Source organism: Paenibacillus wynnii (assembly GCF_000757885.1).
GTDB classification, from domain to species: domain Bacteria; phylum Bacillota; class Bacilli; order Paenibacillales; family Paenibacillaceae; genus Paenibacillus_AQ; species Paenibacillus_AQ wynnii.
In genome coordinates this window covers 2,478,548-2,536,218 of the sequence record NZ_JQCR01000003.1, presented here as the reverse complement: position 1 = coordinate 2,536,218, position 57,671 = coordinate 2,478,548, and the positions used below count along the sequence as shown (strand labels likewise).

Sequence of the window (57,671 nt, the reverse complement as noted above, 5' to 3'; positions counted from 1 at the left end):
AAAAAAGCAGAGATAATGCCCGTACACCCATGCAGTGGAACGACGATGACGAAGGTGGGTTTACAACAGGTGACCCCTGGCTTAAGGTCAACTCTAATTACATGGAGATCAATGCAGCCTACGCGGTCAAAGATCCAGATTCCATCTATCATTATTATAAGAACCTGATTGCGCTTCGAAAAAAACATAAGGTCATCGTATATGGTGAGTATGAGTTATTGCTGCCAGAAGATACGGAGATTTATGTATATACGCGGACACTTGAAGATCAGCGTGTGCTGGTCATTCTGAACTTTTTTGAACGGGAACCGATTATTGAGCTTCCGCAAGGGATGTTGACCAATCCGGGGGAGCTGTTGATTTCGAATTATGAGCCGCAAAAAGAGGAGGACTTAGGCCGCTTGAAGCTTCGTCCGTATGAAGCCAGAGTATATTTACAGCGCCTGATTTAAGCCTGAAAAAACCCTTCAGCTTGCCGAAGCAAGTCTTGAAGGGTTTTAGAATGCTAAAGCATTTTTACCAAGCTGTAATTTTTCTTACCTTTACGGATAATGATGAAGCGACCGCCGATAGCTTGAGCTACTGTAACTTCCAGACCAACATCGCTAACTCGCTCGCCATTCATCGAAATTGCACCTTTTGTAATATCCTCACGCGCCTGACGTTTGGAAGGTTCAATACCCAGATCAACTAGCCAGTCCACGATATTCTTAGACTCCTGCGTAGCCTCGAATGTCGGCATGTCTTTAAAACCTTGCTCGATTTCATCAGCAGTGAGCGATTTAATATCACCGCTGAACAATGCTGCTGTGATGCGTTTTGCTTGCTCCAGCAATTCCTCACTGTGTACGAATCTGGTCATTTCTTCGGCCAGTTTCTTTTGTGCCTCGCGTTTATGCGGCTCTGTTTGCACCTTATCAGCCAGGTCATCAATCTGCTCCTTGGTAAGGAACGTAAAGTACTTCAAATGCTTTACTACATCGCGGTCATCCGTGTTAGCCCAGAACTGGTAGAATTCAAAAGGGGTTGTCTTATTCGGATCCAGCCATATCGCACCACCGGCTGATTTGCCGAATTTCGTACCGTCAGCTTTCAGCATAAGCGGAATCGTCAGGCCAAAAGCTTTCGCCTCAGATCCTTCTCTTTTTCGAATCAGATCAAGACCGCTAGTAATGTTGCCCCATTGATCGGAGCCGCCAATTTGCAGCTGTACGTCTTCATGCTGATATAAATGCAGGTAATCAAGCGACTGCAGGATTTGGTAGGAGAATTCGGTAAAGGAAATACCGCTTTCCAGTCTGCTCGCGACAACATCCTTTGCAAGCATGGAGTTAACGGTGAAATTTTTACCGTAATCACGCAGGAATTCAATTACATTGATTTTATGTGTCCAGTCATAATTGTTGACCATACGAATTTGATTATCGCCTTCAATAATAAAGAGCTTTTTCATTTGTTCAGTAAGCGCATCAACGTTAGCTTGTACTTCTTCTAGCGTTTGCAGCGAGCGCTCACTTTGACGGCCGCTTGGATCACCGATGGTGCCCGTTGCTCCGCCAATCAGAATCACTGGACGGTGGCCGGCAAGCTGGAAGCGTTTGAGCACCATAAATGGAATCAAGTGGCCAATATGCATGCTGTCACCCGTTGGGTCAACACCGCAGTATAACGAAACTGCTTTTTGTTTCGTTAAATCCCGAAGGCCTTCCGCATCCGTTTGTTGATTAATGGCATCGCGCCATTCTAGTTCGTCCATAATATTCACAGTCAAAACACTCCTCAATTTATCGATATTCTTATAACGTAATGACTTACCGTTGAAAAAACAAAAAAATCGCCCCTGTCTATTGTAGACATAGGGACGATTAAGCAACCGTGTTACCACCCAAATTGCACCAATGGAGCTTATTTTCACGCACCATTAATACCACTCTTCAGCGAGTTATCGTTCGCCACTTCCGCTCGGCATTACCCAAGATACTCCAGAGTGTAATTCGTCAACTTAGTGTGTACCGGGTTCCATCACCCCCGGCTTTCTGAGAACAGGGACTAAGCTGCTACTAGGCTCTTTCAACGTATACCGTATATAAGATTAAGGAAAGTATAGTTAATTAGTATTTCAATGTCAACCACATCCGCGAGCTGTAACTTCCGGTTGAATACATTTTTTGAGTTTGTCCATAAAAGACGGTACAATTGCGTTACAATATATAGATATAGATACGTGGTTTTGCAGGAAGCAGCCTGCGGGAGGAGATACAATATGTGTGAATGGTATAAGGAGAGCTTCGGAGAGGACTATCTGATTGTATATAAACACCGTGATTTCGGAGGAGCTAGGCGTGAAGTCGAACAAATGATTGGCTGGCTGGATTTACCCCCGGGAGCTAAAGTACTGGATCTTTGCTGCGGTATGGGCCGTCATTCCCTTGCACTATCGGAAGCAGGTTACTTCGTAACCGGTGTGGATTTATCCGAGCCGCTTCTTCGGGAAGCCCGTGCTCAAGAGGGATCGGAGAAAGTAACCTGGCTGTGCTCTGATATGAGGGGTTTGCCTCTGGCTGGAGGATTTGATGCAGTGGTCAACCTCTTTACCTCCTTTGGATATTTTGAAGAAGATGAGGAGCAAATCAAGGTGCTTCGTGAAATCAGACGATTGCTGAAGCCTGGCGGGAAATTTATTATTGATTTTCTTAACCCATCCTGTGTAATTCGTAATTTAGTTCCGCACTCTACCCGTGAAGAAGGGGACATTCTGATCGATGAGAAACGCCGGATTGAAGACGGATATGTGAAGAAGATTATCACTATAACCTCCAAAGAAGATGGAATTCCCCGCCAATACCATGAGTGCGTGAAGCTGTATCCGCTTGAGAAATTTCAGGAGATGATTGCGGTAGCCGGCTTACAACTCGAAGCTGTCCATGGCAGCTATGATGAAGGCGAATATGATGTTGAGTGCTCTAAACGGATGATTTTTAGAGGCGTTCGGGCGTAGATGGTAACCGGGAGAAGATTTAAAGAAGACGATGGCTTCATGCGTAAAGCAGTTATTACTACATGGGAACGGGATATCCTACAGATATCTGTACCCATGGACCCGCCGCTCCGGCAAGTGAACAGCTATCTTCTTACGGATGCAGACGGCGGTGTTACCATTATAGATCCAGGCCCGCACAGCCAGGAGACAGAAATGGCTTGGCAGGGTATTCTTCGGGAGCTAAGTTTGTCCTGGAGCAAGGTACGGAATGTCGTTGTTACCCACCATCATCCTGATCATTATGGATTGGCAGGAAGGATGCAGTCCCTCAGTGGCTGCAAGGTGTGGATGTCGAAGCGAGCCCATACCGAAGCCCTGTTCATGTGGGGGGAGACCTCCCAGATGAATGATGTACTTCCCTTGTTTTTTTCCAAGCATGGTATGCCAAACTCTATAACGGATACGATCAGGGAACACTTGGAACGCTTTGAGCCACAGGTTACACCTCAGCCTGAAGTGTCCTATATATCACCCGCGGAGCCTTTTGAAATGGGCAATCGCCTATGGAGGCCAGTAGTTACTGGCGGTCATGCTCCTGGACACTTGTCCTTCTACAATAGTGAAAGCGGGTATATGATTTGCGGCGATGCCGTCCTACCGCAAATTTCGCCCAATGTCAGTCTGCTGCCGGGCAGCGATCCTCAACCGCTTCAGACATTCCTGACGGGGCTGCGAGACCTTGGCAGCTATCAGGTCAGTATGGCCTTTCCTGGACACCGTGAGCCGTTTACAGGTTTCACTAAGCGAATCCACAGTCTGCTTGATCACCATGAGGAACGGTTGGAGGCTGCAGAGGCCCTCCTTTCAAACGGACCCTTAAGCGGATTTGCAATCTGTGAAGATCTGTTCCGGGGCCGGATATCGAGCACTCATCAGATGAGGTTCGCCATGAGTGAGACCTTGGCTCATATGATTGAACTTGTACGCCGGGAGCGGGCAATTATTATAGAGTCGGGTAGTGGATGGTTATTCACGGGCATGGAATAGATTGACGTTGTAACACGGGAACGGGCTGTACTGTGATTTTGGAAGAAATAGAGGCTTATTGAGTGAAAACAGACGATTTGGAAATTTAACGGACTCCAGTGACACTATATGTATTCGCAACCCTTTGAGACTTATAGCAGCAATTTAGCGGAATCCCCCCCTAAGGGCGATTTAATTGCACTTTTACATCTCATTTAGCGGAATCCCACCTTCCGAGGGCGATTCGATGAAATTCTTTGCTACAACATTGACGCTCGACCTCGGCTTCCATCTCTACTAGAGTTTATGCATTGCCCCTAATGTGCTGAAGCAAGCCGTAGTGACCCAAAAACGTAAAGCAGCGATTATCCAATAACGGGAGAATCGCTGTTTTGCTTACTTTTAAGTTTTTCTAGAATGAAGAAGTCTGTCTCCGGTCGTAGAAAAATCTACTTTTGGATCCTAAAGAAATCTTATTATTTTCTTATTCAGGCTTTTCAGCGTTACTTCCGGTAAGCTTCTTAGCAGCTTCTTCGGTATCCTCTGGAGCATGCGGCAGCCCAAGATTCTTCTCTCTTTCCGCCTGTTTGCGGTGCGCGATCCTGCTGCTGGCTGCAGCGGCTACAGCGCCTACAATATCATCCAGAAAGGTGTGGATTTGTCCTGTTTCTTTATTGTTCAGTCTTTCCAGTACACCAGGTTTCAACTTGTCGACATAGCCGTAGTTGGTAAACCCGATACTTCCATACACGTTTACTATGGAGAAGGCCAAAATTTCGTCCACTCCGTAAAGCCCCTCGTCATTCTCAATCATATCCTGCAATTGGGGAAACAACTTTCCCTCTTCAGCCAATACATCTAATTGAATACCCGTTAATACCGCGTTTTGCACTTCTCTTTTGCTAAGTACCATCTCTACGTTGTGAATACATTCTTCCATCGTTAAATTTGGATAATAATGCTTCTGCAGCAGCATAACGAGATCCGCAATTTCTTCTATAGTTACTCCACGCTTATGCAGCCAGCTTTTTGTCGCCTCTGCAACGGCCTTGCTGTTCAGACTGTAAGGCATTTTTGCGTCAGCCATTTTCAGTCCCTCCATTTAGTGAGTCATTAGTTATAGTATTCTTTACAGTGAAGGTTCTGTAAATCCTCACTGTCTTGAAATTGTACTTTTTTAGGGTGTTATTGTCCAGAGAGGGGGACGAAATCGTTAAGACAGCGCGGATTTCAAACTTTAGGATAAGCTGTTGTTATTTTTTCGCGGAAGGGCTCGTATACATAGCAGTACAAGGCTATCTAATTTCTGAAAGGGGTAATTAATCATGACACATATGCAAAAAATTCGCGGGATATCCGCAGCCTGTCTGCTGGCAGTTCCTCTGGCTCTATCCGGCTGCAGCTTGCTTGGAATGGACGCGTCTTCCTCCGTAGATCCACCTCCAACTGAAGTGGAGGCACAAATGCTGGAGATCAGCGGCGATACACTGGATTCGGGAGTACTCGGCCCTGTGACCTTGGATGCAAATACGCTGGAGGCTAGTGCTCCTGCAGCAGCAGACAACAGTTCTACCGAACCTCGAACAACGGTATATCTCGAGGATGGGAATGGATTACTCGCACCGGTTTCACTTAGCCTGCCGTCCGGTGAAGGGGCAACAACCCTGAAGGACTCCCTAACAGCGCTGGTCAGTAAAGGTGCCTATGAAGCATTATTGCCATCAGGATTCCAGGGTATGCTCCCAGCCGGGACTACAGTGCAAAATGTGACTGTAGACAAGGAGAAAGGTCTGGCAGTCGTTGAATTTAACGCTAAATTTAATGATTATGCTGTCCAGGATGAACGTAAAATACTGGAAGCAATCACCTGGACACTGACAGGTGAAGAAGGAATTAAAGGGGTACAGCTTTGGGTAGACGGTAAGAAACTCAATGAAATGCCGCTAAATGGAACACCGCTGGATCGTCCATTATCTCGGACAATGGGTATCAATCTGCCAAAGAGCAATACCCTGGATATGAACTCCAGTGCGGTCACCGTTTATTTTTCTGCTGCATCACCTAAAGGTGTTCAGTACTATGTACCGATGACTCGATTTGTACCCGCAGGACAGGAACCGATCAAGGCTGCTTTGGGTGAGTTGCTATCCGGACCTGAGTCAGGGGATGGAGTTGAAACAGTAATGACTGCCGGGACTATTCTTGATTCTGTTGAAGAGGGACAAAATGGCGTAGTTACGGTCTCACTGAAAGATGATATGTTCGTTGACGGTGATAAGGTGCCTGCGGAAATGCTGCAATCCGTAGTACTGACTGTCGCCCAGAATAGCAAGGATTCATTGGTTCAGATTCGGCTGAACGGAAAGGATGCAGTGACCGGAACGAATGAAGTTAATTACGGAAAGCCGGTTTCCGCTCCTCAATATTTGAATGAGATGCCGCTGTAGAATGATCCCCAGTCAGTATAGGTGAAAACCGTCAGTTCAACTTAAAGGGTAAAAAGATGCTTTTGTGCCTGCTCTTTGGTAGAATAGGGAATGCTAAAATGAGCTGATGTAGGAGGCAGAAAAGATGAGATCAAACGGGCGGAATGACGACCAGCTTCGGTCATTGACGATAACAACCCAAACTAATAAATATGCTGAGGGCTCCGTGCTTATTGAAATGGGAGATACCAAGGTCATTTGTACAGCAACTGTAGAGGAGAAGGTTCCTCCTTTTCTTAAAGGTCAAGGAAAAGGCTGGGTAACCGCTGAGTATTCCATGCTTCCAAGAGCAACTGGGACGCGCAACCAGCGCGAAGCAGCACGGGGCAAGCTAACGGGGCGTACCATGGAAATTCAACGATTAATTGGCCGGGCTCTTCGGTCTGTAGTGAATTTGCAGGCACTTGGCGAGCGCAGTATTACGCTGGACTGTGATGTTATTCAAGCAGACGGCGGCACGCGGACGGCTTCGATTACCGGTGCTTTTGTAGCGATGGCCATTGCCATTAACAAAATTGCGGTACAGCACAAGCTCGCAGTATTCCCCATTACCGATTTTCTTGCAGCGATCAGTGTCGGTGTAGTAGGTGACAAAACCCTGCTGGATTTGAATTATGAAGAAGACTCCAAAGCCAAAGTAGATATGAATGTAGTGATGACGGGCGGCGGTGCATTCGTGGAGGTTCAAGGAACAGGGGAGGAAAGACCTTTTACTCGTCAAGAACTCAATCGTTTGCTAGAGCTAGGTGAGAAAGGGGTAACAGAACTGATTGCTACCCAGAAGGAAGTCTTGGGAGCCATTGCGCTCAAAATCCCTGCCGGGCAGCCTGGCCAAGAGGTATAGAATGAAATCGTCAGGCGGCATTCTTATTGTTGCAACAAAAAATCAGGGTAAGGTACGGGAATTTCAACATGCCTTTGCCCCTCTGGGTCTGACCGTGAAGAGTATGTTTGACTACCCCGATCTCCCGGATGTAGTGGAGGACGGTGCCACCTTTGCCGAGAATGCTTTGAAGAAGGCGAGGACCGTAGCCAATGCCCTCGGATTTCCGGTTCTTGCGGATGATTCCGGACTTTGCGTAGATGCGCTGGAGGGCAGACCGGGTGTCTACTCTGCTCGTTATGCAGGTGAAGATGCAGGTGATTCTGATAATAATCTTAAGCTGCTCAGCGAGCTGGAGGAACTGAAGCAGGGCGAGGATACAGGACAGCCCTTGCTCAGTACAGCTCGATTCGTATGTGCGTTATCGCTGTATGATCCGGCAACGGATCACGAACTTACGGCAGAAGGTACGGTTGAGGGTTGGATAACCTCTGAGCCGGCAGGTGGTGGCGGCTTCGGTTATGATCCGCTATTTTACTTGTCGGATTACGGGAAGACTATGGCGGAGCTGACCCTTACGGAGAAGCAGCTGATAAGCCACCGAGGCGCTGCATTGCGGTTGCTGACGGAGAAGCTGTCTTCTAGAAACGGTCAGCTGTAGTAAGACCTGTTGTATGCAAATTTAAATACAGAAGCTTGCGGTAGAGCCTCGGCTCGAACTGCAAGCTTTTTTGTAATATGAGAAAGTAATCAGGTTTAGTAGTACAACTTAGAAAACTGCGCAAACTATTCATAACCTTTCCTAAGCTGAAATACATTGAATATACGTGTCTGTGCTTGGTTGATGGCAAAAAAACTTCTGCAACGCTTCGCATTTTATTTCGTTATAGTAGTATATAGCGGAAGGTGGTGGGTTCACCGATGATGGTCTGGATGTTTTGGTTAGTCGCAGCCGGTGTCCTGTTTGTAGTTGAAATGATGACGCTTACGTTTTATCTGCTTTGGCTCAGTATCGGTGCTTTGATTGCCGGATTAGTGTCGCTTTTAGTACCGGATGCCATTCTATTGCAAGTAGTACTTGGCTCTCTTGTAGCACTGGGTCTGACTCTGTTCTCGAAGCCGTTAGTGGCGAGATTCCGCAGCTCGCGAGGATTTGATGATACGGATATTGTCGGGAAGCAGGGGATTGTTGTGGAAGCTATAGAGCCTGGGCGATACGGACAGGTAAAGATTGGCGGAGATACATGGAGTGCAACCTCTGTTCAGACACTTGGCAGAGATGATATCGTCAAAGTAGTAGGAAGAGGTACCACTATTATCGAGGTAGAACGATGGGAGGAAATGAACTAATGGAATGGGCAATTATTGTTGTGGTTCTTGTTGTAGTTGTTGTCTTCATTGCTCTTACGGTCAAAATCGTACCACAGCAGCGTATCGGAGTCGTCGAACGTCTCGGTAAATTTCACCGTCTCTTAACACCGGGTCTGAACATTCTGATTCCTGTTATTGATCAGGTACGTACTTATCATGATCTTCGGATTCAACAAGCTAATGTCCCTCCGCAAACGGTAATAACGAAGGACAACGTACAGGTACAGATTGACACTATTATTTTCTATAAGGTTGTTGGCCCTGAAGAAGCAACCTACGGTATCTCGGATTATGTATATGGTGTGCGGAATATCTCGACTGCAACCATGCGTCAAATTATCGGTAAGCTGGAGCTGGATGAAACGTTGTCCGGCCGTGAAAAAATCTCCACCGAAATCCGCGTAGCTCTCGATGAGGCTACAGAGAAGTGGGGCGTACGGATTGAGCGTGTGGAAGTTATTGATATCAAACCGCCGCTTGATATTCAAGAAGCCATGGATAAGCAAATGAAAGCAGAACGTAGTAAACGGGCGATTGTCCTGGAGGCGGAAGCCGCTAAGCAGGATATGATTCTCCGGGCAGAGGGTGACAAGCAGAGTAAGATTCTGAAGGCGGAAGGGGATAAGGAAGCACGTATCCGCCAAGCTGAGGGTTCACGCCAAGCGCAGGAACTGGAAGCATTGGGTCAGGCTAAAGCCATTCAAGCTATAGCTGAAGCTGAGAAAATCCGGATTCAACTGCTCAGCACCTCTGGGCTGGATGAACAGGTTCTCGCTTACCGTTCCTTTGAAGCATTAAGTGAAATCGCTAAAGGCCCGGCGAATAAAGTCTTCCTGCCAACCAGTGCAGTAGAGACATTAGGAAGCTTGGGAGCTATGGCTGAGATATTTAAAGCAAGCAAGGAAGGCAAGTAAGCAGTTTTACAATTGCAGAGTATTCCGTTAAAGTAAAAAGCAAAACTTTAAAGGAGAGAAATTCGTGACGCACAAAGAAATTTCGCCCCTAGTTGAAGCCTTGGGGCTGCAGCCGCACATTGAAGGCGGCTGGTACAAAAGACTTTGGAATTCTTCATTTGAAATCCCGCAAGAGGTATTAGGCGGCAGCTATTCCGGCTCGCGCTGCTCGGCATCTTCTATTTATTTTCTGCTCCATGCAGACGAAGCCTCGGAATGGCACACGGTGCTCTCCGATGAAATATGGCTGTGGCATTCCGGCAGCCCTATTGTGTTAAGTCTTGGAGGTAGCGGAGACAAACCGGAGGATGTTAAGGAGTATATCCTGGGCTTGGATATTGCTGCCGGTCAGCAGCCGCAATGGGTTGTCCCGGCAGGAGTATGGCAAGCAGCACGACCGCTCGGTGAAGAGCCGGTATTGGTCTCCTGCATTGTTTCCCCAGAGTTTCACTTTGATGACTTCAAAATGATTGAGAAATAAAGAGAACGGAGGCGATTAACGCCTCCGTTCTTTTCTCATTTTTGGTAATGAAACGTCGATCTGATATACTTATTTTTGGTAAGTGAAACAAACTACATTGGACTTGGAGGGTTAAACTATGAGTCAGTTGAACGGACCATTTTCAGGTGGACCCACACTAAATGACGGTGTAACGATGCCGTGGCTGGGGTTGGGTGTATGGCAGACTAAGGACGGTGATGAAGTTATCAGAGCCGTTAAATCGGCCGTGGAGACCGGTTACCGCAGTATTGATACAGCAGCAGGGTACAACAACGAAGAAGGGGTAGGACAAGCTATCCGCGAGTGCGGCGTTCCCCGTGAAGAACTGTTTATTACGACTAAAGTTCGCAACCCCGATCAAGGTTACGACTCCACATTGAAGGCATTTGAAGTCAGCCGGCGAAAGCTGGGACTGGATGTGATAGATCTTTATTTAATTCATTGGCCTGTTGCAGGCAAATATCTGGAGACTTGGAAAGCTTTAATTCATCTGCAAAAGGAAGGTCTAATTAAATCCATCGGTGTAAGCAACTTTCAGATTCACCATCTGAAGGATATCATTGAAGCTACCGGAGTTGTTCCTGTGGTCAATCAAGTGGAGTTCCATCCGCTGCTGACCCAACGCGAACTGCTGAAATACTGCCGCGAGCAGGGCGTACAGCTGGAGGCTTGGAGTCCGTTAATGCAGGGGAATCTTGAACTGCCGCTTCTCCATGAATTAGCTGGGAGATACGGGAAGACCCCGGCACAAATTGTTCTGCGCTGGGATTTGCAGCAAGGTGTAATCACAATCCCGAAATCAGTTCATGCGGAGCGTATTACAGAAAATGCCGGTTTCTTTGACTTCACACTCAGTGATGATGACGTCAAAGCCATTGAAGACCTCAACCAAAATCATCGCTTTGGCCCGGACCCCGACAATTTTAACTTCTAAACAGTAGAGTAGCCGGGTGGCGCGAATTGTAAGTCTCACATGGAAATGTTGTATAAAGTGCAGGATTTGATTTGTTTTAGGTCGGCTAGGCGCGGAATTGTTGTATAAAGTGCAGGAATTGATGTGTTTTAGGTCGGCTGGGCACGGAAATGTTGCATAAAGTGCAGGAATTAATGTGTTTTAGGTCGGCTAGGCTCGGAAATGTTGCATAAAGTGCAGGATTTGATTTGTTTTAGGTCGGCTGGGCACGGAAATGTTGCATAAAGTGCAGGAATTAATGTGTTTTAGGTCGGCTAGGCTCGGAAATGTTGCATAAAGTGCAGGATTTGATTTGTTTTAGGTCGGCTAGCACGGAAATGTTGTATAAAGTGCAGGATTTAATGTGATTCAGGTCGGCTGGGCGCGGAAATGTTGCATAAAGTGCAGGATTTAATGTGTTTTAGGTCGGCTAGGCGCGGAATTGTTGCACGAAGTGCAGGAATTGATGTGATTCAGGTCGGCTGGGCGCGGAAATGTTGCATAAAGTGCAGGATTTGATGTGTTTTAGGTCGGCTAGGCGCGGAAATGTTGCATAAAGTGCAGGATTTGATGTGATTCAGGTCGGGTAGGCGCGGAAATGTTGCATAAAGTGCAGGATTTGATGTGATTCAGGTCGGCTGGGCGTGGAAATATTGCATAAAAAGGCAGTCCAAAGGGTTAACCTTGGACTGCCTTTTTTATATCTTAGGGGAATCAAGTTCTTTTAGGAAGGGATGCGCCCACTCCTGCCTAGCGTTCTCATCAGAAGGATTCCATGAACAATTACCAGCATACTACAGACCATTGCCATGACTTCTGCGGCCTGATCACTGGCTGTAAGCAGGTCGAAGATGCCGTGCCATACGATTACCGGGATAATGCTCCAGCGGCTCCCTGCACAAATCCAAGCCAGCACCACCGATCCGTAAGTCAAACTGATTGCCCATCCAAGCACCCCAAAGCCCATGCCAAGATAGCTTTCATTGAACCAAAAGGCGGGTAGATGCCAGGCCATCCAAATGACAGCTATGAGCAGCGCCGAGGTGAATAATGAATAACGTTTATGAAGTTCTGGCAGCAAAAAACCACGCCATCCACTCTCCTCACCTATTCCAAAGGTAAGCATCCACACCAGAGAAGTCATCCATAAATTGAACTGAGGTGGAAGGTCAGAGGTCAGGCCAAATGTATGGATATCCGGTAGACTTCCGGTGAAAAGAGTATGGGCCAGTATGGCTACAGCACCATAAACCAGCGGTAAGCCCGCCCCGATAGCCAGCCATTTTTTGGGGAATGCAAACGAAAAGGCAGTTTTACACCAGGCCCTAAAACCCGTTCCACCCCGAATCTGAACACTAACTAGTGCGCCAAGGAGAGGGCCGAATGAACCTAGATAGAACTGCCCGGGCAGCACTGGCACCTCCGCCGTGAATTGCTTATTGATCAGCAGTGGAAGCCAGGAAAGCCAGGTGAAACCGAAAGTTATAGCTAGAAACAGAATGATTCTTCTGTTCTGAGTGTTGTTCTGCAGTGATTTTGAACGGAGTGATACTTGCATACCGGAAAAGCTCCTTCACTAAAAAGATACAAACCTATCTTTATTTGTAGAGGATTTTAACCCGGATAGATGTGGCTAATATCACTTTATGACAACGTTATAAGTCCGTAGCCAGAGGTCCACTTGAGACAAATAAGCGAATAACTGCGGGCCTGACATAAGCTGCCCGAACCAGGGAAGATTGCTGGAGGATTCCGGCGATGCAGCAATTTCACGGATTTTGGCCGCATTAATTAAGGGGAGAATAGGAGAAGTTGCGTCATCCAATATATTCAGCATTCTCTGCCGTACCGCTTTTAGATAGTTCGGATTATGGGTTTTGGGATACGGACTTTTTTTACGATAGAGCACATCATCCGGCAATACACCTTCAAGTGCCTTACGCAAAATACCCTTTTCCCGGTTGCCAACGGTCTTTATCTCCCAAGGAATGTTCCACACGTATTGAACAAGGCGATGATCACAATAAGGAACCCGAACTTCAAGCCCGACTCCCATACTCATGCGGTCCTTGCGGTCCAACAATGTTGGCATGAAGCGGGTGATATTGAGATAAGACATTACTCGCATTTGAGCCTGTTTGCCTGTTTCACCTTGAAGTTTTGGCACTTCAGCCACAGCATCACTATATTTGTCACCCAGGTATTCCAGAGGTCTAATCCATTCATTCATTTCCGGGGAGAGGAGTCCTGCCCGCATCTTGGGTGCCACTGACCATGGAAAAGTGCCGGAAGAGAGCATTTCTTCCCGATGGAACCAAGGGTAACCGCCAAAAATTTCATCGGCAGCCTCACCGGAGATGGCTACAGTCGCTTCTTTCTTGATCTCCCTGCAAAATAAATATAGAGAAGAGTCAACATCAGTCATTCCGGGTAAATCACGCGTGTAAAGAGCATTATCCAGTGCCTCTACGAGCTCCGGTGTATCAAACGCAATATAATGGTGGTTCGTATTCAGTTCTTCGACCATCCTTTTAATCCAAGGGCCGTCAGCTCCGGGCTGGAAGGAATGGCTTTTGAAATGCTTGTCATTATTTACATAATCGACAGAAAAGGTATTAACCCGACCTTGACCCGTTCGGTTGTAGTAATTAACCGCGAGTGCCGTTAGGGCACTTGAATCCAGGCCTCCAGACAGGAGTGAGCAGACCGGAACGTCCGAAACAAGCTGCCGCTCCAGTGTATCCTGCAGCAGTTCACGAACTTTGATTGCCGTCTCATCTACACTATCGTTATGTGTAAAACTCTCCAGCTTCCAGTAAGCATAACTGCGCAGTCCTTCCCGGCTGTAGATCATGGCATGCCCCGCCCGAAGTTCATGCATATCCTTATAGACACCGTGTCCCGGAGTACGTGCCGGACCGATGATAAAGATTTCAGCTAGACCCTCCGGGCCAACAGCCGGCTGGACTTTGGGATGCTGCAAGAGGGCCTTTGGCTCCGAACCAAATACAAAGACATCATCGACTTGACTGTAAAATAACGGCTTTACGCCTAGCCGATCGCGTGCAAAAAAGACCTGTTCATGTAAACCGTCCCAGATGGCGAAGGCAAAAATTCCGTTCAGCTTCTCTACACAATCCGGGCCCCACTCGATGTAGGCATGAAGCAGCACTTCTGTATCGCATTCCGTACGGAAGTGATGGCTCCGTTGCACTAATTCTTTTTTAAGCTCCGGGGCATTATATAATTCACCGTTATATACAATAGCGTACATGTTCTCCTCATGGCGGGTAATCATAGGCTGAGCACCGTTCTCGGGATCAATAACGCTAAGTCTGCGATGTCCAAAAGCGCAAGGTCCTGAAATCCAGGTTCCTGCTGCATCCGGTCCGCGGTTTGCCAGGGTTTCGGTCATTCTCACCAGCAGCTGTGAGTGCTGTGTCAGATCCCCGCGCCACTGGATAAATCCGGTTATTCCGCACATGATGATTCATCCTCTCTTTTGTGCGATTGTTGTCCTTTCTTTTTTGCCAAGTAATACAGATATATGCCTAAGGAAGGGATAAAATGTATGTCCTTATCCGAACACTAGGGGTGTGGTAAATTTGCCAGGAAGGATGGATGACAGGTGTATTACATAAAGGACGCCAAAATTCGCAGAATGATGGAGTATGACGGTGCACCCTGTGCTGAGGTAGGCGTGCTGCCTGGAGCTGTAGAGGATTCTGCTCTTTTGGTGTATATCGTAGAGGATCGTCGTGAAGAAGGCTACGAAATTGTCCGCATCCTGACCAATGATGCCGATATGTCTTCGGATTGGTATGACAACAACATGCATAATGCCTTTGAAGATGTGACCGTCAGTGCTTTTGAAGGCAGTGCAGTCATGGAGCCTGAAGAGGAGCGCTCCAGATTCCAACGGGACCTGCTTATTTTTGGGGATTTGAAAAAACAGCTGGAAGAGCATTTCGAGCAATATCCGTAATATGAGCCCAATTTAAGCTCTCACCATATATAAAAAAGATCCCTGGCAAGCGATAAGGAGAAACCCGTCTAAGCGGCGGGTCTCCTTTGCATGCCGTTGCAGAGCGGCGTAACACAGTAGATTATGCGAATCCGGAGAATAAGTTTATACTTTAATTAAAAAAGCTTGATAAATTTTCTACATGCGATATAATAGATAACGTTGCCCTAAGTACATAATATGTGTCCCGGTAGCTCAGCTGGATAGAGCATGCGCCTTCTAAGCGCACGGTCAGGGGTTCGAATCCCTTCCGGGACGTAAGTAAACAGCCTTCCTTCGGGAAGGCTGTTTTCGTTAATGGATGGAACCCCGATGGGTTCGTTTTTTTGATTATTTAAGAGGATTTCCGCTGAAAGCAGCGGAGAGGACGGAATGATTGCGGAAAAGCGGTAGCGTTCGCCTTTGTCTCCGGATGTACACGGCTAAGTGTAATTCAATACATCTGGAGACAACAGCGATTGTAACAACGTTCCGTTCACGGAGCGTCTCTCAGAACACTACTTAAGTTAATTACATTCGGTTTGGTGTAGGCAGTCCCAGCACCCGAAGGACATCGCCTAAAGTATGGATAACTCTTGAGGTGAGCCAGAGCCGGAACTGAATGGAAGACTCCGCACCCTTAAGAATGGGACACAGAGAGTAAAAATTATTGAACAAAGTAGCCAATGTATGCACGTAGTTACAGAGTGTGCTCGGGGTCAGTTCCTTGCTGGCAAGAAATAATGTATCTTCCCATGTGCTGAGATGTCTCAGCAGTGCGGACTCCGCTTTTTCAAATTCGGCTGGAAATTGCGGCAATAGAGCATCATCCATTAGATTGGTTGCTGCAGCCTTGCTCAACACACTGTTCGCACGGGCATACGTATACATCAGATATACGCCCGTATTCCCGGATATTTCTGTAGCCTGCCGGAAATCAAATATAATCTCAGTCCCTAAATTGAAACGGAGCAGATAATAGCGGATCGCAGCGGTAGCGATGTCCTTGCTGGAAAGGCCACTTTTATCAGAACGTGATTGCTCAATAGCCTTCTCCATAAGCAGAACCAAATCGGTTACCTTCACACCTATACCCTGACGCCCGGACATGGCATAGGAGGTTCTGCCATCCGAAATATCAATTCCCAGTTCAGCCGCGGAAGCCGGACTCAGCGAAACCACGCCATAGCTTACATGATGAAGCTTCTCGGCCTGATCTGTATACCCCAGTACTTGCAAGGCCTGTTTTACCATCTGCTGCGGATATTCCTGTCTGTAGTCGATGACGTTAATAACCATGTCCGCTTTTCCAAAAGATAAAGCCCGTCCGGTAGTTAAACCCGTTGTCCATAAGCCTGCTGTAAACTCATGGTACGAGAAGTCTTTTTCGAGCAGACCGAATTTCCACAGATGATAGGCGATGTCTTTGGCTGTATACGTTAAAATGCCGTTGGAGCGCACAAGCACCTTATCGATATTATATTCATCAACTTCTGCCTCAGCGTCCGCCACCGAGGATTGCTTCAGTACCCAGCAGCCTGCCAGTTTACCTTCCTTTTCTTGAACAAAAACCTCTGTTTTTACAAGCAGCTGAAATGCCGATGACCAAAAACCCTCCCTAACAATGCTGCTCTCCCATACGAGTAGGTCATACTCAATGCCGAAGCTCTTCATCTCCTCCACATGCTCTCTCACAATACGTTCAGCTACAAGATTTCCCAGCCAGGCCTCATTTTCGCCGCCTCTTTCCAGGGCATGTAGAATATCGGTACGTTTGTCCGTCATCTCTGGATTTCGCGCATACTCCTTGTTCACTCTGGAATAGATATCCCAGCAATAGTCCCCAAAACGGATATGCTCACCCTCAAAAGGTATATTTAATAACCCAACAACTGTATCCGCCAGCTGATTCCCCAAATCGTCTATGTAATTATGAACCTCTACGTTGTATCCTGTTCTTTTCAAAATACGGACCAAAGCATCCCCGATACAGGAGTTTCTTAAGTGCCCGATGTGCGCTGATTTGTTCGGATTTATAGAAGTGTGCTCTATTACTGCTTTTTCCCCGGAATTTGGAGGGAGCTCGAAGGTGCGTCCGGCCCACTCCTGCCAGTTGACATACAAATTGATGAACCCGGGAGCTGCGACTTCGACTTTGTCTAATAGCCCTTCCATATAACCCTGCTTTTGAATTTCTGCCTTCACTAGTTCAGCTATTCCCATAGGAGCCTTCCGCACAATTTTTGCCATCTGCATTGCGATACTGCTCGAATAATCGCCATGCTCCAGATTAGCGGGCTGTTCAATACGAACGTTAATCTCACCGGTATAAGTAATACTCAGACTATTAAATACGCCTCTGACACTCTGTTCCAGGTTGGTTCTGATAAGTTGGCTGAACATAGGTTGACCTCCTTTAAAATACAAAAAAGCCCTCGTCTCAAAAGAGACGAGGGCTTTAGCGCTCGCGGTACCACTCTCGTTGCTAGACGGGCAAGTCTAGCCACTTTACAGAATAACGGCCTTCAGCCGGGGCTTCCTACTAATCTGTTCAGAAGTCCATCTCCCGGGTGCGCTTCATTACTTTGATCTGTACCGGCTTTCACTCTTCCGGCTCGCTGAGGACTAGATCAAGGGTAATTACTCTCCCGCTCATCGATTGTATATATTTTTACCAGTATAACGAATTTCACAAAGAAATCAATAGCTCTGCATATATACGACTAAAGGAAATACGGCTTAAGAATCGCTAATGTCCACACCCACATTTTAAGGTTGGAATATTAGTATGTTGAGCGTTTCTAAAATCATAAGTCAGAAATAGAAGGGAGGAGTTAAGACGCATGGCAATTTTGTCAACAGGACCCATCGAAAATAGTCCCGTCCTCGGGATCAGGCCGACCCAACAGGTCACCGTTAAAATCCTTAACCGGGACGCTGTAAATGGTTCTTCTGTGGTTATTCAAGGTTATGTACTCGGTACTACAAGAACTATATATGTAAGTGAAGGAATTATTGTGGCTCCAAATACCGTAATAACTAAGCATTATTTTGCCGATCTGGATGCTCTTGAGTTTTTATTTGCGATCGGAGGGGCAGCAGAGAATGAGGTAGAGGTATCTGTCTGGGGGAAACAGGCCTCAGGTCAATTGGTGAGCAGTTTTAGAGTTGTGGCTCAGGAAAATTTAGGATAGTAGATTCATATAAAATTTTAAAGGAGAACTGTAGACATGGCCTTTTTATCAACAGGACCGATAGAAAATAACGTATCAATGGTTACCGGTGTCAGACCTACTCAGCAAATTACAATCAAAGTGGATAATCGAAGCAGTGGAAATGCCGCATCAGCGCTAATCGAAGGCTATCATTTGAACGGAACTAGAACGTTATATGTTAGCGAATTTTTAAATTTGGCACCCAATCAGGTGGTAACAAGGAATTATTATGCGAACCTGGATGCATTTGAATTTACTTTTACGACATCAGGTATGGCAGAAGAGGAAGTCCAGATCTCTTTTTGGGGAAAAGACTCATCAGGTCAACTTGTAACCGCCCATCGGTTAGTCTCTTCTGAATTGCTGGGAGAAAAGGAGTGATGGGAGTAACTGGGGCTACCGGACCGGCGGGACCTACTGGAGCGACAGGTGAAACGGGTGCTGCTGGTGAAGGTGCTATTATTGCTTATTCTTCGGGGCTTCCTGTGAGTATGACTACTGTTTTAGGGGGGGCTTGCGAATTCATCCAGCTTGGTGGGTTTTGGGAATAGCACTACTGGAGTTACTGCTGCTGGCGGAACTATAAATCTTACAGGAGCGGTTGGATCTCCGTTGAACTTTGCCTTTTCATCACCTCGTACCGGAACGATTACACCTATGGCTGCCTATCTCAGCACGACGTTACAGCACAATTATATATTTCTACTACACCAGATAATATCTTCACTGCGATGCCGGGAGCCCTAGTAACCTTAAGTCCGGCGTTAATAGGAGTTCTATCTATTGGAACTATAAGCAATGGTTTGAACTACGGGACTGAGTATTGCAGTAGCGCCTGAAGATCGTTTGTTAATGGTTTTCACCGCCACTGTAACAGCAGGGCTTGATGTGGCATCAACCATTGATGGCTACACTAGTGCAGGAATAACGATCAATTAAGAAAGTAACATCTGATTTATGATTTATAATCAAAACCAGGAGTGCTAAGCCTTACGGCTAGCCTCCCTGGTTCTGTGTTATGTCTTATTCCAGTCAAATCGGAGATATGAGGCAACTCCGGCAGAGAAGTTGTATTTTATGCAGTTATTTCAGCTTAAAGCGGCCTTGTTTGAACTTTAATTGTACTTTATGCACTTATAATTAGGGAAAATGGCCTTTTTGACGGGAAATGCTGAAAATAGTTGCATTAAATACACCTATTTACTTTAGTAGTGCTGCCTGTAGTATTTTAAGTGTATTAAATACAACTAAATGGGTTGCGCAACGGAAAAATCAGTCGTGGATCCAGTAGATGAGGAAGGGGGGCAAGTGGAGCCGCAAGAAACCGGTAGTTAACCAGCTAGAACCAGCTAGAACCAGCTAGAACCAGCTAGAACCAGCTAAATCTAGCTAGTCCCGTCAGTATCAGCTAGGCCCCGCTGGTTCCAGCCAACGCTCCCCACTACTCCCCCGCACTCCATTAAATCATCAGAATCTCCCGGATATCCTGTTCTGTTAAGGTGGATAAGGCTTCCTGACCTGGCTGAATAACTTCATCTATCAGGTTTTTTTTCTTCTGCTGCAGCTCGTACATTTTATCCTCTACCGTTCCCTGGGTGACAAGCCGGATAACTTGGACTACCTTTTTCTGCCCGATCCGGTGTGCTCTGTCGGCAGCCTGCTGTTCAACAGCGGGGTTCCACCATAAATCATACAGGATGACGGTATCTGCTCCGGTTAGGTTAAGTCCGGTGCCGCCGGCCTTCAAGGAGATGAGGAACAAGTCGCGTTCCCCGTCATTAAATTGATTACACAGCTCAACACGCTGGGAGGCTCGGGTCTGTCCGTCCAGATAGAAATACGGGACACCTTGAAGCCCAAGCTCCCGCCCGATTAACTTGAGCATCTCCGTGAATTGGGAGAAGACCAGCATCCGTTTGCCGGAGCTGCGACACTCCTCAATAATCTCGAGCAGCTGCTCAAATTTGGCTGAACTGCCTTGATAGCCTTCGACGAATAGCGAAGGATGGCAGCAGAGTTGTCTCAGACGAGTAAGTCCGGCCAGGATTTTGATCCGGTTGCTGCGGAAATCCTCCCCGTTCAGATGCTTCAGGGCTTCCTTTTGTAGCCTCGCCAGATAAGCGACATACAGCTTCTTCTGCTCGGGCAGCAGCTCGGAGGCTTGCAAGGACTCGATCTTGTCCGGCAGTTCTTTCAGGACATCGGTCTTAAGACGACGAAGCAGAAAAGGACGTGCACGCTTGGCTACCACTTCCCGGGGAAGGTCGTGAAAGGCCTTCTTGCCAGGGAAAAGTTCTGGAAACACAGCGCCGAAGATTGACCATAGGTCCTCCAGAGCATTTTCCACCGGAGTACCCGTTAGTGCAAATCGATAACGAGCTTGCAGAACCCGTACAGCTTGTGCTGTTTGGGTTACGTGATTCTTAATGACTTGGGCTTCATCCAGAATGAGTGTGTGAAAAGATGGTTTCGCATAGAGATGTACGTCTCTACGCAGCAGTGGATAAGAAGTAATAATGACATCTGCTTTCCCCGTATTTCGAAGAATTCGAGTCCGCTCCGTCAAGCTTCCATCAGCAATGACAGCCTTAATCTCCGGCGTGAATTTCTTAAGCTCATTATGCCAGTTGTAGACGAGAGAGGCCGGTGCGACGATAAGCGCGGGCTTTCCGCCTTGACGGATATCCGGCAGCTCCGAGAGCAGGAACGCTATGCTTTGCAGCGTTTTTCCAAGGCCCATGTCATCGGCCAATATCCCACCAAACCGATAGTGGGCTAAGGTTTTCAACCATTGGAAGCCAAACACCTGATAATCCCGAAGCACAGGAACGAGTCGGTCTGGAACAGGATAATCCAGATTCTCGGGATTCCGCATATTAGCCAGAAGCTTGCGCAACCCTTTGCCTAGCTTAACCGCGTCACCCTTCTCATCGGAAGCACTTAGATGTAACCCCCGAACAACGGGCAGAGTAAATTCAGTGCCTTTCAAATCATCCTGACGGATACCCAATTCATTCATAAATGTAATGATTTCTTGGAATTCCTCACTTTCCAGAGGCAGCAGCGCACCATTTGGCAATCGATAGTATTTACGCTTGTCCTGAAGTGATCTTAGAACCAATACAATCTCCGACTCGGGAATACCCTCCATATCGAATTTGAAATCGAGCCAGTCGGTTTTCTCATTCCAAGTGAGAGATACTTTGGGCGGAACCGTACCTGTATGCAATTTCTCTTTTACGGCGGTGGTAGCATAAACTTCGAGAAGTTGCTCTAAAAGAGGGATTTTATGATACAGGAAGTCGTATTCCGCATCCTCGTCGCTCATAATATATCCACTTTCTGTTTTGGCAAAATATTCATGTTCCATAAGCTCAAGAATCTTATGTTCGGCCTCGCTGTCCCGCATAAGAATAATATCCGTACCGCGAGCCTTATTATGATCATCTATAGGATTAATGATGATGTCGCCATATTGGAACTCCAACCCGGCGAGCAGCCGGTCTCTTACCCGATCCAGATAGAGCCGGGCCTGCAGCTTAGTCTGAACAACACGGTCAGCGATGGCGTCAGCGATATGAACACTGCCGAGCTTCATCAAGCCGGGGATCACCTTATCCATAAAAGGCTCCATTTGCTCAGGCGCTATGCGAACACCTCCATCACGGGAGTCCTCCAGCATTTTTTTCATGTCGGCAAGACGTCTGCACTCTTGGGAGGGTAGCTTCAGCAGCTTTCCTTCCGTCAGGACAATTCCATAGTCCTCCATGACCGTGATTTTTTCTAACCCCAGAACCTCCAAACGATAGCCATTCTCCTCGGCCTGATCGAACTCAAAGCTCAGCGGGGGTGCTTCATTAGAGAAGTGAATGCCCTCAAATAAGGTATCTTCTTGTTGAAAATAGACCGTTTTAGCCGCTGAAAGGAAGGGCAGGAGCGTATCCCAGAAAAAAGGCGGAATCGGCAGCAGGCGGTCTCCGCCCATATGATTTGCATAAGGGGAGTAGGAGCTACTTCTTTCGCGGTACATTTTCTCATTTAACAAGATTTCGATAAGCTTCTGAATAACTGCATTGTCTTCCTTATGAAAACTGTGGAGTGAAGGATCATATATAAAATGTTTTGAAAATTCATAGGCTTCCCCCCGGTGAACATGCTGCAGAAAATCCCTGATTTTTTGCACAATATATAGACGTTTTGGACCCACCTTCATTTCGATCCCGAGCATGACACTTCCATAATTATATGAAAACGGCTTGCAGATCAACTCTACATTCAGAGGCATGCGTATATCCATAAAAATTCCTGTACCGCTTGGACGCTGCCTGCTGTTCCCGAACATTCCCAACATCGTATCGACCAACTGCTGATCCTTTGCAGAGGCTCTTGATTTGCGTGTCGCATCGGTAAAGGTACGCGGGGTAAGAACCCCGACTCCGGTAGTGAATGCTCCCCCGTTATGGAGACTGGAGGCCGCCGTCCGCCCTTGTGATGCCAGACCTTGATCCAGATCCAGCACATTTACCATCACAGCCGCAATATGTTTGCAGAACGGGCCTCCGCGATAATATTCAGCACAAGAACAATTTGCAGTTACATCTCCGTCCCGATCAATCCTCGCCGTTACATCCACATTGCTACCCTTGCTGCCTGCAACGATAGCCTCGTAATCAGAGTAACTATTGTCATTAGTATCATTCACGGACCCGTGGTTTTCTCCATTATCAATCAGGTCAACCCTTCCAGAGAGGTAGTACTCCTGTCCTTTTTCAAAAGCGGTCTTCCCGCACAGCAGCTTGATTACCCGTTCGGACACACTAAAGCCCATCGTAGGATTCCTTTCTTTAAACTGAAAATTTGAATATCCAGAATTAATATAGATCTTATAATAACAGAACGCGTGTACGCTTCAAAGGTTATCAACGAAAAACACGACATTCCCACAGAACGCTCGGGATTGCCGTGTTTATATTTACTTGAATGTTTTGCTGCCTATTCCATCAGGACTTATACCATGCATTATAAATCTAATGGTTAGTTCTATTTCTTCTTCGTCATTCCAATCCTTATCAGGCATCAGCAGCAAGCGGGCCAGCAGAAAGCCGATAACGGATGAAACGGTGAATCTGATGATGGCCGGCGTCGGGATCTCGACAATCTCTCCCTTTTCCTTGAAATGCTCTACGATCTTTTCTACACGTTCCACCACCTTGCCGAGAATATTCTCAACAAATTGCTCGCGAAGTGCGGGCTGGAAGGGAATTTCCTGAATGAGTATTTTGATAATTCTAAAGTTCTTGCGCCCAAATTCCAACCGGTTCACAATAAAAGCCCGCAGGAAATCTTCATAGCTGTCAAAAGGTATATCAAGCACTCCCTTAAAATTCCTAAGCACAAAGGGAGCAATCATCCGGCTCATCGTCGGTCCTACAATAGATAACAGCAGGTCTTTCTTGGTCTTGTAGTACCGAAAGATCGTACCTTCCGCTACGCCCGCTTTCTGAGCGATTTCGCTAGTTGCGGCAGCAGAATACCCCTTATCGGAAAAAACCTCAATTGCCGCCTGCAAAATGGCCAGCTGCTTCGGGGTCATTTTCTCATCCTCGCCAAGATTTAGAATCTCCTGAATCCATTGTTCCCCCATATGATCATCTGCGGACGGGTTCTCCGCAGTTTTATTATCAGTCATTCCATCAACCTCCAGACATCGTCCTGTCTGTCCATCTTAGCATAATACCGATATGGTTTACATTTTGCGGTGTTTACGCAGAGCCAAGACATTTAAGGTCATGAATAGTAAGGAAAAGCCAATCAGCACATAGACATCCAGAGCGATATCACTCCAGCCCTTGCCGCGAATCATAATGTTCATCAACGCATCTGCACCATAGTAGAGAGGAGTTCCTAACCCTACCCGCTGCAGCCAGACAGGAAGAGTGTCCATCGGGAATAACCCGCTGAGGAAAATTTGCGGCACGATAATGAGCGGAATGAATTGGATCATCTGCAGCTCATTGGCTGCAAAAGCAGACAGCAATGTACCCAGCGTCAGAGCCGTCATGGACAGTAGCAGGGTCATCAACATGACATAACCGAAGCTTCCTGTCATCATTATACCGAGCACCTGAATGGAGAACCAAGAGATAAGCAGGGCTTGAAATACAGTAAATACCCCAAATCCACAGACATAACCGATAACAATCTCCCAACGTTTCAGCGGTGTGGAAAGGAGGCGCTCCAGCGTCCCCGTGGTCCGTTCCCGCAGGAAGGAGACACCCGCAATTAGAAAGACAAAGAAGAATACGAATACACCAATCATAATCGGACCAAAGCGGTCAATCGTCTTCATATCCGCTGATCCGTACAGATAGCTGATTTCCGGCTGCACCTTAATTCCCGAGGAGGGCAGAAGATCCTGTGAGGTCTGCTCAAGCACCATCATCACCGCCCGGTTAGCCGTAGGATTACTTCCTTCCAGCACCACCTGTGGTGCTGTACCATTTAGCGTGAGCAGTGCATCGATAGTTCCTTCTCTTAGAGCATCTGTCCCAATCTCTACCGTCGAGTATTCCTTCACCGTTGCTTCATGACCCTTAAGTGAAGCAGACAGATTAACTGCCTGGCCTGACACCCCAATTACCGGCTCGTAAGAATCACTGTTGAATACCAGGCTCATCAAGCTTAGAACTAATAGAGGAGCTATGAACATAAGGGCCATCGTTCTTTTATCATGAATAAATTGCTGTAAAATACGTAGAGTTATCGCCCGGATTCTCATGAACGCACACCTCCGTAATACAGGAACGCTTCTTCAATCGAAGCAGTACCTGTGGCTTGCAGCAGTCCATCTGGCGTATCCACCGCCAGCAGCTTCCCGTCCCGAATCATCGCCAGCCGATCACATTTCTCCGCTTCATCCATTACATGCGTAGTCAGCACAATCGTAGTTCCCTTCTTATTCAGTGCTCTGAGTTCATTCCAAATCGAAAGGCGAAGCACCGGATCGATCCCTACTGTAGGTTCATCCAGAATAAGTAGAGGAGGTTCGTGCAGCAAGGCGATGGCCAGCGACAATCGGCGCTTCATTCCACCTGAGTATTGAGCCACACCTTTACGCAGATGTTCCTCCAAATTAACCAATTCCATGACCGCTTTAATACGGCGCGTACGTTGTTCACCTTTCAGACCATAAAGAGAAGCGAAGAACTCTAAGTTTTCTTTAGCGCTAAGCTCGGTGTACAGAGCATCAGACTGTGCCATATACCCGATCTGCTGCAGCATCGCCAGTTTTGGCATTTTGACACCGAGAACGTGGATCTCACCGGAGCTGGTTTCATCGATGCCTGTCAGCATCTTTACCAGCGTTGTTTTGCCGGATCCGGAAGGGCCCAGAATGCCGAAAGTTTCTGCTTTTTCCACTTGTAGAGAGATATCGTCAAGTACCAACTTGCTGCCAAATGCTCTACCGACATGACTTACTTTAATAACTGGAGCATCTTTATTCATTCCTGATCTCCTCGTTTCTTAAATAATGAGTGAGTACTCACTCATAAATATATAACATATCCAATCGGTTGTAAATCACTTTAAGCACGAAATAATTTTACATAATATATGAGCGAACAGAGCGGAGAGTCGGAGGGATTCTGGAGAAACGGCAGTGTTTGCCTTTAAAGCCCGATTTCAACCTTTAATTCACTTTACAATCCAGAAATCGGGCTTTAACAGCGATCGCAAGAACCCTCCGAACCCGTAGCGGCTTGTTGCACAAAAATTAATATTTCCATAACATTCCTCTGCAACGCAATTGACAATTGTAGACGAGAATTACATTAGCAGTTACCTACATGAAAAGGGTGAATAATTTGACAAACAGTAAATGGTTAAGCTCAGCTCTGGCATCGGCACTTCTTGTTACCGCAGCCTCCGGGAGTGTCTCAGCAGCAAGTGCAAGTAATAGCGGAAAAATTTCAGCTAACAACGTTAAACCAGCTGTTTCGGCCGTAAGTAAGGTTAAAGAGGGTACAACTGCATGGACTGTAAATGGAACCCCGGTTATTTTCAATACCATCGATAGCAGTGGTTATAAGCTGTATTCCCTGAGTCAGGTGGCAGGTGCCTTGGGAGCTACATTTGTGCAAGGTGCAGGCGGGATTGCGCTGAATGACAGCAGAGGCCTACATACTATTCAATTAAAAACAGGATCGAAGAGCTACCAACTGGATGGAGCGCCATTCACTTTTACAGTAGCTCCTATAGTTTATAAAGGAAAAACCTATGTGGAACTTACGAAGCTTGTGAACGGATTGGGCGGCGAGTTGCAGGTGAGTCCCAACTCCATTTTGAGCTCGGCACGACCATCCGGGGAATTTGATTCTCTGCATTGGAATTCGGATGGAAGCATTATTGCCAATAAAAGTGATGCAGAATCTACTCAAATCCTCAAATTCAATACCAATCCAGGTAAATATGATCTCTTCACTTCTAATGCGGGTGCAACTGACTTTTCAGTATCCGCCGACCAACGCTGGGGCGCTTTTAACGATGAGACAGGTCAATTGAATTTGATAGATCTGACCAGCGGGCTCATTAAGAAGCTCGGCACGGACACTACAGTAAAGACGGATCTGATCTGGTCACTAGACGGCAAGAAGATTTACTTTATCCAAGGAGATAAGCAAGAGAAGATCTCCCAAATCTCCGTAGAGACCGGTGTGGTTACGGAAGTCTTAGCAGATAAAGTGGAGAACAAATCAGAACTCCGCATTTCCGCAGACGAGAAGCGGGCCATTTATATTGTGAATGTGACTGGCGTTGCGAAGAATGATGCCGACAGTACTGAGGATTCCCTCACCGTTGACTACAGTAAAGCAGGCGAGCAACTGTTCAAGCTGGAGATTGGTATCAAGGATGCGAAGCCGGTTGCCCTGACAACTACCCCGGATAACAAGCTTTATCCTGAAATTTTGGCCGATGGGAGCATCGTATTCTTGAGTGCTGATCCGGATGGAACTGAACTCAATAAGCTGAAATTGGTAAAAGCGGATGCTACACTCTCTGATATCGCTCTTGATATTGAGGTTTATTGGTCGGCAAAAGTAGGCAATGGTCTAGTGGTGGCGGGTGTAGCGGTGGATGGAAGTACACATATCTACTCTATAACTGCTGCAGGAGCAAAAACTGAACTCTACAGCACTACTAAGGATGTAACTGAAATCGCCGTATCGGTCGATGGTAGCAAGCTCGCAATCATTGTTGAAGGCAAAATCCTAGTCATTCAAAATGCGAAAGCATCGCAGCTTACAAGATAACCACTGGAGTCAGTAAAACGGTATACCAAAATCTAATTTAACGGCGAAAAGCCGAGAGGAGAAACAACATATGAAGGTTTTTAAAAAATTCACAGTCACAGCGCTAACAGCAGTAATTGCGGTAACAGCATCTTTTGCAGGGGCAGCAGCGGCGGCGGATTCATTAAAAGGTAAAATCACAGTCAACGGCTCCACGGCATTATTGCCTTTAACCCTTCAAGCCGCCAAGGAATTCCAGAAGCTTCATCCTAAAGTGAAAATTGCTGCTTCCGGTAAAGGTTCCGTAACAGGACCGCAAGCTGTGAAAAAAGGGATTGCCGACATCGGAGCATGCGATTGGGACGCAAGTATGGATGTTCCGGGTTTCAAAGCCTTTGAAGGACAAGTGGCGAACAAAGTAGCGGTCATTCCTTTTGCTACAATCGTGAACAAGAATGTGGGTGTAGACAATCTCACAACTGAACAGCTTAAAGGAATTTACTCCGGTAAAATCACGAACTGGAAGGAAGTCGGCGGTTCGGATGCGGATATCGTAGTTATCACTCGCTCTTTTGGTTCAGGTACACGCGTGAACTATCAAGCGAAAGCTCTGTCCGGCGGCGACATCGTTAAGAAAGAGAAGAACTATAAAGAAACAGGTTCTAGCGGTGATATGAAAACGGCAGTAGGAACCACTCCGAACGCTATTGGATATATCGACCTTGTCTATGTTACCGGCGGGGATATCAAAGCGGTTAAGTATAACGGTGTCACGGCTTCCACGGATAATGTAATCAATGGCTCTTACAAGATTTGGGCTTACGGCTACTACATGACCAAAGGTCAACCTACAGGCGCTACCAAAGAATTCATCAGTTATGTGCAAAGCAAGAAATTCCAACAGGGTTCCCTGAAAAAGTTGAAGTTCATTCCAATTTCCGCAATGAAATAAAATAAACTAGCTTCATTTTGTAAACATAATGAACGGCATCAGCAGCCAGTCCCGGATATCATCATGGGATTGGCTGCTTACGGGAGGGAAAGGTATGGGGGCTCCAGTACACAACCTGGCTACCACAAGAATGGACAGCAGTAGTAAGCAAGATAGTTCAGCCCAAAGACGCCATAAAAGGCATAGGTTAAGCAATGTTTTTTTTAAGTATTATTTTTTATTTAGTATATTAGCGCTTTGCTTTGTACTCGGTCTTGTATTTATTTTTATTGGCAAAACGGCGCTGCTTCTCTTCGGGCAAATCTCTCCGGCAGATTTTTTCCTCTCGTTTAACTGGACACCGGAAGAAGACGCTTTTGGAGCCGCAGCCTTCATCGTAAATACATTGTCGCTCACCGCGCTTACACTGCTGATCGCAGTTCCAATCTCTGTAGGAATGGCCGTACTCAATGCGGAGATTGCTCCTAAGTGGATGACATCCTTTATCCGCCCGATTCTGGATCTGCTCGTAGGGATTCCTTCTATAGTATACGGATACCTGGGCTTGACTGTCCTTTTGCCCTTTCTGCGCAGAGTCAGCGGAGAAAGTCTGGGTGACGGTCTTCTGGCGGCAGCGCTTGTGCTGGCATTAATGGTTCTACCGACAATCACGCGGATCAGTGATGATGCTATCGTTGCGGTACCGCGTAAATACAGGGATGCCGCATATGCGCTTGGCTCTACTCGTCTACAGGTGATTTCGCGTGTTGTCTTGCCCGCGGCAAGCCGGGGCGTGGTATCCGCAGTTATTCTGGGCATGACTCGTGCCGTAGGAGAGACGATGGCTGTAGTTATGGTAATTGGAAATACGCCACAGCTGGCGAAGAGCTTATTCTCGCCTACCTCGGTATTAACCAGCAACATTGTAATGCAGATTTCCAACGTAGAATATGATTCTACATGGAACTATGCACTGCATATGATGGCGTTCCTACTCCTTCTGATTTCTTTTGTACTTATACTCGTCATTCGAATCCTGGGTAGAAAACGGAGGGATCAGGCATGAGCAGTTTTACACGAACCCGCCATACTGCGCGTGCGCAAAGACGCGACAAGCTTGCAACCATCGCTTTATATGGTCTTGGGGCTTTGGTGATGCTGCTTATTTTCTGGCTGCTGTTCACCATCCTGGGCAAAGGGCTACCCGGTCTAAGACCTGACTTTCTGTTCAAGCAGCCTGAAGAAATAGATGCAGGCGGAGGCATCGGACCTGTATTGTTCAACTCGTTCTATATCCTCTTTATTTCGTTAATAGTTTCTGTACCTCTCGGAATCGGAGCCGGTATTTATATGGCTGAATATGCACCTGATAATGGGTTCACCAGTGCACTTCGGATGGCTGTCGAAGCCTTGTCATCGGTTCCTTCTATTGTGTTTGGGATGTTGGGGTTAGCCATATTTGCTGAATACTTCGATGTAGGTCTGACTATACTCGGCGGAGGTGTCAGTCTAGCACTGCTTAATCTGCCGATGCTGGCCCGTGTGACTGAGGAAGCGGTTCGTACAGTTCCAGGTGAACTTCGGGAAGCCGGATATGCGCTGGGCACGACACAATTCCATGTCATTCGCAGAGTGGTGCTACCTGTGGCGATCCCGGCTATTATTACGGGCGTTTGCCTCGTGGCTGGCCGTGCGTTCGGGGAGTCTGCGGTCATTATTTTGACAGCCGGATTAAGCACCTCGGGTGAGATGTGGGACTTTAGCTTGTTCTCACCGGGAGAGACACTGGCTGTACATCTATGGTATGTGCAATCCGAGGCCATCGTTGAAGACGCTCGGCAAATCGCCGACAAGTCTGCAGCAGTGCTCGTAATCGTTGTTCTATTAATCAATCTTGCTTTCCGCTTTCCCTTGTGGTTTGGCAAACGCCGTCAGGGACTTTCCCGTAAGTAGGATTCTGAAGTGAATTCAATCCGATCAATGACTTCCAACGGGTTTGCATGGAGGCGTCTCTTAAACGCAGCAACGTTAATCCTAATGTGCTGAACATTTCCGGAAACACTTCTTGACGCTACCGAAAACCCGGAGGTAGTCCGAGAAATAGGTGTATTTTATCAGACTGTTGAGAAAGCAAACTTTCAAGCTGCAAATATCATGCGGAAACCCAAATGACGGTTAAAGTAGTGAAGGTTACTCTTTTTCATACACAAATGAAAAGCATAGGCCTCCATCTTTGCTAAGTGACGGGCCATTTTCTTCAGATTCTGTGCAATGGCCGTCATCAATGCCTGTTCCTGCATCTTGGCTTTGCCCCGCATTCGGCATCGACGGTACCCGTGGAGATTTTTGGCATCAGCAAAGCTACGCTCAATGGTTTGAGCGCGGTATTTGTAGATTTTCTCGCCTTCGGGACTTTTCCGGTTTTGGTGTACTTTCTCTTTGAAGTCTTCCCATACATGCCGCTGAATCGTACGCTGGTGCTTGGAGTTTTCAGTACATTGAGTGACTTTCGGGCAAGCCGCGCAGTGCCCCTTGGATGATATATACTCGTTGTAGCCTTGTCGGTTCGTCGTTCGGTACGTGAGTGGTTGTCCTAATGGACATACGTATACATCCTTTTTCGCATCATAGGTAAAGTCTTCTTTCGTGAGAAAGCCGGGTTTGCTGGGTGGTTTCCGCTCGGCAATTACAGTCATCCATGGCGTCGTTTGTTTGCAAATATGGGGCACCATGTATCCGGAATCCAAGGCTATGGCTTCGAGGGTGTCTCGAAAACCAAAGGTCTCCAGTTGCCGGGTTAAGCGCTCCATATACACGGTTGAATCATTGACATTGCCTGGCGTCACATACACATCGGTAATCATATTGTATTTGTGGTCAACCGTCCGGTGGTCTAAGTAAAAGAATCCTTCCGGTTTGTTCTTACGATTCATGTAGCCGCTCTCTGGATCAGTCAGGCTCACTTTCAGTTTTTTGGGCTCCTCCTCCCGTTTCCCGCGTGGAGGAGCTAATGGCTTTTTCCCGTGAGCACGGCGGCTTTCATGGACTGCGGTCTCCAACTCTTGCAGATAGGCGTGCGGGGACTCACTCGTCATTTGCTGCGTATAACGATTTTTATTGGCATTCGCCTCGATGTGCGTCGAATCTGTAATTAAGAGCCGCCCCGCAATCATGCGGTGGGAAATGGCAAGCCGCACCACTTCGTCGAAGATTTCCTGGAAGACATCGGTTCCCTGAAATCGTCCATTCCGGTTATAACTAATCGTGGAATGGTCCGGAACTGGTTCACTAAGGCCCAGGCCTAAAAACCACCGGTAGGCAAGGTTAACGTTAATGTCCTGCTCAAGGATGCGTTCGGAACGAATGTTAAACAGGTAGCCAATCAGCATCATTTTGAATAAACGGATGGGTGGAATCGAAGGTCTTCCTTGGGTTGCACTATAATAAGGGCGTACCTTTTCGGTAATGAACGAAAAATCCACATGTTTTTCGACCAAACGAAGGAGGTGATCGGAGGGAACCAACTGGTCTAAACAAACCATCTCCATTTGATATTTTCCGCTATCCCCTTGATCTTTTTCGTTTAACATAAGACACCGCGCTTTCTAGCAAAGTTATCTATATTATACCAAATTAACGCGGTGTCGTGTTGAAATTCGGACTTTCTCAACAGTCTGATTTTATACACTTATTTCTAGCTTTTAGCGCTCGGATGGATAGATAGATGTACTTTGTGCAACTAAAAACACGAATAGGCCGGTTAAACCCCGGAATACCCAAAAATAAGTGTATAAAGTGCAATTAAACACCCCAAAGTGTGCTAAGTGAGAAATATAAGTGTATGTTGTGCAACTATATAGATTGAAACCCATGTAGGTAGGCGATTTGCCTTAATTGTCGCGGATAGCTGGGGAGATACTTCCTACTCTCTTTCTTACACAAACTTCTTGACGCTACCACGAAATCGATAAAATCGTTCGACTCCGATCTTGATATAAACAGAGGGGTGTCCCGACAGCCATTTCCATGACTGTTGGGACACCCCTGATTTTTAGTGCAAGGAAGCTGACTACTAAACCATAGCCATGAATTTTTCCATATCTTCATCTACGGTAGTAATGCCGCCAATGCCGAAATTCTCAATCAGCACATTAGCTACGTTCGGAGATAAGAAGGCTGGGAGCGTCGGGCCTAGGTGAATATTTTTCACGCCCAGATATAGCAGTGCCAACAGAACAATGACCGCTTTTTGCTCGTACCAAGCAATATTGTACGAAATAGGGAGGTCATTAATATCGTCAAGTCCGAAGACTTCCTTAAGCTTCAATGCAATGACAACTAAAGAATAAGAGTCGTTGCACTGACCGGCGTCAAGCACACGTGGAATGCCGCCGATATCTCCCAGATTCAGCTTGTTGTATTTGTATTTTGCACAGCCTGCAGTCAGGATAACGGTATCCTCAGGTAATGCAGTGGCAAAGTCAGTATAATAATCTCTGCTCTTCATTCTTCCATCACAGCCTGCCATTACGAAGAATTGTTTAATGGCACCCGTTTGAACGGCTTCTACGACTTGATCCGCGACTCCCATAACAGCTGCATGAGCAAACCCGCCAATGATTTCACCGGTTTCAATTTCAGTAGGGGAAGGGCAGGTCTTTGCTTGTTCAATAATTGCCGAGAAATCCTTCGCCTTATCTTCCACACCGGCCGGAATATGCATCACTCCAGGATATCCTGTATGCCCTGTGGTGTAGAGGCGGTCCTTATAGCTGTCTTTCGGAGGCACAATACAGTTCGTAGTCATCAGAATAGGCCCGTTGAAGCTTGCAAATTCCTCAGGCTGTTTCCACCAGGCATTGCCGTAGTTGCCTACAAAATGGCTATATTTTTTGAAGGCTGGATAATAGTGCGCCGGCAGCATCTCGCTGTGGGTATACACATCAACACCCGTTCCTTCCGTCTGTCTAAGCAGCTCCTCCATATCCTTCAAGTCATGGCCGCTGATTAGAATGCCCGGACGGGTACCTACACCGATATTTACTTTTGTAATCTCTGGATTTCCGTAGGTTGAAGTATTTGCCCGGTCCAGCAGCGCCATAACGTCAACTCCGAACTTGCCGCATTCCATAACAAGAGCTATCAGCTCCTCAGATGTCAGATCCTCATTCAGAGTGGCCGCAAGTCCTCTCTCCATAAAAGCCTGAACATTGTCCTCGCGGTAGCTGAGGACAGCGGCATGCTCCATATAAGCAGCCATCCCTTTCAGACCGTAAGTTAACAGCTCCCGAAGAGAGCGGATATCTTCATTGGCCGTGGATAGAACGCCAACGGAAGCCGCTTTTTCATCGATTTCTACTTCGGTTCCAGGTACCCAAAGAGCGGCATCATGGTTAGAGAGGGGAATGGTAACTTCCAAACTGCTCAGTTGGGTTTTCCACTGATCCCGCAGTGCAACCCCTTCTCTTACTCTGGCAATAAAACCATCACGGTCAAAGTTGGCGTTAGTTATGGTAGCAAACATACTCTCAATAATGAATTTCTCAGAAGCTGCATTTCTTAGCCCCAGCTCTCTGCCTTTTACAGCAAAGACGGAGATGCCCTTCAGAGTGTATAGCAGAAGATCCTGCAGGTTAGCGACATCACTTGTTTTGCCACAGACTCCTTGAATGGTACAGCCCGTACCTTTGGCGGCTTCCTGACATTGATAACAAAACATGCTGCTCATATTGGGTTCGCTCCTTCAAAGTTAGGGAAGCATCTGCTTCCTTTACAGTTTCTACTAATTGTAGTAGACTGTCGTCTAACAATCGGTAACGGATGTTACCGAATCTATATTTTGGAGGGGAACTATGAAGCCGGATCCAGCTGTTCTGCAGTCCTGTCTGCTATTTCGCGGCAAAAGTGTCGATGATATATCGGCTATGCTTCAGACCATGATCTATACCGTTAAACCCCTCCGTAAAAAAGAGCATATCGTGAACGAAGGCGAAACGGCTGACCATATCGGGATCATTCTCTCTGGGCAAGTAGAAGTTCAGAAGAACCACTCTAACGGCAATAATGTAACCATTGCCCGGCTGGGAAGAGGCCAGACCTTCGGGGAAGCTGTTATATTCCGTAAGGAAAATGTCTACCCGGCAACCATAATTGCTCCGGGCAACTGTTGCGTCATGTTTATCAGCAAGCAAGAGCTACTGCGCCTGTTCGCTGCTGATACGGACATGTTGTCCTCTTATATGGAAAATTTATCGGAGCGTCTGGTGATGGTCAATCAGAACATTGAAATTCTGTCAGTCGGATCACTACGCAAACGTATTGTATTTTATTTACTTAAGCAAGCCGATCAGCAGAGCTCAAATACCCTCAAGCTGCCCTTTAGTCGAAAGGTATGGGCCGAACTGCTTAATACCGCCCGCCCTTCACTGTCCCGAGAACTCGCCTTCCTCCGCGACAACGGCTGGATTGACTTCAAAGGCAGCGAGTTCACTCTTCTAAACCGGGAAGGTATGGAAGACCTGCTGGAGAAATTCAAGCGCAAATAAGGCCAACCAGTAATTATCGGTTAGCCTAATCATTCTATATCAGCTGCTTCTCCGGCTCTAATCGAATAGATCGATCGCTGATGGCATCGACATCCTGTTGATCGTGGGTGACAAACAGGCAGCTCATCTCTTCCTTACGCAGAATTTTACTCAATTCGTTTCGAATGGACTCCCTGAGATCTGTATCCAGATTGCTGAAGGGCTCATCCATTAACAGAACCGCAGGCTTTGGCGCCAACGCCCGGGCAAGGGCTACCCGCTGCTGCTGCCCTCCGCTTAACTCATGGGGATACCGCTCCTGGAATTCACTCAGATGCACAAGCTCAAGCATCTCTATTAGACGCTTACTCCGTTCTTCCCGGGGGGTGCGGTGCAGGCCGAATTCGATATTTTTTCGGACATTCATATGGGGGAACAAGGCGTAATCCTGAAATACCATCCCCACCCCGCGACGTTCGGGTTGAATGAATGTTTTATGATCAACCACTTTGTTTCCACTAATGAGTATCTCACCTTCAGAAGGAACCTCCAGACCCGCAATCAAGCGCAGCAGCGTGCTTTTTCCGTTTCCGCTTGCCCCAAGAACGCCGATAATTTCACCCTTCTCCATGGTAAAAGAAAGCCGTTCGATTACCGGGGACTGACGCCGGCTATATGAGAATGAAAGATTTCGGATCTCTAGAATACTCATCGTTTTTCACTCCTGTCCAAATATTGAAGGATATAGACCGAGGTGAAGCTGATTCCGATAATTAATAGCGATGGAATCGAAGCCTCATAGATTTGTTCATTACTGGCATACTGATACGTTTTGGTAGCGAGTGTGTCGAAATTGAAGGGTCTTAGCAATAGAGCCAACGGAAGCTCCTTGCATATTTCTACAAAGGTGAGGATAAATCCGCTAATGACCGCACCTTTAATCAGAGGGAAATCGATCCTGAAAAAAGTTCTTGTCATGCCCATTCCCAAAATCCGTGAGGCCTCTGAATATTTCCGTCCAACTCTCTCAAAACCTGTATCAACCGCATTATACCCCGTAGCCATGAACCGGATTACATACCCCGATACGAGCATTACAGCAGTAAGACTCAGAACGACAGGCGTACCTCCGAACCCAATCCCATGGTACACAGACGATAAGCCGCGATCCAATTGAAGGAACAAAGACAAAACACCGATGGCAATAATCGCACCAGGTACCGAATACCCGGCGGTAATCCCTTTGGATAACATATAGGAAAAGGTGGAACGCGACCGATTAACAGCTCCGACAATAAGGGAGAAGACCATAATAATACAAGTGGAAAGGGCGGCTACGTATAGGGTTCGAGTAAGATAAGAGAAGAAATCAGCTTTCCAAACCGTTTCAAATGTCCATGAAGCCCAAACCATCAGTTGAACGAGCGGAATCAAAAAAGAAAAACTCCAGATGCTGAAACAGACGATGGAGGCCGACCATTTCGGCAGTCCGTTGAGACGTCTCGGAGTAAGGGGTTTGGATTTACTGGTAGTGGAGCTGTAAGCCCTGTGACTGCGCAGAAATCTCTCTAAGATGAATAGACCTACAACGATCATCATCAACCAAGCCGCCAGTCGCATAGCGGATTCGACATCGTACATGCCAAACCATGTCTGAAAAATGGCGGTAGAGATGGTATGCAATCCGAAATAATTGGTCACACCGTAGTCGCTTAGTACTTCGAACACCACCAGACTCACACCCCCGGCGATAGCAGGACGGGATAAGGGCAGTGCGACCCGAAGAAAAATGGATATGGGTCTCCGCCCGAGCAGACGGGCATTTTCAATGTAAGAAGCGCTTTGCTTTTCAAAATAGGCTCTTGTAATCAGGTATACATAAGGAAATAGGAAAAGGGTGAAGATGATCACCGCGCCGCGCATCGAAGAAAGCGTAATCCAATCTTGGTTCGGGAGGATTCCCCATTGATTACGGAGCGTCTTCTGAATGATACCGGTATAGCTGAACATCGTGCTGTACGTATAGGCGGCAATGTAAGGAGGTATGGCAAGCGGCAATACGAGAGCCCATCTGAAAAACCGCTTCCCCGGAAAATCGAACACGGCCACCAGCCAAGCCAGTGACACACCTAGAAAGGTGGTTAATAATCCGGTTAAAAGAGTCAGCCATAACGTCTGAACCATGTAGTCTTTGATCAAATAACGTTTGATTTGCAGCCAGTTATCATTCGGTGCGTCGAAGATAGAGAGGAATACTAACAAAATAGGCAGCAAAATAGCTGCTGCCCCCATGAGGCTGACGATTCGCCAGCCGTTAAGTTTTCTCTTGATTTGAACCCTCACGTTTTTAAAAGGCATGGATTATTTCCAACCCGTTTTGTTCATGATTTCCAGTGCTGCAGCATTGTGCTCGCCCAGTTTACCCAGATCGATTTGTTGGGTTTTGAAGGTGCCCCATGATTTCAGAAGCTCGGGAATTTCAGCCTTAGCATTCACCGGGAATTCAAAGTTTTCTTTGGTAACCATGTTCTGAGCTTCGACACCTGTCAGGAATTCGATCAGCTTAACCGCATTATCCTTATTCTTGCTATGCTTTGTAACTCCGGCACCGCTAACGTTAATATGAGTGCCTGTAGTCTCCTGATTCGGGAAAAAGACACCGATACTTTCGCCAACTTTTACCTCTTCCGTGTCCTTGGAATTCATCAACAATCCCACATAGTAGGTATTCATTAAAGCTACATCCCCAACGCCGGCAACAATAGCTTTGGCTTGATCGCGGTCATTACCTTCCGGTGTGCGAGCCAGATTCGCTACGAACCCTTTTGACCATTCCTCGGCTTTTTCGGGGCCATTCAGTTCAATAAATGAAGAGAGGAGGGACTGATTATACAAACTGGAGGAAGGACGAACTAGAATTTTTCCTTTCCACGCTGCACTGGTCAAATCCTCATACGTAGACAGCTGTTCAGGTTTTACACGGTCTTTGGAGTACACGATAACACGGGCCCGGGTAGAGAGGCCGATCCATTGGTTTTCCGAATCACGCAGTTGCTTAGGTACATTTTGTTCTATGGTCTCTGAGGATACAGGCTGTAGTATCTCAGCTTGTTTGGCATTATTCAGCACACCGCCATCTACGGTTAAGAAAAGATCAGCTTCGGTGCTTTCCCCTTCACGTTTGAGGCGTTCGATCAATTCTTCAGCTTTGCCGTCCACAATGTTCACCTTAATTCCTGTCTCTTTAGTGAATTGTTCGTAGAGCAGCTTATCTACATCATAACTTCTAGCTGAATAAATATTTACAATCTGTTCTTTCGTTTCGACATTACCTGCATTCGTGTTGTTGGTCTCTTTTGCTTTGTCTGTTCCGCAACCTGCTAACAATCCAGCAGTCAATACGGTGGTTAGTAGCGGGGCAAATAATGTACGGTAGTTCACGTCAACACTCCTCATAGATAATGATTATTATTCTCAATTAAAGATTAATTAATTTGAATCATATAGGCTCCCTAAATTCTTGTCAACAATAAAAATACCCAAACCATCCAAATAACTTCCCAATTAACTTACACTATGAACGTTTGATTTGGTATAGTGACTATAAATAACTTCTATACAAAGCGGTCTAAAATATCAACAAAAATGGAGGCGGATTAATGCCTGACCGGATGTCGGAAAAAGATTTGAATCAGCTTATTAATATGCTTGAATGGGAGTCATCAAGTAATGATAACCATCCGGATATTTTTCTAAGTGAGACACAATTAGTGGATGATTCTGACGGACGTTTGCTCGTTCGTGCCGATAAAATATTTGTTCAAGATCCTCTTCCAGGGGGCAGTCCTGCGGTCATTTCCGGGGTGCTGCCGGTGGTAATTCAGGTCAACGGAGTAAAAATAACAAGTCCAACCGAGGTTACATCTGAAGATACCATTGAATGGGAAATTTCGGAGCCGCCGCTCTACGGGATAACGATTTCGGAGGACAAGCTGTTAGCGTTTTTCACCTTGTATTCACCTAAGAGATATGCCTGGAATCTGAACGATCATTATGCGGTATCCTGGCTGGAGATCACAGCAACAATGAATACAGAAGTAGAGGTTGGACATCTAACCTTGAACAAGGTGATTTCTGATTTTGAGAAAAAATCAATCACCCAGAATCTCAATATCTCCGGAATTCATGCTGAACTGCAAAATCCGAGCTATCAGCCCATTCCTGTCGCCAACGGGAGAGCCGCTGTGCCGGGTGAGAACGCGCGAATGGAATTGTTTTTTGCAGAGAATATCATTGATAGTGAATTCAATGAAATCGGGGGGCAGGTCGATTACCGCAGTCATCTTCGAATTCCTTCTGTTGTAAGAGGGGAAGTGATTGCACGCAAGATTCCTGTGGTTGAGGGCATCCCCGGTTATGATGTTCATGGGGAGATATTATATCCTCAACAGCCAACGGACATTATAGTGATCGCTAAGGATCAGACGGTGCTCCTTGCTAATAACGAAATACGTGCACTTCGTGAGGGCAGACCGCGGATGACCGGTGATAAGATCAAGTATTTTGACATTTGTACCTCATACACCGTACCAGGCAACGTTAATATCAAAACAGGGAATATTCTCTTTTCAGGAGATGTTATTGTCCGGGGCAACGTGGAAGATAATATGATTATAGAATCACTAGGAAATGTATATATAGCTGGGAATGTTCACAACTCTACGATTACCGCAACCGGCAGTATTCTTATCAGAGGAAACGTGGCTAACAGCAAGCTGTATTCTGGCTACTTCGGTGTGATGTACAACCGTATTTATATTAGCTCTCAATTCCTCATTGAAGAGGTGAAGGTTCTGCAGAAAGCTGCAGGCCTACTGACACAAGCTGTGGAGAACCGCAAACAATCCGTCAAATATGGACAGGCTGTGCTGCTCCTGCTGGAGAGTAAGTTCAAAAAAATCACGCAGGTGATTCGGGAACTGCTGACAGTACTCACTCATGTTCAGGCATCGTTTCACCACGATCTTGAGCAAATCACGCATTTTTTGAATGTATTCTTGAATCCGATACAGCTTGTTGACTTCCTGAATGAATCATCTCTGAGCGGATTTATTAATTCACTTGTACAGCTGCACTCAGGAGTGGCCCGGATGCAGGAGACGAAGGTTGAGGTTAATATGGGTAAATCCCAGAACACAACCATTAAATCAAACGGAGATATTATTATTCATAAAGACGGAATTGTGCAGAGTGATCTGTTCTCATCGGGCAATATTACTTTTCTTAGTCCGGCTTCTGTATGCCGGGGTTCCCGGTTAGAGGCAGGCGGTACGATTTCAGCCTACCTTGTAGGCGGAGAGAGCGGCGCTCAATCTTATCTGAAAGCGAAACGAAGCGTTACTATACGCAAAATGTATTTGGGCAAGATCACCATTGACCGTTATTCCGCAGATATTACAGAGCCGGTCGAGAATATGGTGTTTGACAGTGATACGATACGGAAGATGGCGAAGATCTGAGATGGCAAAGATCTGAGTTGAAAATTAGTTGAAGTAGGAGTAATTTCGCTTGCTCAAAAGACCCGAACATTAGCAGCATAAGTGTTCGGGTCTTTTTTTGACAAATTAGATTCCTCTTATTGACTAGGGTGCGTTATCCCGGCTCAGTTGGTTAAGTAGATAAGGGAGTAAATGTAGATAGTAAGTAAATAAGTGTACTTTGTGCGATTATTTTAAACGGATGGAGTCATCCTTTGTATGTAAGTGTACTTTATGCAACTATAATAGGGATAATGAGCGCTTTTGGCATAAATCAGTGGATTTAGTTGTACTGAATACATCTATTAGGCTGAATTGGTGAAAAAAGAGAAGTTTAGTTGCACAAAGTACAGTTAAGTCGTTTCCCGAATGGGTAAAGGAAGTACAGGAGGAAGTACAGGAGCTAAAAAAGTAAGGATACTAAAGGTACAAAAAAGAAGCTATTGGAGCTTAAATAGGGACAAAGTGGTTAAAATATAAAAAATCCTTCCCGAAGGAAGGACTTAGATTGACGTCCCGGAAGGGATTCGAACCCCCGACCGTGCGCTTAGAAGGCGCATGCTCTATCCGGCTGAGCTACCGGGACATGATAGAAAGCTGAAAAGCAAGCAAAATTTATTTTATCATACATAAATAACTTTTACAACCTGTTTTTTTAAGAATCCGAAAAGGGTATGCTATAATCACAATGGATCCAAGAAGAACCGGATGATTTCAAGGAGGTGCCCTCATTAAGAATTCGAATTCCCCCGCCAAAGATAATATCGTGCTGTTTCCGAAAACGTTGGATTATTATCAGATCCAATTGACGATAATGCTGGAGAGTGAACGCTACGGGGAAGCGATGGAGCTCCTACGTTTTTTACTGCAATGCCAAGGACAGGAAGAACATTATTATGAGGAATGGCAGTCACTGCTCGAATGGTTGGAGACCGCCTTCCCTTATGCTGCACAGCATGGAGACTCAGACGGGTCCCCTTACGGACATGAAGAAGACCTCGGCGAAGAGGATATGGCCCGAATTTTGGCTCAGTCGAAGCAGGCGGACGATCCGGACTACCCGAATAAGCTGTTGCTGAAAATTATGAACGAGCCTCTGGCGGAGGGTACTGTTTTGGCTCTGGAACAGCTCTCTTATGTTCAGGGAGAAGGAGTGGATGAAGCGCTGATCGCTTGGCTGCAGACAGGCAAGGTACATCCATTACTGCAATTCCGAACAATGCAGACGCTGCGACGCCGTGGAGTAGAAGGTGCTGTTAAGCTGGTTCGTGGACTGGAGACCTCCGTTATTGAGATAGATGATATACCGCTGCAGAGTGACGACTTCCCGCCTCAGGTCGTTCAGGTGCTGGAAAGAGTGGCCCAGCAGGCGGAAGTGCATGAGCCTACTATATACTATTTTGCACAAGAGCTTTGGGGCCAGTTCATCATGTCGATTTATGGCACTGCCGATTATCGCTCTCTAATGTCAGGGGAGGATGTACTTCTCGATATATGGGCCGGGGCCTTGCACCAGATCATCTCTGAGAGTCTGAACGGTACCCGGAATGAAGAAGAAACTCGGAATATGTACGGGATTACGGATACTATGAGGTTTCAATTTGAGCAAGCCTATCGCTCTCTTAAGGCCTTCGTGAAGGCTGAATTGTAGGATTTGAAGTTCGGAGAATAGCGTAAAAGCAACACTACTTGATTAAAAAAGTAATTTTGTATATAATATAATGGTTATTCTGTGCGAGGATTATTTGATTGAAACATGTGAACCTATCTTGGAGGGGAAAGTATATTATGAAAGCAACTTGGGAGAAAATAGAGAAGAACCTTGGTGTTCTTGAAGTCGAAGTCGAAGTTGAACGTGTAACTGCAGCACTCGACAAAGCTTTTAATAAAGTAGTTAAGAAAGCAAACGTACCTGGATTCCGTAAAGGCAAAGTGCCGCGGGCTATTTTTGAATCCCGTTTTGGTGTAGAAAGCTTGTATCAAGATGCAATTGACATCCTACTTCCTGAAGCATACGGTGAAGCTATCGACGAAACAGATATCTTCCCAGTAGACCGTCCTGAAGTTGATGTTGAGCAGTTTGCTAAAGGCCAACCGTTTATTTTCAAAGCTAAAGTAACTGTTAAGCCTGAAGTTAAATTGGGCGAGTACAAAGGACTTGAAGTTCCTGTACAAAAAGCTGAAGTAACTGAAGAAGAATTGACTGCTGAACTTACTCGTCTGCAAGAGCGTCACGCTGAGCTTGTTGTTATTGAAGATGAAGTAGCTGCAAACGGCGATATCACTGTTATTGACTTTGACGGATCTGTTGACGGAGTACCATTCGAAGGCGGACAAGCTGAGCGTCATTCACTTGAGCTTGGCAGCAACTCCTTCATTCCTGGCTTCGAAGAGCAGGTTATTGGTATGGGTGTTGGCGATCTTAAGGACATTGAAGTAACTTTCCCAGAAACTTACCACGCTGAGAATCTTGCAGGTAAAGTAGCTGTGTTCAAAGTGAAACTGCATGAGATCAAACGCAAACAACTTCCAGCTCTTGATGATGAATTCGCTAAAGACGTTAGTGAATTCGACACTTTGGAAGAATACAAAGCAGACCTGAAACAACAGCTTGAATCCCGTAAACAGGATGAGCTGAAAGGTGTTCGCGAGAATGCTGTAGTTGATAAAGCGTCTGAAAATGCAGAAATTGAAATTCCTGAATCTATGATCGAAAGCGAAGTACAAAACATGGTTCGCGATTTCGATAACCGCCTGCGTCAACAAGGCATGAACATGGATATGTTCCTTAGCTTCTCAGGTCAAACTCGTGAAGACTTGCAGACCCAAATGAAAGGCGATGCTGAGAAACGCGTTCGCAACAACTTGGTACTGGAAGTTATCGCTAAGACCGAAAACATCGAAGTTTCCGAAGAAGAAATTACTCAGGAATTGGCTACTATGGCTGAAGCTTACAAACGCACTCCTGAAGAAATCCGTAGCATTCTAACAGCTAATGGTTCCATTGGCAGCTTGAATGAGGATATTTCCCTTCGTAAGACAATCGAATTCCTTGTAGCAAACAGCAAGGAAGTTGAAGCGGTTGAAGAAGCTGCAGCTGAAGTTAGTGCCGAGTAATTTTAATTAATATCAGTGTTTAACTAGAGTGGCCTTTATGGGTCTCCATATACAGTCGATAAGGCACGTATATTGTTACGTGCCTTATTTTTTTATAATCTAAGGGTAAAGTAATTCTAGGAATTACATAGCGTATTGTTATGAATGGCTGACTTTCGGGATATAATTACGCTGTAAAGTGAAAAAATGACATAGGGCTTTGAACGTGTTAAAATATTTTTGAAAAGGAAAGACTATCTTTGTATAGAAAAGAGGTTGGTGGCATGAGTCTGGTACCAATGGTTGTGGAAACCACAAGTCGGGGAGAACGCTCGTACGATATCTATTCCAGATTGCTGAAGGATCGCATCATCTTTCTGAGCAGTGCGATTGACGATGATGTCGCCAATCTGGTCATCGCTCAATTGTTGTTCTTGGCAGCAGACGACCCCGAAAAGGACATTCACTTGTACCTCAACTCACCCGGTGGTTCTGTAACAGCCGGTATGGGTATATATGATACGATGCAATATATTAAACCGGATGTTTCCACGATTTGTGTGGGGATGGCAGCAAGTATGGGATCGCTTCTGTTGACTGCCGGAGCGCCGGGGAAACGGTTTGCTCTTACGAACAGCGAAGTCATGATTCACCAGCCGCTAGGTGGCGTTCAGGGTCAAGCGTCCGATATTTTGATTCATACCGACTGGATCATCAAGACTAAACAGAAGTTGAATCAGATTTATGTAGAACGCACAGGTCAGCCCCTTGACAAAATCGAACGGGATACAGACCGCGATAATTTCATGAGCGCGGAAGAAGCGAAGGCTTACGGCCTTATTGACCAGGTTCTCACTTCACCGATCAAATCTTAAAGGGGTGGTTAGATGTTTAAATTTAATGATGAAAAAGGGCAGCTTAAGTGCTCCTTCTGCGGTAAATCACAAGAACAGGTTCGCAAGCTTGTAGCGGGACCAGGCGTTTATATATGCGATGAATGTATCGAACTTTGTACAGAAATCGTTGAGGAAGAGCTCGGTCATGAAGAAGAGCTAGACATGAAGGATATTCCGAAACCAAAGGAAATCCGTGATATTTTGGACCAATACGTTATTGGTCAAGATCAAGCAAAGAAATCACTCTCCGTGGCGGTATACAACCACTACAAACGGGTGAACAGCCAGAGCAAAATCGAAGATGTTGAGCTGACGAAGAGTAATATCCTTCTGCTCGGTCCAACAGGTTCAGGTAAAACTCTCTTGGCGCAGACCATGGCTAAGATTATTAACGTTCCTTTTGCCATAGCAGACGCTACGTCCTTGACGGAAGCAGGTTATGTCGGTGAGGATGTTGAGAATATTCTTCTGAAGCTGATTCAAGCGGCGGATTACGATGTAGAGAAAGCTGAACGCGGTATTATCTATATTGATGAGATCGATAAAGTAGCGCGTAAATCGGAGAATCCATCTATTACTCGGGATGTATCGGGTGAAGGTGTACAGCAAGCATTGCTGAAGATTCTGGAAGGAACTGTTGCTTCTGTTCCTCCGCAAGGTGGACGTAAGCATCCTCATCAGGAATTTATTCAGATCGATACGACGAACATCTTGTTTATCGTAGGTGGAGCTTTTGACGGACTGGAGCAAATGATCAAGCGCCGTATTGGTAAAAAGGTGATTGGTTTTAACTCCGCTGTTGAAGGTCAAAAGGATCTGAAAACCGGCGAATACCTATCCATGGTATTACCGGAGGATCTGCTCAAATTTGGACTTATTCCTGAATTTGTTGGCCGCCTGCCGATCATCTCCACTCTGGAGCCGCTGGATGAGAAGACGTTGGTACGTATTCTCTCCGAGCCGAAGAACGCGCTTGTGAAGCAGTATATCAAGCTGCTGGAGATGGATAATGTAACGCTGAAATTCGAGCCGCTGGCACTTGACGCGATTGCGAAGGAAGCGATCAAGCGCAACACAGGAGCTCGCGGATTACGCGCAATTATCGAGAGCATTATGCTTGATGTGATGTATGAGGTTCCCTCACGCGATGATATCAAGGATTGTGTAATCACAGAAAAAGTCGTTCAGGAGAAAGCCTTGCCTGAGCTGAGCACGAAGAAAGATAAGAAACAAGAGGAAAGCGCGTAAGCCGGCGATCCTTAACAATACATGTCATAGACTCCACCTTTCTTCCGCATATCCCGTCCTAAACAGCGGGAGCGAAGGGGTGGAGCTTTGGCGTTATGGGGGAGAAAACCATGTTCTTGAGACACCAGACACGTCCCGTCAATGTTGGCGGCGTCATTATTGGGGGAAACAACGAGGTTGCCATTCAAAGCATGTGTACAACCAAAACAGCAGATGTCGAGGCAACGGTTGCCGAGATCCTGCGGCTGGAAGAAGCAGGTTGTCAGTTAGTACGGGTGACCGTGAACAATGAAGAGGCAGCTGCTGCAATTAAGGAAATTAAGAAGCGGATACACATTCCTCTTGTAGCGGATATCCACTTCAACTATAAATTGGCCCTGCTTTCCATAGAGAACGGGATTGACAAGGTTCGTATTAATCCTGGGAATATCGGCCGTCGTGAGAAGGTTGAAGCCGTAGTGAATGCTTGTAAGGCTAAGGGTATTCCAATCCGTATCGGTGTAAATGCCGGTTCATTGGAGAACCATTTGCTTGAGAAGTACGGTTACCCTACACCGGAGGCTATGGTCGAAAGCGCTCTGTATCATATTGGCATCCTGGAAGAATTGGATTTCCATGATATCATCGTTTCTTTGAAGGCATCTGATGTTCCAATGGCTATTGAAGCCTACCGTCAAGCTGCTCAGGTTATTCCTTACCCGCTTCACCTCGGAATCACGGAGTCCGGTACTCTTTTTGCAGGTACGGTTAAGAGTTCTGCAGGAATTGGAGCTCTTCTGTCCATGGGCATCGGCAGCACTGTACGTATTTCACTAAGTGCCGATCCTGTAGAGGAAGTTAAGGTGGCACGGGAACTCTTGAAGACATTTGGACTCATCTCCAATGCGGCAACGCTAATATCCTGCCCTACTTGTGGACGTCTGGATATCGATCTGTTCTCCATAGCTAATGAAGTTGAGGAGTACATTTCCAAGCTTAAGGTGCCGATCAAGGTATCCGTATTAGGTTGTGCGGTTAACGGACCCGGTGAAGCTCGTGAGGCCGATATCGGCATTGCAGGGGCGCGTGGTGAAGGAATGCTGTTCCGCTACGGAGAGATGATTCGGAAAGTACCAGAAGCAGAACTAGTGAGTGAGTTGAAAAAGGAAATTGATGCCATCGTCGTTGCCTATGAAGCTACAGGTGAGATTCCGGGCCGCAGTCATGCTAATTTGGCACCTCCAGTACAAGTTGGAAAATCAAGTAATGGTATTTAAATATAATTAATGCAATTATAAATAGGTTTAAGTGACGAAGAACGTCCCAACACACCTCGGTTTATCCGGTGGTATGTTGGGGCGTTTTTTAGTATGAATAGGGGCTAAGATATGAAAGGTGCGGTATGAGCTGGTGCGGAATGTAACTAGACTATTGGGGATGATTGGTATGATCAGGTATGGTGGGCATGATGAGCATAATGGGCATGATCGGCATGATCGGCATGATCGGGTTTGTTGGCATGATAAGCATGTCGGGTGGGAACATTGGTTGAGCACATCGGTTGAGCTGACAGCAATAGAGGGGATTTGTCCTCTATATTGGCGGATTTCGGCTTATTTTCCGGATGCATCAGTAAAATAGATGTATCTTTTCAGACTGTTGAGAAAGCAAACTTTCAAGCTGCAAATATCATGCGGAAACCCAAATGACGGTTAAAGTAGTGAAGGTTACTCTTTTTCATACACAAATGAAAAGCATAGGCCTCCATCTTTGCTAAGTGACGGGCCATTTTCTTCAGATTCTGTGCAATGGCCGTCATCAATGCCTGTTCCTGCATCTTGGCTTTGCCCCGCATTCGGCATCGACGGTACCCGTGGAGATTTTTGGCATCAGCAAAGCTACGCTCAATGGTTTGAGCGCGGTATTTGTAGATTTTCTCGCCTTCGGGACTTTTCCGGTTTTGGTGTACTTTCTCTTTGAAGTCTTCCCATACATGCCGCTGAATCGTACGCTGGTGCTTGGAGTTTTCAGTACATTGAGTGACTTTCGGGCAAGCCGCGCAGTGCCCCTTGGATGATATATACTCGTTGTAGCCTTGTCGGTTCGTCGTTCGGTACGTGAGTGGTTGTCCTAATGGACATACGTATACATCCTTTTTCGCATCATAGGTAAAGTCTTCTTTCGTGAGAAAGCCGGGTTTGCTGGGTGGTTTCCGCTCGGCAATTACAGTCATCCATGGCGTCGTTTGTTTGCAAATATGGGGCACCATGTATCCGGAATCCAAGGCTATGGCTTCGAGGGTGTCTCGAAAACCAAAGGTCTCCAGTTGCCGGGTTAAGCGCTCCATATACACGGTTGAATCATTGACATTGCCTGGCGTCACATACACATCGGTAATCATATTGTATTTGTGGTCAACCGTCCGGTGGTCTAAGTAAAAGAATCCTTCCGGTTTGTTCTTACGATTCATGTAGCCGCTCTCTGGATCAGTCAGGCTCACTTTCAGTTTTTTGGGCTCCTCCTCCCGTTTCCCGCGTGGAGGAGCTAATGGCTTTTTCCCGTGAGCACGGCGGCTTTCATGGACTGCGGTCTCCAACTCTTGCAGATAGGCGTGCGGGGACTCACTCGTCATTTGCTGCGTATAACGATTTTTATTGGCATTCGCCTCGATGTGCGTCGAATCTGTAATTAAGAGCCGCCCCGCAATCATGCGGTGGGAAATGGCAAGCCGCACCACTTCGTCGAAGATTTCCTGGAAGACATCGGTTCCCTGAAATCGTCCATTCCGGTTATAACTAATCGTGGAATGGTCCGGAACTGGTTCACTAAGGCCCAGGCCTAAAAACCACCGGTAGGCAAGGTTAACGTTAATGTCCTGCTCAAGGATGCGTTCGGAACGAATGTTAAACAGGTAGCCAATCAGCATCATTTTGAATAAACGGATGGGTGGAATCGAAGGTCTTCCTTGGGTTGCACTATAATAAGGGCGTACCTTTTCGGTAATGAACGAAAAATCCACATGTTTTTCGACCAAACGAAGGAGGTGATCGGAGGGAACCAACTGGTCTAAACAAACCATCTCCATTTGATATTTTCCGCTATCCCCTTGATCTTTTTCGTTTAACATAAGACACCGCGCTTTCTAGCAAAGTTATCTATATTATACCAAATTAACGCGGTGTCGTGTTGAAATTCGGACTTTCTCAACAGTCTGATCTTTTACACTTATTTCTAGACTTTAGCGTTGTGATGTATGAATAGATGTACTTTGTGCAACTAAAAACATGAATATGCCGGGTAAAGCCCGGAATATCCAAAAATAAGTGTATAAAGTGCAATTAAACACCTTAAAGTGTGCTAAGGGAGAAAAATAAGTGTAGATTGTGCAACTATATAAATTGACACAGGGAGGAATTCCTTCTAATTGATTGCATTCATCGAGGGTTGTGTGTATGATTGTTTTTTTCGTTGTGGAGACGGAAGTTTGCTTAATCTCCCATAAATCCTTTCTCGTGCGTTTATTGATGACTGAAAAGGCTATACTACCTAGTAGCAGTTAGTTGCCTTGGTGCAAGGTCAATAGAAAACGACGATGAATTAGGAGGGTGACCTATGGAATTAAGCATAATGCTGATGATCGTGCAGCTCTTTTTTGCGCTGGTTATCGGCGTTTATTTTTGGAATTTGCTGCGCGGTCAGAAGAGCAACAAATCGGCGGTCGAGCGCGAGTCTCGGAAAGAGCTGGATAAGCTTCGGAAAATGAGAATGATCTCGCTGACCAAACCATTGTCGGAAAAGACGCGTCCTGCCACGATTGGCGACATTGTAGGGCAGAAGGACGGACTTCGTGCTTTAAAGGCTGCGCTATGCAGTGCTAATCCGCAGCATGTCATTATTTATGGCCCGCCTGGAGTCGGTAAGACTGCTGCTGCCCGTGTAGTAATGGAAGAGGCGAAGAAGAATCCGCTCTCTCCCTTCAAAAGTGATGCCAAATTCACCGAGATTGATGCTACGACCGCGCGTTTCGATGAGCGGGGGATTGCCGATCCCTTAATCGGATCTGTACATGATCCGATCTATCAGGGTGCGGGAGCAATGGGAGTAGCAGGTGTTCCGCAGCCGAAGCCGGGGGCCGTAACGAAAGCTCACGGGGGGATCTTGTTTCTCGATGAGATTGGTGAACTGCATCCGATTCAGATGAATAAGCTGCTGAAGGTATTGGAAGACCGTAAGGTACTGCTGGAAAGTGCCTATTATAGTTCAGAGGACAGTAATACGCCTGCTTATATTCATGATATATTTCAGAATGGACTGCCGGCTGACTTCCGGCTGGTGGGTGCGACTACTCGCTCACCGGATGAGATCTCGCCTGCTTTGCGTTCCCGCTGCATGGAAATTTATTTCCGTCCTTTATTGCCGGATGAGATTGAAGTTATTGGCCGTGATGCGATTCAGAAGATTGGCCTCAAACCCAGTCCTGAAGCTGTCACTGTGGTGAAGCAATATGCAACGAACGGCCGGGAAGCGGTCAATATGATTCAATTGGCTGCCGGTCTGGCCCTAACAGAGCAGAGGGACACGCTGAACGCAGCGGATGTGGAGTGGGTAGCAGGCAGCAGCCAGCTTCCGCTCCGTACGGAGCGGAAGATTCCGTCCTCTCCACAGATAGGACTGGTCAACGGTCTTGCTGTATACGGGCCCGGCATGGGCACACTGTTAGAGATTGAAGTATCGGCAACACCTGCAGTGAATCGTCAAGGAAGGCTCACGGTCACGGGCGTGGTTGACGAAGAAGAAATCGGCGGAGGCTCGCGTACGATTCGGCGCAAAAGTATGGCTAAGGGTTCTGTTGAGAATGTACTCACAGTGCTGCGTACCATGAATTTGGCGCCGGATGGTTATGATCTACATGTGAATTTCCCAGGGGGGACCCCCATTGACGGGCCGTCCGCAGGGGTTGCTATGGCTGTAGCTATAGTCTCTGCCATTCGGGGTCTGCCGGTGGATAATACAGTCGCCATTACCGGGGAGATTGGCATCCATGGCCGGGTAAAACCGGTAGGTGGTGTTATCGCTAAGGTAGAGGCAGCTTTTCAGGCCGGGGCGACCACAGTGCTGATTCCGAAAGAAAATTGGCAAACTCTGTTCGCTGATTTGGCGCCGCTTCGTGTAATTCCAATGGATACGATCGAAGAGGTATTCCGCCATCTCTTCGGGGCTCAGACTGCTGATGTAAGACTTCCTGCAGTGATCGGAGAGACATTCACATCAACGCCTTCGTTACTGAAGGCAGATGCCTCGGGAGAGATCACTAATCTTTAAGCTGGCCTTGAGGGATGTTCGAGCGGTCTGGCGACAATAACGTGCTTAAACGACAGGCTGCGATTAGGCAGCCCGTTGGTGTTTTTACCCTGCATTTGTTAGAATGAGAACATATGACACTACTTGAGAACCATTGGAGGTGCGAAAGCGATGATACCCAACAAATCTAAAGGTCGTCGTTTTCCTTTATTACCGCTTAGAGGCCTTCTTGTGTACCCTAGCATGGTTCTTCACCTGGATGTGGGACGCGAGAAGTCAGTTAGAGCGTTAGAGAAGGCTATGGTGGATGACAATTTAATCCTCCTTTGTTCTCAATCGGAAGTAAACATTGAGGAACCGGGACAAGATGATATATTTCGGGTAGGCACTGTCGCAAATGTGAGGCAAATGCTGAAGCTGCCGAACGGCACGATTCGGGTGCTGGTTGAAGGCGTGGAGCGGGCCGAAATCATTCAATATACCGATAATGAGGAGTACTATGAAGTTATAGCTCGTGAGTTGCCGGAGCAAGAGGATGGCGATCAGGAGAGCGATGCGCTGATGCGGACCGTTCTGAGCCAGTTCGAGCACTATATTACCTTATCCAAGAAGGTTACACCTGAGACGCTTGCTGCAGTGTCCGACATTGAAGAGCCGGGACGGCTTGCCGATGTTATTACTAGTCATTTGTCGCTGAAGATCAAGGATAAGCAGGAGATTCTGGAGACCATTGATGTTCACAAGCGTCTGGAGAAGCTGCTCGATATTCTTAACAATGAGCGCGAGGTCTTGGAACTGGAACGTAAGATCGGCCAACGTGTGAAGAAGCAGATGGAGAAGACGCAGAAGGAATATTATTTGCGCGAGCAAATGAAAGCGATCCAGAAGGAGCTTGGCGAGAAAGAAGGCCGGGTGGGTGAAGCCGAAGAGCTTCGTTCCCTGATGGAAGACAAGAATTTGCCTGAACGTGTCAAAGAAAAGGTTGAGAAGGAGATAGACCGCCTGGAGAAAATGCCGGCAAGTTCGGCTGAGGGCGGTGTGATCCGCAACTATGTAGATTGGCTGCTCGCTCTTCCTTGGAATGATGCTACAGATGATGATATTGATATCCAGAAGGCGGAGCAAGTGCTTGATGAGGATCATTACGGTCTTGAGAAACCCAAAGAGCGGGTTCTGGAATATCTCGCTGTGCAGAAGCTTGTCAAGAAGCTGAAGGGTCCGATTCTATGTCTGGTAGGGCCTCCGGGTGTGGGTAAAACATCGCTCGCCCGTTCCATTGCCCGTTCACTGAATCGCAAATTTGTCCGTATCTCCCTGGGCGGCGTACGGGATGAAGCGGAAATCCGCGGTCACCGCCGTACCTATGTCGGTGCGATGCCGGGGCGGATTATTCAAGGCATGAAGACCGCCGGAACGGTTAATCCCGTCTTTTTATTGGATGAGATCGACAAAATGGCTGCAGACTTCCGCGGAGATCCATCGGCTGCTCTGCTGGAGGTGCTGGATCCGGAGCAAAACAATACATTCAGTGATCACTTTGTTGAGCTACCGTTCGATCTCTCGAATGTTATGTTCGTGACTACTGCTAATGCAGTGCATAATATACCGCGTCCCTTGCTGGACCGGATGGAAATGCTGTATATTCCGGGTTATACAGAGCTTGAGAAAATGCAGATCGCCAGCCGTTATCTTTTGCCTAAGCAGAAGATGAATCATGGTCTGGCGGATGAACAGCTAAGTATAGGAGATGAGGTGCTATTGCTCATTATCCGTGAATATACACGCGAATCCGGTGTTCGGAATCTGGAACAGCAAATAGCGGCATTGTGCCGTAAGGCTGCCAAGCAAATCGTATCGGAAGAGAAGGAGAATGTAATCCTTCAGCCTGAAGATATTAAGGATTATCTGGGAGTATCGAAGTACCGTTACGGTATGGCGGAGCTCGAAGATCAGATTGGAACCGTGACCGGCTTGGCTTGGACTGAGGTTGGAGGCGATACGCTGCTGATCGAAGTTACAGTCGTACCCGGAACCGGAAAGCTGACACTCACCGGGCAGCTCGGTGATGTTATGAAGGAGTCCGCGCAAGCAGCCTTCAGTTATACCCGCTCGAAGGCGGAGGAACTGGGACTCCAGCCCGATTTCTATGAGAAGATCGATATTCACATTCATATTCCCGAAGGTGCCATACCGAAGGATGGGCCGTCTGCAGGCATCACTATCGCTACAGCCCTAATCTCTGCTCTCACTAAGCGTTACGTCTCGAAGGATGTTGCGATGACGGGTGAGATTACACTGCGTGGTCGTGTGCTTCCTATCGGAGGCCTGAAGGAGAAATCACTTGCCGCTCATCGTGCTGGGTACAAAAAAATTCTGCTGCCCAAAGATAATGAGCGTGATTTAAAAGATATACCGGAAAGCGTGAGGAATGATGTTGAATTTGTACCGGTATCCCATATGGATCAGGTGCTGCAGCATGCCCTTGTGAATCCAAATGTTGAAATTAGTAATGAGCCACCTAGTAGTGTGCATTAGAAAGGAAGACCTATGAAAGTAACTAGTTCCGATTTTATTATCAGCGCCGTTGGCCCTGATCAGTATCCTGATGATGCCTTGCCAGAGGTTGCTCTGGCAGGGAGATCCAATGTGGGGAAGTCCTCCCTCATTAATCGTATGATTGACCGCAAGAACCTGGCCCGGACGAGCTCGACCCCGGGTAAGACGCAGCATATGAACTATTACCTTATCAATGAAATGATGTATTTCGTCGACTTTCCGGGATATGGATATGCCAAAGTGTCCAAGTCTCAGCGGGCAGTATGGGGCAAGATGGTTGAGAAATATATGGCTGAGAGAGAAACCCTGAAGCTGGTTCTGCTGATCGTAGATTTACGCCATCCTCCTACAAGTAATGATAAGATGATGTTCGATTGGCTTAAGCATTATGATTTGCCGCTCTGTGTAGTAGCTACCAAAGCAGACAAAATCCCTAAAACCCGTTGGCCGAAGCACATTAAGATCATGAAGCAGGAGTTAGGGGTTCTTCCAGGCGATAACTTTATCCCATTTTCATCCGAAATTGGTCTGGGTAAAGACGAGTTGTGGTCCCTGGTAGAAGGCTTTATCGCTACATCAGGAGCAGAAGAAGAGGATTTGCCTGAAGGGGTTGCTGAGGAAGCTATATCTGATTCTGAGGAGTCCTCGGAGTCATAAATTTGCCATTATTCACGTAAAATGACAGGACCCTTTATTGTATAATCATGCTAAAGGTTTTTGAAGAATCGAGGAGATTCCTATGGCCCAGCGACGATTAGCTACAGAATATGTGAATGCTACTTTGCAAATGACAGAATTTCAGATGAATCAATTCCTGCGCTCAGCCGATACCAGCTTCATCAGTCACCGTGTGAAAGTACTCGGGGCCGGTGAACAAGAAATTGTGCTTGGAGCCGCTGGAGGAGAGGAAGTTCACCTATCTTTTGCTCGAAATGGTGGTTTTTATGTTTGCGTGCTGTCCTGTCGGGTGGTCAACCCTCATCTCAACAATATCATCCGGAAGCTATTCATCACATATAAGGGCACAGGAACAGTGAACCGTATCTACAAGGGACTTGTAATGAAGTATTATTATGAACAAGGCTCCGTCCGCCAGATCTCAGAGGTGACAGCAGACGGTAACAAGCTGGTGTACCAATATAAATATTCTGTTGCCGAAATGCTGCGCCTATATCAATCCGATTTCATTGAACGAGAGATTGCAGGATTGCGCAGGGAAGTTAATGTTCTGCTTGATGTACGCAATGTGACTCATCGTGAGAGTGAACTAAGAGAGATTGATTCTAATCTTGAAGCTTTAGCCGTACGCTTATTTCAATTGGAAGCCTGATTTGGGAACTCATTTGAATCTACATACAACCCGTCCTATTTGGAGGGGTTGTATTTTTTTTCCTCGAATTCTAAAAAATTGAGAGTAAAGGACCGATAAAAACATATGATAGATATTCATTGCCATATCTTACCTTTTATGGATGACGGAGCTTCCGACTGGGAAGCTGCTCTCGTTATGGCTCGGGAAGCCGAACAAGACGGGATTACCACAATTATTGCTACACCGCACCATGCGAATGGACAGTATATGAATCCGGCCCCAAATATTGGGGAGGCGGTCAAACTGTTCAACGAGAAACTTCGCCAGAGTGATAGCTCATTACTTGTCCTTCCCGGTCAGGAGATTCGGGTCTATGGAGATCTTCTGAATGATTTGGAGAAGGGGACATTGCTGAGCCTAGCAGGTTCGCGTTATATTCTGCTGGAAATGCCTTCTTCACGTGTGCCTCGCAACATGGAAGAAGTCTGTCATGAGTTGATCATTCAAGGTTTCGTGCCGGTCATTGCCCATCCGGAACGCAATGCCGAGATTGCTTCTGATCCTTCCAAATTGGAAAGATTAATAGAGCAAGGATCAATAGGACAAGTAACTGCTCAAAGTGTTGCGGGGGTCTTCGGCAGCAAGCTGCAGAAGTTATCCCTGGAGCTATGCCGCAGAAATCTTATCCAGGTGGTAGCATCAGATGCCCACGACAGCGTTCATCGGCCCTTTGGACTATCCGAGGCGTACAGGACCCTGGAAAAAACGTTGGGTAAAGAAACTTCTGATTATTTCCGCAGAAATGCCGAAAAAATTGTCAGAAATCTAGAATTTGACAAAGGAGGCCATGGATTACCTAGGAGGAAGCGTCACAAATTGTTTGATTTTGTAAAAAGCCTATTAGATAAAGAATGATATAATGGGTTTTATTGGATTACATTTCAGTTTTCTTTGGGTACAGGATAGGTTAATAGTACTAGTCAAATCGGCTTTTCAACAACAATACATATAAAGAGGTGCTTAAATTTGAGTATTAAGAAGAAGCTAGTAGTATCAACAATGGCAGTAAGTATGGCAGCTGCATCCGTAGCTGGACTTCCACTAGGTATCAATGGATTTGCAAAGCAAGTTGGAATCGTAGGAACAGCCTCCGCAGCAACTAGCGGGAATTTCGCTGATCTGAAGGCTCGTGCAAATACTCTTTATGGAAGTTTAAGTGCACCAGATAAACAAATTCTTCGCGATTTCCGCGCTGAGCTTCAAGGACTTAGTCAAGCTCAGTTGGAGAACAGTTTTGCTCCAGTTTTAGCCCAACTTGATCTGATACCGGCTGATAAGAATGCATTATTCAACTTATACAAAGAGCTAGTCTCATCGTTCTATTCTCCTGATTATTCTGCGGTAACTGATATCTTAGAATCTCCTAACTACCAGTCTTATGAAGACGTACTTAAGAAGATCGGTGACCAAGCGGGTATTACGAACCTTTCGGTTAACGAGGTTTACAATTTCATATTCGGTGCTACCGGAGTGGAGCAGAAGCTGATCACCCTATTTAAAGGGAAAAAAGAATCTGATTTGCTGGCGATTGCCATTAATTCGAATAGCGCACCGGCATTAGAAGCTAAGGCAATTGTTCTTGATAGCAAAATTGGTACTGCTAACTACACGTTAAGAGCGGCCCTGAACAAGCTCGGCATCACATCAGAAATGCTGTCAGCTACCATGGATAATCTTGAAGCTGAAGCATCCGTAACTCAAGAAAAGGCCGCAACTCTAGTGTTGGCCCAGGCTTATTATAATGCTTATATTAAGGCTCCAATTGTTATTACTCCTCCAACCGGCGGTGGTGTAACTCCTCCAGCTATGACTTTAGAACAACAATATACAGCTGCTTCAAATCTTGATGTTTCTAGTCTTGTACAAGTCATCGATAGCAAAGCAACGGTGAAGCTGGTAGATAGCGACACCATCGCAGTGATGACCAAGCTAGCTGCCGCGGCTAAGACGGCCGGTAAAACAGGTGAACTTACGCTAACACTGAACGTTGGAACAGTAACTGCTACTACAGTAGAAGTGCCTCTTTCCAAAGCTATCATTGATGCTGCCAAAGCCAATGGTATTGCTAATATCGCCATTACTTTTAACGGCTTGACTGTAACGATTCCGGTATCTCAATTCAGCGGAGCACTTGTATTGACTGTATCCACAGTAAATGACAATGCGGCTTCATCAGTTACCAAGATGAAACTGGCTTCAAATGTATATGAATTCAAATTAACTGTAGATGGTGTGGTTACTACATCCTTCAAACGGCCGATTCAGTTCAAACTTCCGCTTAAGAACGTACCAGGTCTCGATAAAGAGCTTCTATCCGTAGCCAAGATTGTATACGGAGACCTTCAATTCCAAGGTGGTAAAGTGGATGGAGATTTCATCGTTGAACCGCGTGATACCTTCTCTTCCTACGTAGTAGTTGAGAACAAAGTCGATTTCAATGATATTGCCAGTGTACAAGCTTGGGCAGGTAAACAAATTCAAGTAGTAGCTGCTAAAGGTGCCATTGAAGGTGTTGGACAAGGCAAATTCGCTCCGAAGAGCAATGTTACCCGTGCGGAATTCGCGAAAATGTTGATCCGTGCTCTGAACTTGGAGAACAACTCGGCAACACAAAGCTTCACAGATGTGAG

47 protein-coding genes, 2 tRNA genes and 1 other annotated feature (2 of these 50 running past the window's edge) are annotated in these 57,671 nt (G+C 46.5%); of the genes, 33 read left to right on the top strand and 16 right to left on the bottom strand.

All coding sequences use genetic code 11. The features are described from left to right. Positions 1-452 carry the end of a glycoside hydrolase family 13 protein gene (locus tag PWYN_RS27140; protein WP_036658473.1) on the top strand. It extends 1,240 nt beyond the left edge of the window, so only the last 452 of its 1,692 coding nucleotides appear in the window; the start codon falls outside the window, past its left edge; the stop codon is at positions 450-452. 53 nt (positions 453-505) lie between these two features. Here PWYN_RS27140 and tyrS read toward each other — a convergent pair whose 3' ends face one another. Continuing rightward, positions 506-1,765, bottom strand: a complete 1,260-nt coding sequence (tyrS, locus tag PWYN_RS27135) for a tyrosine--tRNA ligase (RefSeq protein ID WP_036658470.1) — start codon at positions 1,763-1,765, stop codon at positions 506-508. A 498-nt stretch (positions 1,766-2,263) separates the two neighbouring features. On the opposite strand from tyrS, the gene PWYN_RS27130 reads away from it, so the two are divergent. Both PWYN_RS27130 and PWYN_RS27125 read left to right on the top strand, forming a co-directional pair. Continuing rightward, complete coding sequence (locus tag PWYN_RS27130) at positions 2,264-2,998, top strand: class I SAM-dependent methyltransferase (protein WP_036658467.1); 735 nt, start codon at positions 2,264-2,266, stop codon at positions 2,996-2,998. Next, positions 2,999-4,027, top strand: coding sequence for an MBL fold metallo-hydrolase (locus PWYN_RS27125; RefSeq protein ID WP_240479841.1), 1,029 nt, complete (start codon positions 2,999-3,001; stop codon positions 4,025-4,027). It abuts the gene before it with no gap. Positions 4,028-4,490: 463 nt separating this feature from the next. On the opposite strand, the gene PWYN_RS27120 is transcribed toward PWYN_RS27125, so the two are convergent. Continuing rightward, positions 4,491-5,093 carry a phosphatidylglycerophosphatase A family protein gene (locus tag PWYN_RS27120; protein WP_036658464.1) on the bottom strand — a complete coding sequence of 201 codons (603 nt, stop codon included), beginning with the start codon at positions 5,091-5,093 and terminating at the stop codon, positions 4,491-4,493. 238 nt (positions 5,094-5,331) lie between these two features. Between PWYN_RS27120 and PWYN_RS27115 the strand changes: the two genes are divergently transcribed. The 7 genes from PWYN_RS27115 to PWYN_RS27085 all read left to right on the top strand — a co-directional run bounded on the left by PWYN_RS27115 (position 5,332) and on the right by PWYN_RS27085 (position 11,075). Then, a complete protein-coding gene (locus PWYN_RS27115; RefSeq protein WP_036658462.1) occupies positions 5,332-6,453 on the top strand; it encodes a GerMN domain-containing protein in 1,122 nt (373 codons plus the stop codon). A gap of 124 nt (positions 6,454-6,577) precedes the next feature. Then, positions 6,578-7,336, top strand: coding sequence for a ribonuclease PH (gene rph, locus PWYN_RS27110; RefSeq protein ID WP_036658459.1), 759 nt, complete (start codon positions 6,578-6,580; stop codon positions 7,334-7,336). A 1-nt stretch (position 7,337) separates the two neighbouring features. Continuing rightward, positions 7,338-7,976: an XTP/dITP diphosphatase gene (locus tag PWYN_RS27105; protein ID WP_036658456.1), complete on the top strand. Its 639-nt coding sequence runs from the start codon at positions 7,338-7,340 to the stop codon at positions 7,974-7,976. A 260-nt stretch (positions 7,977-8,236) separates the two neighbouring features. Next, the gene (locus PWYN_RS27100; RefSeq protein ID WP_036658453.1) at positions 8,237-8,665 is read left to right on the top strand and encodes an NfeD family protein; all 429 of its coding nucleotides are present in this window, start codon (positions 8,237-8,239) and stop codon (positions 8,663-8,665) included. Beyond that, on the top strand, positions 8,665-9,600 hold the full coding sequence (locus tag PWYN_RS27095) for an SPFH domain-containing protein (protein WP_084146957.1): 936 nt from the start codon (positions 8,665-8,667) through the stop codon (positions 9,598-9,600). The genes PWYN_RS27100 and PWYN_RS27095 overlap by 1 nt, the downstream gene beginning before the upstream one ends. A gap of 64 nt (positions 9,601-9,664) precedes the next feature. After that, positions 9,665-10,120, top strand: coding sequence for a cupin domain-containing protein (locus tag PWYN_RS27090; protein WP_036658449.1), 456 nt, complete (start codon positions 9,665-9,667; stop codon positions 10,118-10,120). Positions 10,121-10,238: 118 nt separating this feature from the next. After that, positions 10,239-11,075, top strand: a complete 837-nt coding sequence (locus tag PWYN_RS27085; RefSeq protein WP_052088446.1) for an aldo/keto reductase — start codon at positions 10,239-10,241, stop codon at positions 11,073-11,075. A 742-nt stretch (positions 11,076-11,817) separates the two neighbouring features. Here PWYN_RS27085 and PWYN_RS27080 read toward each other — a convergent pair. Then, the gene (locus PWYN_RS27080; protein WP_052088443.1) at positions 11,818-12,651 is read right to left on the bottom strand and encodes a CPBP family intramembrane glutamic endopeptidase; all 834 of its coding nucleotides are present in this window, start codon (positions 12,649-12,651) and stop codon (positions 11,818-11,820) included. An 81-nt stretch (positions 12,652-12,732) separates the two neighbouring features. Then, on the bottom strand, positions 12,733-14,577 hold the full coding sequence (asnB, locus tag PWYN_RS27075; protein ID WP_036658446.1) for an asparagine synthase (glutamine-hydrolyzing): 1,845 nt from the start codon (positions 14,575-14,577) through the stop codon (positions 12,733-12,735). A gap of 144 nt (positions 14,578-14,721) precedes the next feature. Between asnB and PWYN_RS27070 the strand changes: the two genes are divergently transcribed. Continuing rightward, positions 14,722-15,078 (top strand): hypothetical protein, encoded by a 357-nt coding sequence (locus tag PWYN_RS27070; RefSeq protein ID WP_036658444.1) that lies wholly within the window; start codon positions 14,722-14,724, stop codon positions 15,076-15,078. Positions 15,079-15,301: 223 nt separating this feature from the next. Further along, a tRNA-Arg gene (locus PWYN_RS27065) sits at positions 15,302-15,375 on the top strand. A gap of 252 nt (positions 15,376-15,627) precedes the next feature. Here the strand turns inward: PWYN_RS27065 and PWYN_RS27060 are convergent. After that, complete coding sequence (locus tag PWYN_RS27060; RefSeq protein ID WP_036658442.1) at positions 15,628-17,499, bottom strand: arginine--tRNA ligase; 1,872 nt, start codon at positions 17,497-17,499, stop codon at positions 15,628-15,630. 39 nt (positions 17,500-17,538) lie between these two features. Then, positions 17,539-17,761 (bottom strand) — a binding site (T-box leader). Positions 17,762-17,939: 178 nt separating this feature from the next. Here PWYN_RS27060 and PWYN_RS27055 point away from each other — a divergent pair. The 3 genes from PWYN_RS27055 to PWYN_RS30495 are packed head-to-tail and all read left to right on the top strand — an operon-like array spanning position 17,940 to position 18,862. Next, the gene (locus PWYN_RS27055; RefSeq protein ID WP_036658440.1) at positions 17,940-18,290 is read left to right on the top strand and encodes a hypothetical protein; all 351 of its coding nucleotides are present in this window, start codon (positions 17,940-17,942) and stop codon (positions 18,288-18,290) included. A gap of 36 nt (positions 18,291-18,326) precedes the next feature. Further along, positions 18,327-18,692 carry a hypothetical protein gene (locus PWYN_RS27050; protein ID WP_036658438.1) on the top strand — a complete coding sequence of 122 codons (366 nt, stop codon included), beginning with the start codon at positions 18,327-18,329 and terminating at the stop codon, positions 18,690-18,692. Continuing rightward, entirely contained in the window at positions 18,689-18,862 is a 174-nt protein-coding gene (locus PWYN_RS30495; RefSeq protein ID WP_157261269.1) for a hypothetical protein, read from the top strand. Before PWYN_RS27050 ends, PWYN_RS30495 begins: the two co-directional genes overlap by 4 nt. A 908-nt stretch (positions 18,863-19,770) precedes the next feature. Here the strand turns inward: PWYN_RS30495 and PWYN_RS27040 are convergent. The 4 genes from PWYN_RS27040 to PWYN_RS27025 form a co-directional block, all read right to left on the bottom strand. Further along, a complete protein-coding gene (locus PWYN_RS27040) occupies positions 19,771-23,139 on the bottom strand; it encodes a DEAD/DEAH box helicase (protein ID WP_036658435.1) in 3,369 nt (1,122 codons plus the stop codon). Positions 23,140-23,283: 144 nt separating this feature from the next. Beyond that, on the bottom strand, positions 23,284-24,000 hold the full coding sequence (locus PWYN_RS27035) for a TetR/AcrR family transcriptional regulator (RefSeq protein WP_240479840.1): 717 nt from the start codon (positions 23,998-24,000) through the stop codon (positions 23,284-23,286). 57 nt (positions 24,001-24,057) lie between these two features. Further along, the gene (locus tag PWYN_RS27030; RefSeq protein ID WP_036658432.1) at positions 24,058-25,089 is read right to left on the bottom strand and encodes an ABC transporter permease; all 1,032 of its coding nucleotides are present in this window, start codon (positions 25,087-25,089) and stop codon (positions 24,058-24,060) included. Then, a complete protein-coding gene (locus tag PWYN_RS27025) occupies positions 25,086-25,817 on the bottom strand; it encodes an ABC transporter ATP-binding protein (protein WP_036658429.1) in 732 nt (243 codons plus the stop codon). Before PWYN_RS27025 ends, PWYN_RS27030 begins: the two co-directional genes overlap by 4 nt. 359 nt (positions 25,818-26,176) lie before the next feature. Between PWYN_RS27025 and PWYN_RS27020 the strand changes: the two genes are divergently transcribed. The 4 genes from PWYN_RS27020 to pstA all read left to right on the top strand — a co-directional run bounded on the left by PWYN_RS27020 (position 26,177) and on the right by pstA (position 30,485). Further along, positions 26,177-27,622, top strand: coding sequence for a stalk domain-containing protein (locus PWYN_RS27020; protein WP_036658427.1), 1,446 nt, complete (start codon positions 26,177-26,179; stop codon positions 27,620-27,622). Between the two features lie 70 nt (positions 27,623-27,692). Then, positions 27,693-28,553, top strand: a complete 861-nt coding sequence (locus PWYN_RS27015) for a phosphate ABC transporter substrate-binding protein (RefSeq protein ID WP_036658425.1) — start codon at positions 27,693-27,695, stop codon at positions 28,551-28,553. Between the two features lie 94 nt (positions 28,554-28,647). Further along, positions 28,648-29,598, top strand: a complete 951-nt coding sequence (gene pstC, locus PWYN_RS27010; RefSeq protein ID WP_036658423.1) for a phosphate ABC transporter permease subunit PstC — start codon at positions 28,648-28,650, stop codon at positions 29,596-29,598. After that, positions 29,595-30,485 carry a phosphate ABC transporter permease PstA gene (gene pstA / locus PWYN_RS27005; RefSeq protein WP_036658419.1) on the top strand — a complete coding sequence of 297 codons (891 nt, stop codon included), beginning with the start codon at positions 29,595-29,597 and terminating at the stop codon, positions 30,483-30,485. Before pstC ends, pstA begins: the two co-directional genes overlap by 4 nt. 185 nt (positions 30,486-30,670) lie before the next feature. Here pstA and PWYN_RS27000 read toward each other — a convergent pair whose 3' ends face one another. Together PWYN_RS27000 and hcp are read right to left on the bottom strand one after the other, a co-directional pair. Then, on the bottom strand, positions 30,671-32,122 hold the full coding sequence (locus PWYN_RS27000) for an IS1182 family transposase (protein WP_052087777.1): 1,452 nt from the start codon (positions 32,120-32,122) through the stop codon (positions 30,671-30,673). A 482-nt stretch (positions 32,123-32,604) separates the two neighbouring features. Continuing rightward, a complete protein-coding gene (hcp, locus tag PWYN_RS26995) occupies positions 32,605-34,260 on the bottom strand; it encodes a hydroxylamine reductase (protein WP_036658416.1) in 1,656 nt (551 codons plus the stop codon). A gap of 124 nt (positions 34,261-34,384) precedes the next feature. On the opposite strand from hcp, the gene PWYN_RS26990 reads away from it, so the two are divergent. Continuing rightward, the gene (locus PWYN_RS26990; RefSeq protein WP_052088441.1) at positions 34,385-35,077 is read left to right on the top strand and encodes a Crp/Fnr family transcriptional regulator; all 693 of its coding nucleotides are present in this window, start codon (positions 34,385-34,387) and stop codon (positions 35,075-35,077) included. Between the two features lie 34 nt (positions 35,078-35,111). Here the strand turns inward: PWYN_RS26990 and PWYN_RS26985 are convergent, their stop codons facing one another. Genes PWYN_RS26985 through PWYN_RS26975 form a run of 3 tightly spaced genes read right to left on the bottom strand, consistent with a single transcriptional unit; the run spans position 35,112 to position 38,497 of the window. Next, complete coding sequence (locus PWYN_RS26985) at positions 35,112-35,768, bottom strand: ABC transporter ATP-binding protein (protein WP_036658414.1); 657 nt, start codon at positions 35,766-35,768, stop codon at positions 35,112-35,114. After that, positions 35,765-37,414, bottom strand: coding sequence for an ABC transporter permease (locus tag PWYN_RS26980; protein ID WP_036658412.1), 1,650 nt, complete (start codon positions 37,412-37,414; stop codon positions 35,765-35,767). The genes PWYN_RS26985 and PWYN_RS26980 overlap by 4 nt, the downstream gene beginning before the upstream one ends. A gap of 3 nt (positions 37,415-37,417) precedes the next feature. After that, a complete protein-coding gene (locus PWYN_RS26975) occupies positions 37,418-38,497 on the bottom strand; it encodes a Fe(3+) ABC transporter substrate-binding protein (protein ID WP_157261268.1) in 1,080 nt (359 codons plus the stop codon). Positions 38,498-38,715: 218 nt separating this feature from the next. Between PWYN_RS26975 and PWYN_RS26970 the strand changes: the two genes are divergently transcribed. Continuing rightward, positions 38,716-40,575 (top strand): FapA family protein, encoded by a 1,860-nt coding sequence (locus tag PWYN_RS26970; RefSeq protein WP_036658407.1) that lies wholly within the window; start codon positions 38,716-38,718, stop codon positions 40,573-40,575. A 530-nt stretch (positions 40,576-41,105) separates the two neighbouring features. Here PWYN_RS26970 and PWYN_RS26965 read toward each other — a convergent pair. Further along, positions 41,106-41,179: transfer RNA gene (locus PWYN_RS26965), tRNA-Arg, on the bottom strand. A gap of 180 nt (positions 41,180-41,359) precedes the next feature. Here PWYN_RS26965 and PWYN_RS26960 point away from each other — a divergent pair. The 6 genes from PWYN_RS26960 to PWYN_RS26935 all read left to right on the top strand — a co-directional run bounded on the left by PWYN_RS26960 (position 41,360) and on the right by PWYN_RS26935 (position 47,453). Continuing rightward, complete coding sequence (locus PWYN_RS26960) at positions 41,360-42,244, top strand: hypothetical protein (RefSeq protein ID WP_084146955.1); 885 nt, start codon at positions 41,360-41,362, stop codon at positions 42,242-42,244. A gap of 137 nt (positions 42,245-42,381) precedes the next feature. Then, positions 42,382-43,710 (top strand): trigger factor, encoded by a 1,329-nt coding sequence (tig, locus tag PWYN_RS26955; RefSeq protein WP_036658401.1) that lies wholly within the window; start codon positions 42,382-42,384, stop codon positions 43,708-43,710. Positions 43,711-43,973: 263 nt separating this feature from the next. After that, entirely contained in the window at positions 43,974-44,564 is a 591-nt protein-coding gene (gene clpP / locus PWYN_RS26950; protein WP_036658399.1) for an ATP-dependent Clp endopeptidase proteolytic subunit ClpP, read from the top strand. A gap of 12 nt (positions 44,565-44,576) precedes the next feature. After that, positions 44,577-45,833: an ATP-dependent Clp protease ATP-binding subunit ClpX gene (gene clpX, locus PWYN_RS26945; protein WP_036658396.1), complete on the top strand. Its 1,257-nt coding sequence runs from the start codon at positions 44,577-44,579 to the stop codon at positions 45,831-45,833. 110 nt (positions 45,834-45,943) lie between these two features. Continuing rightward, a complete protein-coding gene (ispG, locus tag PWYN_RS26940) occupies positions 45,944-47,089 on the top strand; it encodes a flavodoxin-dependent (E)-4-hydroxy-3-methylbut-2-enyl-diphosphate synthase (protein WP_036659247.1) in 1,146 nt (381 codons plus the stop codon). 169 nt (positions 47,090-47,258) lie between these two features. Next, complete coding sequence (locus tag PWYN_RS26935; protein WP_036658394.1) at positions 47,259-47,453, top strand: hypothetical protein; 195 nt, start codon at positions 47,259-47,261, stop codon at positions 47,451-47,453. Between the two features lie 34 nt (positions 47,454-47,487). On the opposite strand, the gene PWYN_RS26930 is transcribed toward PWYN_RS26935, so the two are convergent. Beyond that, on the bottom strand, positions 47,488-48,939 hold the full coding sequence (locus PWYN_RS26930) for an IS1182 family transposase (protein WP_052087777.1): 1,452 nt from the start codon (positions 48,937-48,939) through the stop codon (positions 47,488-47,490). 485 nt (positions 48,940-49,424) lie between these two features. On the opposite strand from PWYN_RS26930, the gene lonB reads away from it, so the two are divergent. From lonB to PWYN_RS26900, 6 genes are all read left to right on the top strand, one after another. After that, entirely contained in the window at positions 49,425-51,134 is a 1,710-nt protein-coding gene (gene lonB, locus PWYN_RS26925) for an ATP-dependent protease LonB (protein ID WP_036658390.1), read from the top strand. A 150-nt stretch (positions 51,135-51,284) separates the two neighbouring features. After that, positions 51,285-53,648 (top strand): endopeptidase La, encoded by a 2,364-nt coding sequence (lon, locus tag PWYN_RS26920; RefSeq protein ID WP_036658388.1) that lies wholly within the window; start codon positions 51,285-51,287, stop codon positions 53,646-53,648. Positions 53,649-53,660: 12 nt separating this feature from the next. After that, complete coding sequence (yihA, locus tag PWYN_RS26915; protein ID WP_036658385.1) at positions 53,661-54,326, top strand: ribosome biogenesis GTP-binding protein YihA/YsxC; 666 nt, start codon at positions 53,661-53,663, stop codon at positions 54,324-54,326. 82 nt (positions 54,327-54,408) lie between these two features. After that, the gene (locus PWYN_RS26910) at positions 54,409-54,999 is read left to right on the top strand and encodes a hypothetical protein (RefSeq protein WP_036658383.1); all 591 of its coding nucleotides are present in this window, start codon (positions 54,409-54,411) and stop codon (positions 54,997-54,999) included. 105 nt (positions 55,000-55,104) lie between these two features. Continuing rightward, the gene (locus PWYN_RS26905) at positions 55,105-55,896 is read left to right on the top strand and encodes a tyrosine-protein phosphatase (protein WP_036658381.1); all 792 of its coding nucleotides are present in this window, start codon (positions 55,105-55,107) and stop codon (positions 55,894-55,896) included. 111 nt (positions 55,897-56,007) lie between these two features. Next, positions 56,008-57,671: the 5' portion of an S-layer homology domain-containing protein gene (locus PWYN_RS26900; RefSeq protein WP_036658379.1), read on the top strand. Its footprint extends 346 nt past the window's final position; 1,664 of the gene's 2,010 nt are visible here — the first part of the coding sequence; its start codon is at positions 56,008-56,010; its stop codon lies beyond the right edge, outside the window.

Bases quoted from the DNA above. Each gene is read 5' to 3' on its own strand.
- PWYN_RS27050 (WP_036658438.1), top strand. From the start codon at position 18,327: ATGGCCTTTTTATCAACAGGACCGATAGAAAATAACGTATCAATGGTT.
- PWYN_RS27080 (WP_052088443.1), bottom strand. From the start codon at position 12,651: ATGCAAGTATCACTCCGTTCAAAATCACTGCAGAACAACACTCAGAAC.
- PWYN_RS27120 (WP_036658464.1), bottom strand. From the start codon at position 5,093: ATGGCTGACGCAAAAATGCCTTACAGTCTGAACAGCAAGGCCGTTGCA.
- rph (WP_036658459.1), top strand. From the start codon at position 6,578: ATGAGATCAAACGGGCGGAATGACGACCAGCTTCGGTCATTGACGATA.
- pstC (WP_036658423.1), top strand. From the start codon at position 28,648: ATGGGGGCTCCAGTACACAACCTGGCTACCACAAGAATGGACAGCAGT.
- PWYN_RS27055 (WP_036658440.1), top strand. From the start codon at position 17,940: ATGGCAATTTTGTCAACAGGACCCATCGAAAATAGTCCCGTCCTCGGG.
- yihA (WP_036658385.1), top strand. From the start codon at position 53,661: ATGAAAGTAACTAGTTCCGATTTTATTATCAGCGCCGTTGGCCCTGAT.
- PWYN_RS27030 (WP_036658432.1), bottom strand. From the start codon at position 25,089: ATGAGAATCCGGGCGATAACTCTACGTATTTTACAGCAATTTATTCAT.
- PWYN_RS27125 (WP_240479841.1), top strand. From the start codon at position 2,999: ATGGTAACCGGGAGAAGATTTAAAGAAGACGATGGCTTCATGCGTAAA.
- PWYN_RS27060 (WP_036658442.1), bottom strand. From the start codon at position 17,499: ATGTTCAGCCAACTTATCAGAACCAACCTGGAACAGAGTGTCAGAGGC.
- PWYN_RS27105 (WP_036658456.1), top strand. From the start codon at position 7,338: ATGAAATCGTCAGGCGGCATTCTTATTGTTGCAACAAAAAATCAGGGT.
- PWYN_RS27085 (WP_052088446.1), top strand. From the start codon at position 10,239: ATGAGTCAGTTGAACGGACCATTTTCAGGTGGACCCACACTAAATGAC.
- asnB (WP_036658446.1), bottom strand. From the start codon at position 14,577: ATGTGCGGAATAACCGGATTTATCCAGTGGCGCGGGGATCTGACACAG.
- PWYN_RS26980 (WP_036658412.1), bottom strand. From the start codon at position 37,414: ATGCCTTTTAAAAACGTGAGGGTTCAAATCAAGAGAAAACTTAACGGC.
- clpP (WP_036658399.1), top strand. From the start codon at position 43,974: ATGAGTCTGGTACCAATGGTTGTGGAAACCACAAGTCGGGGAGAACGC.
- clpX (WP_036658396.1), top strand. From the start codon at position 44,577: ATGTTTAAATTTAATGATGAAAAAGGGCAGCTTAAGTGCTCCTTCTGC.
- PWYN_RS26905 (WP_036658381.1), top strand. From the start codon at position 55,105: ATGATAGATATTCATTGCCATATCTTACCTTTTATGGATGACGGAGCT.
- ispG (WP_036659247.1), top strand. From the start codon at position 45,944: ATGTTCTTGAGACACCAGACACGTCCCGTCAATGTTGGCGGCGTCATT.
- PWYN_RS27115 (WP_036658462.1), top strand. From the start codon at position 5,332: ATGACACATATGCAAAAAATTCGCGGGATATCCGCAGCCTGTCTGCTG.
- PWYN_RS26985 (WP_036658414.1), bottom strand. From the start codon at position 35,768: ATGAGTATTCTAGAGATCCGAAATCTTTCATTCTCATATAGCCGGCGT.
- PWYN_RS27015 (WP_036658425.1), top strand. From the start codon at position 27,693: ATGAAGGTTTTTAAAAAATTCACAGTCACAGCGCTAACAGCAGTAATT.
- PWYN_RS27100 (WP_036658453.1), top strand. From the start codon at position 8,237: ATGATGGTCTGGATGTTTTGGTTAGTCGCAGCCGGTGTCCTGTTTGTA.
- PWYN_RS26930 (WP_052087777.1), bottom strand. From the start codon at position 48,939: ATGTTAAACGAAAAAGATCAAGGGGATAGCGGAAAATATCAAATGGAG.
- PWYN_RS26970 (WP_036658407.1), top strand. From the start codon at position 38,716: ATGCCTGACCGGATGTCGGAAAAAGATTTGAATCAGCTTATTAATATG.
- lonB (WP_036658390.1), top strand. From the start codon at position 49,425: ATGGAATTAAGCATAATGCTGATGATCGTGCAGCTCTTTTTTGCGCTG.
- hcp (WP_036658416.1), bottom strand. From the start codon at position 34,260: ATGAGCAGCATGTTTTGTTATCAATGTCAGGAAGCCGCCAAAGGTACG.
- PWYN_RS26910 (WP_036658383.1), top strand. From the start codon at position 54,409: ATGGCCCAGCGACGATTAGCTACAGAATATGTGAATGCTACTTTGCAA.
- PWYN_RS26935 (WP_036658394.1), top strand. From the start codon at position 47,259: ATGATCAGGTATGGTGGGCATGATGAGCATAATGGGCATGATCGGCAT.
- tig (WP_036658401.1), top strand. From the start codon at position 42,382: ATGAAAGCAACTTGGGAGAAAATAGAGAAGAACCTTGGTGTTCTTGAA.
- PWYN_RS26990 (WP_052088441.1), top strand. From the start codon at position 34,385: ATGAAGCCGGATCCAGCTGTTCTGCAGTCCTGTCTGCTATTTCGCGGC.
- PWYN_RS27040 (WP_036658435.1), bottom strand. From the start codon at position 23,139: ATGGGCTTTAGTGTGTCCGAACGGGTAATCAAGCTGCTGTGCGGGAAG.
- PWYN_RS27130 (WP_036658467.1), top strand. From the start codon at position 2,264: ATGTGTGAATGGTATAAGGAGAGCTTCGGAGAGGACTATCTGATTGTA.
- pstA (WP_036658419.1), top strand. From the start codon at position 29,595: ATGAGCAGTTTTACACGAACCCGCCATACTGCGCGTGCGCAAAGACGC.
- PWYN_RS27025 (WP_036658429.1), bottom strand. From the start codon at position 25,817: ATGAATAAAGATGCTCCAGTTATTAAAGTAAGTCATGTCGGTAGAGCA.
- lon (WP_036658388.1), top strand. From the start codon at position 51,285: ATGATACCCAACAAATCTAAAGGTCGTCGTTTTCCTTTATTACCGCTT.
- PWYN_RS27095 (WP_084146957.1), top strand. From the start codon at position 8,665: ATGGAATGGGCAATTATTGTTGTGGTTCTTGTTGTAGTTGTTGTCTTC.
- PWYN_RS27035 (WP_240479840.1), bottom strand. From the start codon at position 24,000: ATGACTGATAATAAAACTGCGGAGAACCCGTCCGCAGATGATCATATG.
- PWYN_RS27000 (WP_052087777.1), bottom strand. From the start codon at position 32,122: ATGTTAAACGAAAAAGATCAAGGGGATAGCGGAAAATATCAAATGGAG.